At 30.0% G+C, this 57,671-nt stretch carries 46 protein-coding genes (2 of these 46 cut by a window edge); 10 read left to right on the forward strand and 36 right to left on the reverse strand.

Translation table 11 applies throughout. From position 1 onward, the window contains the following. The 3 genes from ilvB to P8F83_RS17650 all read left to right on the forward strand — a co-directional run. Nucleotides 1–1,634: the 3' portion of a biosynthetic-type acetolactate synthase large subunit gene (gene ilvB / locus P8F83_RS17640; protein WP_326512087.1), read on the forward strand. Its footprint begins 43 nt before the window's first position; the window shows 1,634 of its 1,677 coding nt (coding positions 44–1,677); its start codon lies beyond the left edge, outside the window; the stop codon is at nt 1,632–1,634. Further along, on the forward strand, nt 1,624–1,959 hold the full coding sequence (gene ilvN / locus P8F83_RS17645; protein ID WP_326512088.1) for an acetolactate synthase small subunit: 336 nt from the start codon (nt 1,624–1,626) through the stop codon (nt 1,957–1,959). The genes ilvB and ilvN overlap by 11 nt, the downstream gene beginning before the upstream one ends. A gap of 168 nt (nt 1,960–2,127) precedes the next feature. Then, the gene (locus tag P8F83_RS17650; protein ID WP_326512089.1) at nt 2,128–3,420 is read left to right on the forward strand and encodes an NCS2 family permease; all 1,293 of its coding nucleotides are present in this window, start codon (nt 2,128–2,130) and stop codon (nt 3,418–3,420) included. A 38-nt stretch (nt 3,421–3,458) separates the two neighbouring features. Here P8F83_RS17650 and P8F83_RS17655 read toward each other — a convergent pair whose 3' ends face one another. From P8F83_RS17655 to P8F83_RS17675, 5 genes are all read right to left on the reverse strand, one after another. Then, entirely contained in the window at nt 3,459–5,096 is a 1,638-nt protein-coding gene (locus tag P8F83_RS17655) for a sensor histidine kinase (protein WP_326512090.1), read from the reverse strand. Nucleotides 5,097–5,370: 274 nt separating this feature from the next. Further along, nucleotides 5,371–5,577 (reverse strand): heavy-metal-associated domain-containing protein, encoded by a 207-nt coding sequence (locus tag P8F83_RS17660; protein ID WP_021804160.1) that lies wholly within the window; start codon nt 5,575–5,577, stop codon nt 5,371–5,373. Between the two features lie 55 nt (nt 5,578–5,632). After that, nucleotides 5,633–6,901, reverse strand: a complete 1,269-nt coding sequence (locus tag P8F83_RS17665; protein WP_326512091.1) for an MFS transporter — start codon at nt 6,899–6,901, stop codon at nt 5,633–5,635. 117 nt (nt 6,902–7,018) lie between these two features. After that, nucleotides 7,019–8,233: a methyltransferase domain-containing protein gene (locus P8F83_RS17670; RefSeq protein ID WP_326512092.1), complete on the reverse strand. Its 1,215-nt coding sequence runs from the start codon at nt 8,231–8,233 to the stop codon at nt 7,019–7,021. A gap of 6 nt (nt 8,234–8,239) precedes the next feature. Continuing rightward, complete coding sequence (locus P8F83_RS17675) at nt 8,240–8,644, reverse strand: hypothetical protein (RefSeq protein WP_315115538.1); 405 nt, start codon at nt 8,642–8,644, stop codon at nt 8,240–8,242. 210 nt (nt 8,645–8,854) lie between these two features. On the opposite strand from P8F83_RS17675, the gene P8F83_RS23585 reads away from it, so the two are divergent. After that, the gene (locus P8F83_RS23585; protein ID WP_420022597.1) at nt 8,855–9,367 is read left to right on the forward strand and encodes a putative ABC transporter permease; all 513 of its coding nucleotides are present in this window, start codon (nt 8,855–8,857) and stop codon (nt 9,365–9,367) included. Nucleotides 9,368–9,561: 194 nt separating this feature from the next. Further along, nucleotides 9,562–10,470, forward strand: coding sequence for an SDR family oxidoreductase (locus P8F83_RS17680; protein WP_420022598.1), 909 nt, complete (start codon nt 9,562–9,564; stop codon nt 10,468–10,470). 47 nt (nt 10,471–10,517) lie between these two features. On the opposite strand, the gene P8F83_RS17685 is transcribed toward P8F83_RS17680, so the two are convergent. Beyond that, the gene (locus P8F83_RS17685; protein ID WP_326512093.1) at nt 10,518–11,753 is read right to left on the reverse strand and encodes an FprA family A-type flavoprotein; all 1,236 of its coding nucleotides are present in this window, start codon (nt 11,751–11,753) and stop codon (nt 10,518–10,520) included. Nucleotides 11,754–11,838: 85 nt separating this feature from the next. Beyond that, nucleotides 11,839–12,705 (reverse strand): GNAT family N-acetyltransferase, encoded by an 867-nt coding sequence (locus P8F83_RS17690; RefSeq protein ID WP_326512094.1) that lies wholly within the window; start codon nt 12,703–12,705, stop codon nt 11,839–11,841. A gap of 131 nt (nt 12,706–12,836) precedes the next feature. Between P8F83_RS17690 and P8F83_RS17695 the strand changes: the two genes are divergently transcribed. After that, a complete protein-coding gene (locus tag P8F83_RS17695; protein WP_326512095.1) occupies nt 12,837–14,279 on the forward strand; it encodes a glycoside hydrolase family 1 protein in 1,443 nt (480 codons plus the stop codon). Between the two features lie 88 nt (nt 14,280–14,367). On the opposite strand, the gene P8F83_RS17700 is transcribed toward P8F83_RS17695, so the two are convergent. From P8F83_RS17700 to P8F83_RS17715, 4 genes are all read right to left on the reverse strand, one after another. After that, nucleotides 14,368–15,264, reverse strand: coding sequence for an ROK family protein (locus P8F83_RS17700; RefSeq protein ID WP_326512096.1), 897 nt, complete (start codon nt 15,262–15,264; stop codon nt 14,368–14,370). A 160-nt stretch (nt 15,265–15,424) separates the two neighbouring features. Continuing rightward, nucleotides 15,425–16,726, reverse strand: coding sequence for a PTS sugar transporter subunit IIC (locus P8F83_RS17705; RefSeq protein WP_326512097.1), 1,302 nt, complete (start codon nt 16,724–16,726; stop codon nt 15,425–15,427). 81 nt (nt 16,727–16,807) lie between these two features. Then, nucleotides 16,808–17,119, reverse strand: coding sequence for a PTS sugar transporter subunit IIB (locus tag P8F83_RS17710; protein ID WP_326512098.1), 312 nt, complete (start codon nt 17,117–17,119; stop codon nt 16,808–16,810). 26 nt (nt 17,120–17,145) lie between these two features. After that, nucleotides 17,146–17,466: a PTS sugar transporter subunit IIA gene (locus P8F83_RS17715; protein ID WP_021803284.1), complete on the reverse strand. Its 321-nt coding sequence runs from the start codon at nt 17,464–17,466 to the stop codon at nt 17,146–17,148. Nucleotides 17,467–17,907: 441 nt separating this feature from the next. Between P8F83_RS17715 and P8F83_RS17720 the strand changes: the two genes are divergently transcribed. Further along, nucleotides 17,908–20,571, forward strand: coding sequence for a sigma-54-dependent transcriptional regulator (locus P8F83_RS17720; protein ID WP_326512099.1), 2,664 nt, complete (start codon nt 17,908–17,910; stop codon nt 20,569–20,571). Between the two features lie 59 nt (nt 20,572–20,630). Here the strand turns inward: P8F83_RS17720 and P8F83_RS17725 are convergent, their stop codons facing one another. The 12 genes from P8F83_RS17725 to P8F83_RS17780 form a co-directional block, all read right to left on the reverse strand. After that, nucleotides 20,631–21,869 carry an MFS transporter gene (locus P8F83_RS17725; RefSeq protein ID WP_326512100.1) on the reverse strand — a complete coding sequence of 413 codons (1,239 nt, stop codon included), beginning with the start codon at nt 21,867–21,869 and terminating at the stop codon, nt 20,631–20,633. Nucleotides 21,870–21,983: 114 nt separating this feature from the next. Next, nucleotides 21,984–22,286, reverse strand: a complete 303-nt coding sequence (locus P8F83_RS17730; RefSeq protein WP_326512101.1) for a PTS sugar transporter subunit IIB — start codon at nt 22,284–22,286, stop codon at nt 21,984–21,986. Between the two features lie 33 nt (nt 22,287–22,319). Continuing rightward, a complete protein-coding gene (locus P8F83_RS17735) occupies nt 22,320–23,759 on the reverse strand; it encodes a glycoside hydrolase family 1 protein (RefSeq protein ID WP_326512102.1) in 1,440 nt (479 codons plus the stop codon). Nucleotides 23,760–23,779: 20 nt separating this feature from the next. Beyond that, the gene (gene uxuA / locus P8F83_RS17740) at nt 23,780–24,820 is read right to left on the reverse strand and encodes a mannonate dehydratase (protein ID WP_326512103.1); all 1,041 of its coding nucleotides are present in this window, start codon (nt 24,818–24,820) and stop codon (nt 23,780–23,782) included. Between the two features lie 80 nt (nt 24,821–24,900). Continuing rightward, nucleotides 24,901–26,229 carry a PTS cellobiose transporter subunit IIC gene (gene celB / locus P8F83_RS17745; RefSeq protein ID WP_073022828.1) on the reverse strand — a complete coding sequence of 443 codons (1,329 nt, stop codon included), beginning with the start codon at nt 26,227–26,229 and terminating at the stop codon, nt 24,901–24,903. Between the two features lie 33 nt (nt 26,230–26,262). Further along, on the reverse strand, nt 26,263–27,975 hold the full coding sequence (ilvD, locus tag P8F83_RS17750; RefSeq protein ID WP_326512104.1) for a dihydroxy-acid dehydratase: 1,713 nt from the start codon (nt 27,973–27,975) through the stop codon (nt 26,263–26,265). Between the two features lie 11 nt (nt 27,976–27,986). Next, nucleotides 27,987–28,988, reverse strand: coding sequence for a sugar kinase (locus P8F83_RS17755; RefSeq protein WP_286905779.1), 1,002 nt, complete (start codon nt 28,986–28,988; stop codon nt 27,987–27,989). A gap of 23 nt (nt 28,989–29,011) precedes the next feature. After that, complete coding sequence (locus P8F83_RS17760) at nt 29,012–29,632, reverse strand: bifunctional 4-hydroxy-2-oxoglutarate aldolase/2-dehydro-3-deoxy-phosphogluconate aldolase (protein ID WP_326512105.1); 621 nt, start codon at nt 29,630–29,632, stop codon at nt 29,012–29,014. A gap of 62 nt (nt 29,633–29,694) precedes the next feature. Further along, the gene (locus P8F83_RS17765; RefSeq protein WP_021804138.1) at nt 29,695–30,021 is read right to left on the reverse strand and encodes a PTS sugar transporter subunit IIA; all 327 of its coding nucleotides are present in this window, start codon (nt 30,019–30,021) and stop codon (nt 29,695–29,697) included. 149 nt (nt 30,022–30,170) lie between these two features. Next, nucleotides 30,171–32,840, reverse strand: coding sequence for a sigma-54-dependent transcriptional regulator (locus tag P8F83_RS17770; protein ID WP_326512106.1), 2,670 nt, complete (start codon nt 32,838–32,840; stop codon nt 30,171–30,173). Nucleotides 32,841–32,968: 128 nt separating this feature from the next. Further along, complete coding sequence (locus P8F83_RS17775; RefSeq protein WP_326512107.1) at nt 32,969–34,342, reverse strand: metallophosphoesterase; 1,374 nt, start codon at nt 34,340–34,342, stop codon at nt 32,969–32,971. Nucleotides 34,343–34,354: 12 nt separating this feature from the next. Beyond that, on the reverse strand, nt 34,355–34,792 hold the full coding sequence (locus P8F83_RS17780) for a MarR family winged helix-turn-helix transcriptional regulator (protein WP_021804135.1): 438 nt from the start codon (nt 34,790–34,792) through the stop codon (nt 34,355–34,357). A 161-nt stretch (nt 34,793–34,953) separates the two neighbouring features. On the opposite strand from P8F83_RS17780, the gene P8F83_RS17785 reads away from it, so the two are divergent. Further along, the gene (locus P8F83_RS17785; RefSeq protein WP_326512108.1) at nt 34,954–35,499 is read left to right on the forward strand and encodes a glutathione peroxidase; all 546 of its coding nucleotides are present in this window, start codon (nt 34,954–34,956) and stop codon (nt 35,497–35,499) included. 51 nt (nt 35,500–35,550) lie between these two features. Here the strand turns inward: P8F83_RS17785 and P8F83_RS17790 are convergent, their stop codons facing one another. The 5 genes from P8F83_RS17790 to P8F83_RS17810 all read right to left on the reverse strand — a co-directional run bounded on the left by P8F83_RS17790 (nt 35,551) and on the right by P8F83_RS17810 (nt 41,687). Next, a complete protein-coding gene (locus P8F83_RS17790) occupies nt 35,551–37,902 on the reverse strand; it encodes an EAL domain-containing protein (protein WP_326512109.1) in 2,352 nt (783 codons plus the stop codon). A gap of 168 nt (nt 37,903–38,070) precedes the next feature. After that, nucleotides 38,071–39,588, reverse strand: a complete 1,518-nt coding sequence (locus P8F83_RS17795; RefSeq protein ID WP_326512110.1) for a HAMP domain-containing sensor histidine kinase — start codon at nt 39,586–39,588, stop codon at nt 38,071–38,073. After that, nucleotides 39,578–40,255 (reverse strand): response regulator transcription factor, encoded by a 678-nt coding sequence (locus P8F83_RS17800; RefSeq protein ID WP_326512111.1) that lies wholly within the window; start codon nt 40,253–40,255, stop codon nt 39,578–39,580. The genes P8F83_RS17795 and P8F83_RS17800 overlap by 11 nt, the downstream gene beginning before the upstream one ends. Before the next feature lie 92 nt (nt 40,256–40,347). Beyond that, nucleotides 40,348–40,818, reverse strand: a complete 471-nt coding sequence (locus P8F83_RS17805) for a DUF4342 domain-containing protein (RefSeq protein WP_326512112.1) — start codon at nt 40,816–40,818, stop codon at nt 40,348–40,350. Between the two features lie 101 nt (nt 40,819–40,919). Further along, nucleotides 40,920–41,687, reverse strand: coding sequence for a nitroreductase family protein (locus tag P8F83_RS17810; RefSeq protein WP_420022624.1), 768 nt, complete (start codon nt 41,685–41,687; stop codon nt 40,920–40,922). Between the two features lie 349 nt (nt 41,688–42,036). On the opposite strand from P8F83_RS17810, the gene P8F83_RS17815 reads away from it, so the two are divergent. After that, nucleotides 42,037–42,492, forward strand: coding sequence for an SLATT domain-containing protein (locus P8F83_RS17815; protein WP_326512114.1), 456 nt, complete (start codon nt 42,037–42,039; stop codon nt 42,490–42,492). Nucleotides 42,493–42,675: 183 nt separating this feature from the next. After that, entirely contained in the window at nt 42,676–44,031 is a 1,356-nt protein-coding gene (locus tag P8F83_RS17820) for a reverse transcriptase domain-containing protein (RefSeq protein WP_326512115.1), read from the forward strand. Nucleotides 44,032–44,601: 570 nt separating this feature from the next. Here the strand turns inward: P8F83_RS17820 and gltA are convergent. From gltA to P8F83_RS17860, 8 genes are all read right to left on the reverse strand, one after another. Continuing rightward, nucleotides 44,602–45,987, reverse strand: coding sequence for an NADPH-dependent glutamate synthase (gene gltA / locus P8F83_RS17825; RefSeq protein ID WP_326512116.1), 1,386 nt, complete (start codon nt 45,985–45,987; stop codon nt 44,602–44,604). Then, the gene (locus P8F83_RS17830; protein WP_326512117.1) at nt 45,987–46,877 is read right to left on the reverse strand and encodes a sulfide/dihydroorotate dehydrogenase-like FAD/NAD-binding protein; all 891 of its coding nucleotides are present in this window, start codon (nt 46,875–46,877) and stop codon (nt 45,987–45,989) included. The genes gltA and P8F83_RS17830 overlap by 1 nt, the downstream gene beginning before the upstream one ends. A gap of 33 nt (nt 46,878–46,910) precedes the next feature. After that, nucleotides 46,911–47,984: a 2,3-butanediol dehydrogenase gene (locus P8F83_RS17835; protein WP_326512118.1), complete on the reverse strand. Its 1,074-nt coding sequence runs from the start codon at nt 47,982–47,984 to the stop codon at nt 46,911–46,913. A gap of 157 nt (nt 47,985–48,141) precedes the next feature. Further along, on the reverse strand, nt 48,142–50,073 hold the full coding sequence (locus P8F83_RS17840; RefSeq protein WP_326512119.1) for a sigma-54-dependent Fis family transcriptional regulator: 1,932 nt from the start codon (nt 50,071–50,073) through the stop codon (nt 48,142–48,144). Nucleotides 50,074–50,108: 35 nt separating this feature from the next. Further along, nucleotides 50,109–52,052, reverse strand: coding sequence for an endonuclease MutS2 (locus P8F83_RS17845; protein WP_326512120.1), 1,944 nt, complete (start codon nt 52,050–52,052; stop codon nt 50,109–50,111). Nucleotides 52,053–52,416: 364 nt separating this feature from the next. Then, nucleotides 52,417–53,454: a low-specificity L-threonine aldolase gene (gene ltaE, locus P8F83_RS17850; protein WP_326512121.1), complete on the reverse strand. Its 1,038-nt coding sequence runs from the start codon at nt 53,452–53,454 to the stop codon at nt 52,417–52,419. Nucleotides 53,455–53,490: 36 nt separating this feature from the next. After that, nucleotides 53,491–54,453 carry an AEC family transporter gene (locus P8F83_RS17855; RefSeq protein WP_326512122.1) on the reverse strand — a complete coding sequence of 321 codons (963 nt, stop codon included), beginning with the start codon at nt 54,451–54,453 and terminating at the stop codon, nt 53,491–53,493. A 165-nt stretch (nt 54,454–54,618) separates the two neighbouring features. Continuing rightward, nucleotides 54,619–57,671 carry the 3' portion of a SpaA isopeptide-forming pilin-related protein gene (locus tag P8F83_RS17860; protein ID WP_326512123.1) on the reverse strand. The gene runs 4,960 nt beyond the window's last position, so the window shows 3,053 of its 8,013 coding nt (coding positions 4,961–8,013); its start codon lies off the right edge, out of view; it ends in the stop codon at nt 54,619–54,621.

A 57,671-nucleotide genomic window follows, 5' to 3' on the forward strand; every position in this document is an offset into this window, starting at 1 on the left:
TACATGGTATAAAAACCATAGCAGGAATTCCCGGAGGAGCAAATCTTCCTCTATATGATGCTTTATATGACAGTAATATTACGCATATACTCGCAAGACATGAGCAAGGAGCTGCATTTATAGCTCAGGGCATGACACGATCTACAGGAGAAGTTGCTGTGTGTTTTGCTACTTCTGGACCAGGGGCTACTAATTTATTAACTGCTATAGCAGATGCAAAGCTAGACTCTATACCAATAATTGCAATAACAGGTCAGGTTCCTTATTCTGCTATAGGAACTGATTCATTTCAAGAGGTTGATACCTATGGTTTAACTATTCCTATAACCAAACACAATTTTCTTATAAGATCTATTGATGAACTATTTTCTATAATACCAGAGGCCTTCAGACTTGCTAAGGATGGAAGACCAGGGCCTATAGTTATTGATATACCTAAAAATATTCAAACTCAGGTAATAGAATTTGACTATTTTCCTGATTTAGAAGTTAAAATAGCAGATGACAAAGCTACTACCCATGGTGTTACAGAAGCAGTTGATTTAATTCAAGCTTCTAAAAAACCTATTTTATATATAGGAGGAGGTATTGCTAATTCAAATTCTTGCTCTGAAATATATGAGCTTTCAAAGAAAAACTCAATACCTGTTACCACAACGCTTATGGCCTTAGGGTGTTTTCCTTGTGATGATCCTCTTTATCTTGGAATGCTTGGAATGCACGGAGCTAGATACACCAATATGTTGTTAAATCAAGCCGACTTAATAATAGCCTTAGGTGTAAGATTTGATGATAGAGCTGTTGGTAATGTAACTAAATTCTGTCCTAACGCTAAAATAATTCACATCGATATTGATGAATCAGAAATAAATAAATTGAAACAAGCTGATTTATCTTTAGTAGGAGATATAAATTCTTTCATAAAGGCTTTAACTACTGTTATACCTAATAATTCAAGAGAAGAGTGGTTAAATACCATTGAAGATTTTAAACTTAAGTTTCCACTAGTATTACCAAAAAAAGAAGATATATTTCATCCCATGAATATAATAAAATATGTTTCATCAGTAGTAGCTAAAGAGGCTATAATATCCACTGATGTAGGTCAACATCAGATGTGGGTAGCTCAAACTTATCCTTTTAACAAACCAAACACCTTGCTTACTTCTGGTGGGTTAGGTACCATGGGGTTTGGGTTACCAGCTGCTATAGGTGCTGCTTTAGCTAATGATGACAAAGAAGTTATCTGCTTCTCTGGAGACGGCTCAATACTTATGAATATTCAGGAGTTAGCTACCTTAAAAGACTTAAATCTAAATGTTAAAATAATAATCCTTAATAATGGAAGATTAGGTTTAGTAAAACAACAGCAACAACTTTTTTATAAAGAACATTATATTGCCTCTAAATTTATATCTAATCCTGATTTTACTTTAATATCTAAGGGGTTTGGAATAAATTCTTGTGACTTAAGTAAAGAAGATAACCCTAGGGGTAAACTCAAAGAAGTATTGTTAGAAACAGGTCCTTATTTAATAAATATACCAATTGACCCAACTTCAAATGTATATCCTATGGTTCCACCAGGAGAATCAATTGACAAAATGGTTGGAGGTGAAAATTATGCACAATAATAATAATGATAATAATGATATTGAATCCCTACACAATAATAATAATCACATTGTTATAGAATTGTTAGTTAATAATCATCCTGGAGTTATGTCTCATATAACTGGCTTATTTTCAAGACGTGCATTTAACCTAGAAGGAATATTGTGTGGCTCTATTGGTGATGGTTCTAAGAGCAAGATGTATCTATTAGTGAAAAATGATACATTTTTAGAACAGATAATTAAGCAGGTAAGAAAACTTCATGATGTATTAGATATTGAGGTTTATGAAGACTATGATGAGAGTATTTTTAGAAATCCTGAAAGATTTTTAAATATTGAGTGAAAATATTAAAGTTTCAACTAGGTAGCTAGGCCATATTTTTCAATGGCTAGCCACCTTTTTTTATATTTCGACACACACGTACCTTTAAGATTAAACTATTGATAATATTCTTGTAATTTGATAATATGATAAAGTTGTTCGATATTTTTATAAAGGAGATCTTAAAAAATGTTAGAAACTTATTTCAAATTTAAAGAAAATAAAACAAATTTTAAAACTGAAGTATTAGCTGGAATAACTACTTTTATGACTATGGCATATATATTAGTTGTTAATCCAGGCGTATTGTCACAAGCTGGTATGGATTTTGGCGCTGTATTTACAGCTACTGCTATATCCTCAATTATTGCAACTTTACTAATAGGTGTTTATGCAAAATTACCATTTGCTGCTGCTCCAGGTATGGGACTTAATGCTTTTATAGCCTTTACAGTAGTAAAAACTATGGGATACTCATGGCAATTTGCTATGACTGCAGTATTTATCGAAGGTATTATTTTTATATTATTAACTGTTTTTAATATTCGTGAAGCTATAATAACTAGTCTTCCTTTAAATATCAAGAAAGCAATTTCTGTTGGTATAGGTCTATTTATAGCACTATTAGGTTTAAGTAATTCCAATATAATTGCTCACGTAGATGGTGGCACAATAGTAACCCTTGGTAACTTAAAAGATCCATCTGTTCAATTAGCTATTTTAGGAATTGTTATAACTGGAATATTAGTTGCTAGAAATGTTAAAGGCGCTTTATTGATAGGTATCCTTGCTACAACAATAATAGGAATACCTATGGGAATTACAAAAATCCCAACATCTTTTATAAGTATGCCTCCATCACTAGCACCAACTTTCTTGCAATTTGAATGGACTCACGTATTTAGTTTTGATATGGTAATTGTGTTATTCACATTATTATTTATGGATATGTTTGATACTATAGGAACACTCGTTGGTGTTGCTACTAAAGCAAATATGCTAGATGAAAAAGGAAATGTTCCAAGAGCAAAACAAGCCCTACTTGCAGATGCTATAGGTACTACAATAGGTGGATGTTTAGGTACTAGTGCTTTAACAGCTTATGTTGAAAGTGCTTCAGGAGTTTCAGAAGGTGGTAGAACAGGGCTTACTGCTGTATCAACAGCATTTATGTTCATCATTGCACTATTTTTATCACCATTATTTTTAATGATTCCATCTCCAGCAACTGCACCTGCTTTAGTTCTTGTAGGATTATTTATGCTTGAACCTATAAAGGAAATAGAGTTAGCTGAATTTTCAGAGGCAATCCCTGCTTTTATAACTATAATCATGATTCCTATGACTTACAGCATAGCAGATGGTATAGCTTTTGGTATGATATCTTATGTAGTCATAAAATTATTTACAGGCAAACATAAAGATTTACATATAGCTACATGTATAATAGCGATGTTGTTTTTAGTAAAATTTGTTATTTAATAAAAGAAGCCATATTCTTTATGGCTTCTTTCATATTTTTAACCTGCACTTTCCTCAAAGTATATGTTAGAAAACTCAACATTCATTGTCTCTACCAATCTATTCTCCATTAAATTTCCAACGTCTACATTTTGTTCTTCCGTTTGTATATCAGGAAGTGAAACAATAAACCTACTGCCTTCCCCTTCTTTACTTATTACATTTATATCTCCACCTAATGCATTAACTAATAACTTAACTAGGCACAGTCCTATTCCTGTCCCCTCAGAATTTCTCGTAAGCTTATTATCTGCTTGACCAAACCTATCAAAAATTATCTTTTGTTTGTCCTTCGCTATACCTACGCCTTCATCTCTAACTTCTAAAACAATCCTATCTTTTTTTTGATATATTTTTATATATATTTGTTTACCAGATTCAGTAAACTTAATGGCATTCGATAATAAATTTAGAAGTATTCTTTCATATTTTTCGTCATCGAGAGCTATTATTTTTTCATTAAAATCTGATGAAAAAGATAGTTTTATATCCTTTTTCTCCGCAAATAAATTTACAGACTCAGAAATAACTTTAGTAACTGAAACGATATCTAGATTTGTTCTATTGAGTTTAAGATAGCCAGAATCAGCTTTAGTTATATCTAAAAGGTTATTAACTAATCTTAATTGCTGCAAAGCTGACTTATTTATCTTGTTTATATATTTAATAGAAGTGGGTGTTAACTCATTTTTACATATAGCTTTTATCAACTGAATTGCTGAGGTTATTACCGTAAGTGGAGTTCTAAACTCATGGGATATAAAAGAAAAGAAATCCTTCTGCATAATTAATATCTTCTCTAACTCCTTTTTCTTAGCTATCTCTGGGGTAACGTCTACTAATACCAATATTATCTCTTCTATTTCGCCCTCTTCATTAAGTATAGGATTATATATAATATTCTCATAGTAAGTTTTATTCCCTTTAACTATTTCACTATTTTTAATAAACACTGCTTTTCCTGTGTCTTTTATATCATCTATTAATAGCAGATGTTCTTTTAGTATCTCCTCTGGAGTTATTCCAGTCTTAACTAAATACTCTGATGCTGTTTTATTATATCCTATTACCTCATAGTATGGATAAGATATTCTCCATATAGGTAACTGAAGATTATCAATCAAATTCAGGAAATTATCTCTTTGTTGTTTTAATTTCTCTTCGTAATATATACTATCTGAATACTCTCCTGATTCGCTTATTGATTTAAAATTATTATAAAACTCTTTTGCTTTCTTATTTAAAAAAGTAATATTATTATTGCTATCTAAAAAAACTAACCCTTTCGAAACGTCTTTAATAATATCTGTTAATCTATTTAACTTATCTTTATCGGCTTTATCTTCGTTACTGTTTATTTCCTTAAAAAAATAAATAATTTCATTCTTAGGCAACTCAATTTTACTAATTTCAATTTGTTTTAACTCGTTATTTTTACTTGTTAATTTAACCTCATTGCAACCATATTCTTCATAAATCTCTAACATTTCAGCTACTCTCTCTATACTGTTCCCAATTAATTCATCCATATTATAGCCAGTTAATTTTTCGAAAGAACCATTACATCCGATTATATTATTATGGTAAGTAATCAAATATGGAGAATTTGTATTGCTAGCCTTTAAAATACCATTCAAAATAAACATCTCCTATCTCATAAATTGTTCTATATATGTTTTTCATTCAACTTGCTTAAGATAAAAATGCTTTATCCTTAATTAAAACAAATTTGATTTTATCAAAAACCAATAACAGCTATTTAGTAAAAAATTGTATTAAATAAATCAACTATTCTAATATTACCATAATTATCATATTAATTTAATTATATCCTTAAATTAATTTAAGAAATATAAAAACTGCTTTAAAATAGCTCTTATATCTATTTTAAAGCAGTTTATTGTAATAGTTTTAACCTTTAATGTCATATCCAGTATTTTCTATACATATTTTTATTTGTTGTCTAGTTGCAGGTTCATTAAACTCTACTTCTACTGTACCTCTATTAATATCTACTTCAACTTCTTGAACTCCAGTTATTTTATCTAAAGAATTACGAAGCTTAGTTCTGCTCTCAGAGTTTACAAGTCCTGAAACATCATAGTGAACTTTTTTCATAACTATTCTCCTTTCTATAATACTGATATCTATAGTATTATAGAAAAAACTTCTTTTATCCTAGTATATTATTGTTAACTTTTTCTTTTTCTAGTTTATATAATTTTAAAAATGCTAAACTTGATATAAATAATACTACTCCACTTAATGTCCATCCAATTGATATTGAATATTGTCTCGAAATATATCCTATACCTATAGAACCTACCATTCCTCCAAACTTCATAAATAGTGATTCTAAAGATAATAGCGTTGCTCTATTGTCACTTTTGACTTCATTATTAAAGAGCGTATAATAAGGAGATTCTGACATTCCATTCACTGAATAAAGAACCAAATAACCTATGGCAAATCCTATAATATTATTTTGAAATGCCAAAATTATAAATAATATTCCTAAAATACTTCTTAGTATTATAAGAAGCTTTGCTAGATTGTTATCTACAAGTTTACATATATGACTGGATGCATAGCTTCCTAAAGCTCCCGCTAGAAAATATCCGCTACTTAAAACCCCTAATATTAAGTCACCACTCTCTAAACCTACAATAGTTTTTACCTTCGGTTGCCAAAAAGCTTCTAGTCCTGAAAAACCTATTCCCCAGGCAACGGCGGTTAGTAATAGTAAAAATATATATTTATTTTTCACGCCCTCCTTTACTGAGTTTTTTAATATAATAGGAAATGTTTTAAAGCTTTTTAAAATATCTTGTTTTCTATTTTCATATTCATTTTCTTTTATTAATACTATTGTGAGTAGTATATGGATTAGTAGTAGTAATATTTGAACAATAAAATTCCCTGCGTATATACTTAACCCCCATTTTGTATTGACTATACTACCTAAAGTCATAGGTAATATTCCTCCAACGATAGAACTTAGAGCTAAAAATATAAAGGTGAAGATTTGAACTATAGATAATGCCTTTTGTAGATTTTCATCAGGATATTTTTCTTTAAATTCATCTACAAACCAAGCATCTATTGTCCCTGAAGACAATGCCTGAACAACTCCATTAATTGCGGCAACTAAAGCTAACAACGCAAATCCGCTTACAAACATAAATAGAAAACCACATATTAGTGAAGCTGTCATTGCTATCATATATACACGTTTCCTACCTATAGCATCTGACATAGCTCCCGAAGGCAGTTCCATTATGATTACCATAGCAGATTGAATAGAGATTAATAGTCCTACTTCTAAAAAATCCAGACCTTTATCTAAAAGAATCATTGTAATTACTGGTATAGTTAATCCCATTATGAGCCAATGGAAAACTCTATTAACAATATAAATTTTAATAAGTTTATTGTTTTTCATCTTAATTATTTCCCCCTTTGTTTTGATGTTTTTATTATATAATGTAGCCTTAACACCATATCAATAGGGTATTTTTTAAGTTTATAAACAAAAAAAGTGCAAACCATTGGGTCTACACTATCTTTTTCCATGAAATATATAGAAGTAAACTTTTTCTCCTTCTTGGAAGTAAGGTTCATATATTCCACCTTCATCAACTAAGTCAGATACAAATTCATTCCTCTTTTTATATCCAAGGCTGTTAATACTATCTTTAATGAAACTTTTACTAAAGTTTTTTCTATAGCACTCCTTAACATCACTGTTTTTATTAAAATTTTTAAATACTATATAAGAACCTATTAGTTCAGATTTCTCTTTGATATATCTCTCTAAAGAATTAAGCAAAAAATTCTCATGTTCAAAACCATAGTTGCTACTACCAGAAATATCAAATAGTACATCTATTTGATTCTCTTTAATAGGTAAATTTAAAAAATCTGAACATATAAAAACAATATTTTTCTTTTCATCTGCCTTTTCTAAAGCTGATTTTAAAAATCTATGTCTATTTATATCATGATCTACTGCTATATAAATAGATGTAGAAGGAATATGTTCATACATTCTTCTTAAAAAAAATCCTAAACCTGAACCTAATTCCAACATTGTTCTATTTTCATATGTCTCAAGGTTTATATTTTTATATAATATTTCATGACCTTTATACATATTATCTAAATAATTAGAGTTTGTGTTATTTATATAGTCAATAATTCTTGTTTGCTTAATCTCTTCAAATTCTTGTTGAATTGTATCTACTATTAATATTCCGTCGTCTATTAGATATTCTTCTCCACAATCACATTTAAGCTTTCCATTGATGACTTGGTTATTTTCTATGTTTCCATCAACTAATGAAAGATCTCCCCTACACTTTGCACAGCATAGATTAGATAGCAATTTTATATCAATACCTATCTTTCTTTTAGCCATAGTGTTTTTGCTAGATATCTCAGATATTTTTTCTTCTAGCACAGCTTTATTTTTCAAAAGTAGCTCTATTTCAGAATCAATTTCTTCATATTTATTCTCAAATATTTCTTTATAGTATTCATTTTCTTCATATTGAGTTAAACTTGCAAGCCTCTTATAGTAGAATATAGACTTAATTTCTTTTAGCTCAAAACCCATAGACTTAAATATGAGTATATCTTCTAAATCCTTTTGACAAGCTTCATCAAACTCATATTGAGTTCCATTTTTGTTAGGCAATATCAAGTCTAAGTTCATGTAATGTCTAATAGTATCTATACTTAACTTATTTATCTCTGAAAATTTCCCTATTTTCATCCTAAATCACTTCTCTATTTTTTTATTTTTTATTATTTGCTTAACCATATATATTATAAGTCTTATTATTACATATATTATAAAAATATATATAAATCCCAAAACACCTGCAACAACATCTGCAAATTCCATATTACCTCTTTTAGTAATCTTTTGTCCTATCTCAATCCCAAATACTATAACAAGTAATACTGTAAATGTATATATAAATGATATAACTGTTATACTATATTTCGCTATCCATTTAAATAGAGCATGAGTTATTGCAAATATAATTATGCCTATCACTCCTATAATTATAAAATGTAACTGTTTATCATTAAACCCCCATTTTAGTTTATCAGTTATTACTTCTAAAAAATCATGTATATTATTTACCATTTCCATTAGAAGCTTAATTATATCTGTCATTTATTCTCACTTCCATATCACACTATAATTTTTAATCTAAAGTACATTCCGTCCTAAACCTTTCAATAATTTAGCATTATAATAATTATAAAGTCTTGTCTCCATAGCGTCAATAAGAGTAATTTCTGTAACTTTTATAATATAATTTTGAAGTCTTTTGCCAATACTAATGTTATTTAAATAATAATTAGTAAAGGTGGATTTTGAAAAATGAATATATTCTCACTTCAAGAATTAATTTTCTACTTTTTTGTATACTCCTTCTTGGGTTGGACTTTAGAAAATGTGCATAGTTTGATAATTACTAGTAAGTTTTTTAAAAATAGCTTTTTAAATGGGCCTTTCAAGCCAATGTATGGATTTACCTCTGTATTTTTAATAATTTACTATTATAAGTATCATATCATGCTACTATTCTGCATATTAGCATTAATAATCCCAACAAGTATTGAGTATTTTACAGGATTCTCCTTAAAAAAACTTCTCAATAAACAATATTGGGATTATTCAGATTTTAAATTTCAATTAAATAGTTACATATGTCTTAGATTTTGTCTATATTGGATGCTCCTAAGTATTATAGGAATAATGCTCCTTCATCCAATTATTAATTATATTTATCATCTTATATATATTTTATGGGATTTTACATATTTAATATTTCTTTTTTACATATTTGTTGATTTCTACACAAGTATACTTGCATATAGAACTAATAAATAACTTATATTAATTTTTTTCATTATTAAATATGATGACATATTGAATTTACCATTTTATCATAAGGTGTGTTGATTTACCATTTTATAATATAGTGTACTGAATTTAACACTTTATAATAAGGTGTAATGATTTAACACTTTATTTCAATGTGCATATAATTTTATATAGTCATATTTATTTTGGGAGGATTTACTTTGAATTTTTCTAATCCATATCAAGTGCGTCAAGATGCTAGTGCTTATGGAACTTCTTTTCCAAGTTCTTTTCCACCCCAACATCAACCTATTCAACCTGGCATAGAGGCTTTAATGACCCCAAGACCTATATTTGATAATCCTAACTATAAAGGAAGTGGTAAGTTAAAGGATAAGGTAGCTATTATAACTGGAGGAGATAGTGGTATAGGTAGAGCCGTTTCTTTAGCATTTGCAAAGGAAGGAGCTGATATAGTTATAGTTTACCTCTATGAGCATGAAGATGCTGAAGAGACAAAAAATTTGGTAGAAGCTCAGGGAAGGCGTTGTCTTTTAATTGCTGGGGATTTAAAAAAGGAAGACTTCTGTAAAAAAATAGTCGATGATACCATCAAAACCTTTGGTAAACTAGATATTCTAGTAAATAATGCTGCAATTCAATTCTATAAACCAAATTTATTAGATATTACAGCAAAACAGCTTGAAGATACATTTAGAACAAATGTGTTTCCTCTCTTCTTCGTAACTCAAGCTGCACTACCCTATTTAAAACCAGGAAGTTCCATAATAAACACAGCCTCAGTAACCGCTTATAGAGGTAATAAGGACTTAATAGATTACTCTTCTACAAAAGGGGCTGTAGTATCTTTTACTAGAGCTTTAGCTATAAACTTAGTTTCTCAAGGTATAAGAGTAAACGGGGTTGCTCCAGGTCCTGTTTGGACTCCACTTATTCCTTCAAGTTATCCAGCTGAGGAAGTTGAGAAATTCGGTAAGGATAGTCCTATGCATAGAGCTGCTCAACCTGTAGAATTAGCACCTGCATATGTTTATCTTGCTTCTGAAGATTCTAGTTACGTTACCGGAGAAATAATTCATGTAAATGGTGGCGGTTTTGTTGCAACATAAGTAAAAAAATAAATGCTGATTTAATTTTCAGCATTTATTTTTTATATTTATTTATTTTTTAAAAGTATACTACTTACATATTCTATAGATCTTTCTACTCTTTTTTCTTCTTGTTCATTGTTTAGTGAAAATCTTACTCTTATAGGAAACTCAATATCTATTCTTCCTGTTGATTTTATTAAATCTGATGTACTTAATACCTTCATATTAGTAGCTTTTAAGTAATCTTGAATTATTTCTATAGATTCACCGCTCCATCCGTAAGAGCCAAATGCAACCCCTACTTTGCCCTCTAAATCTATATTTTTTAATTCTTTAAGAGTATCCTCTATATTTCCTATCATATCTCCATATCTTGTAGATGACCCAAGAAATATTGCATCTGCATCTTTAATAGCTTCTATAGCCTCTTCTTTAGAAACTTTACTTGTATCCATAATATCAGTAGCTATATCTAAATTTTCAAGATATTCTTTAATCTTACCAGCAAATTTTTTGGTATTTGAAGTCATTGTTGAATATAACACCAAAGCTTTTTTGCCTAGATCTGTGTTTTTACTTAAAACATCGTACATTTGTATATACTTCTTAGCATCTTTTCTTAATATATAACCATGTGAAGGAGCTATAATATCTATATCAATATCTTTTATCTTATTTATCATTTTTTGTACATAGGTTCTATGTGGATGCATTATTAATGAATAATATACTGAAAAATCTTCATCTATATCTTCTTTTGCTAGATCATTGAAATACTCATAATTAGCTATGTGAGTACTAAATATATCACATGGATATAATATCTTATCCTCTTCGCAGTAAGTTATCATAGTCTCTTCTGTATGAAGATATGGTGTTTCAAAAAATCTTAGAGTTTTTCCACCTATATCAAGTTTATCTCCATCTTTAACTATCAAGAAATTTCTTTTATGAAGCTTATACATCTCTTTTAACTCATATTCTGCTGGCTCTGTACAAACTATAGTTGCATTTTTAGCTTGAGCTGCAAGGCTACCTAATCCCCCTGAATGATCTGGCTCTGAATGATTTATTACTATATATTCTATTTCCATAGGATCAATCAAAGTCTTTAAGTTTTCCACATACTCTCTTCCAAAACTTATATCTACTGTATCTATTACTGTAGGTTTTTTAGTCTTAAGTAAGTAACTATTATAAGTTGTTCCTTTTGTTAATACTAATCTATGAAATGGAACATCCCTATCATCTACTTTTCCTATCCAGTAAGTATTTTCATTAAGTTTAATATTATTATTCATATTTAATTCCTCCATATTCATTTACTTATCTTATGAACTAATCTTATATCCTTGGAGGTTTTAAAAATATGATTCAAATCAAATTTTAAATTTTTCTTCTATAATAATCAAAAGCGACTTCAATATCAAAACCCATTTTCTTATAAAGTTCAAATGCCACCTCATTATTACTATCAACATCTATTAGTATTTCATCTACATTCTTATGTCTTAATTCTATTAATATTAGTTTTAAAACTTGTTTTCCAAGTCCACTTCCCCTATATTCAGGTAATATTCCAAATCCAAATATAGTGGCTTCTGTCTCTTCAATATATACTCCAGCTAGTCCTATACACTCCCTTTTATATATAACCTTGTATTGAATTCTATTATCAGCTTTTAAAGACTTCATTATATAACCCTTGGCTTCCTCTTCACTTTCCCCAAAGGACCTTTTGCTGATTTCTACTAATTCTTCTAAATCTTCATCTATTGCCTCTAAAATTTTTATATCGCTATGTTCTGTAGACTCTATCTCATTTAAATTTCCTACATACTCCATACTGTACTCTGTGAATTCATATTCAGCGTCTATTCCAGCCAAACTATCCTTAGCGGATTCTGGATTAAACTCTAATACAAATAATATTTCGTCTACATCATATTGTCTAAGTTCACTTTCTGCCTCTTTAAGCAGTTCCTTAAAGTAACCTTTTCCCCTATATTTAGGTAGTATATATCCTTGAATTTCTGCTTCCTCTGAAGTTGGTACAAACATGTATAAGAAACCAATGAGTGTTTTATTATCACTGTAATATAAAAAAGTATGGTTCATCTTATTATTAAAGTTCAATGAACTATCTAGATTTATATCTCTTATTATATTGTCATTTTTCTTACATACTTTCTCTATTTTTCTTATCTCCTTGATCAGTTTTTTTTCTAATATTCCTGATTTTTTTTCTATCATAACGCTTATGCTCCTAATACCCTAATACAATTCTTTTAATCCATTATCCGAATTATACTTATTTAAACTTTATTATTAGTATATAATAAAGTTGGGTAAAATAAAAATTATTGATGAAAAGAGGGTAAGCTATGAAGAAAATTTTTTATGAAATTCCTGAAGGTTTCAAAATAGGAGCCTCCTCTTCTGCTTGGCAATCGGAAGGATGGAAAGGAAAAAAAGAAAATCAAGTTAGTTGGGCAGATGCTTTTTATAAAAGTGCTCCTAGCAAATGGTACGAAGGTTATGGACCAACCATTGCTACAGATTTCTATAGCAGGTATAAAGAGGACATTAAATTAATGAATAGTTTAAATCTCCAAAGTTATCGTACTTCTATAGATTGGTCCAGATTTATTGAAGACTATGATAATGTAATAGTAAGTGAAGATGCTTTAAACTATTATAATGATATGATTAATGAACTTATCGCAAACAATGTTCAGCCTATTATTTGTTTAGAACATTGGGAACTTCCTGATTACTTAATACAAAAATATGGTGGTTGGGGAAGTAGAAAGGTAGTTGATCTCTATTTAAGATATGCTGAAAAAGCCTTTGAGGCCTTTTCTGATAGAGTAAAGATATGGTTTACTTTCAATGAACCTGGTGTAGTGCCTAACCTAGGTGTAGCTGAAGCCATATGGTATCCTTATAAAGTTAACTTTAAAGAATCTGTTCAGTGGAATTATCACAAAGTATTAGCTACAGCACTAACTGTTAAGCTCTTTAAAGAAAAGGGATATAACAAAGATGGGGGTAAAATTGGTATAATACAAAATGTTGCTCAAGTTTATCCTAGAAGTAATAGCGAAGAAGATATTAAAGCTGCACATATGGCTGAGTTGTTTGCAGATAAAACATACTTAGATCCTTGTATAAAAGGGGAGTTTCCATCCCTTTTATTTGAAACTTTAGAAAAACATAATTGTTTACCTAGTTATACAGATGAAAACTTGGAAATAATAAAAAATAATACTGTGGATATACTTGGAGTAAATTTTTATGGACCAAATAGAGCTAAAGCTAAAGCTACAAAATGGAATGATGAAAATCCATTTAATCCTTCATATTATTTTGATAGCTGGTCTATGCCTGGAGCTACTATGAATCAATCTAGAGGATGGGAAATATATGCTAAAGCTTTCTATGATATAGCTATAAATATAAAAACTAACTATAGAAATATTGAGTGGATGATAATGGAGAACGGAATGGGAGTCCACGATGAATATAAACATAAAGATTTAAAAGGACAGATACAAGATGATTACAGAATAGACTATATTTCTGACCACCTTAGATGGTTATTTAAAGCTATAAAAGATGAAAATGCTAATTGCACTGCCTATCATATGTGGAACTTTACAGATAATGTATCTCCTATGAATGCTTTTAGAAATAGATATGGTTTTGTTGAGATAGATTTAAGTAATAATAGAAGTAGAAGAGTAAAAAAATCAGGTGAATGGATTAAAAAAGTTATTGATAGAGGCGGATTTGAATACAAATCCTTTGAAGACGAATTAAAGTAATTCTAAATTAAGAGAGCATTTCTACTAAATGCTCTCTCTTTATTTTCTATCTAATACTCTTTATAAAACTCATTATTCTTATAAACTATTAGCTATGCATTTTTGCATTAATAATAGCGCCCAATATGTTTGCGTCATTATTATATTTACATCTCTTTATTTCTGTTGTTAAAAATGGAGTTCCGAATTCTTCTAGTACTCTTCTAAAGTTTTTTTGTATCAATTCAAGGAACCATTCTTCTTCTGATATTCCCCCACCAACACAAATTACCTCTGGGTTATAAAAGGTTGTTATAGTCACAAGTTGAGTACTCATATTATTAATCCATTCATCTACTGACTCTTTTGCAATACTATCTCCCTTTAAGTATATTTCAGTAACTTCATGTCCATACTTTAGGCTTTTTATTTCTTCAACCTTATCGTTATAAATTTTAATTAAAGCAGTCATAGAGCAATAATCTCCCTGCCTATCTATTTTATTTGTTTTAAAATTTATAAAAGGCATATGATGAAACTCTGCTGCAAATCCATCTTTTCCATAAATAACATCCTCTGAATTACATATACATCCGCCAGTTCCTGTTCCTATTATAAGAAATGCTGAACTTTTACTTCCTTTAGCATTACCTATTTTAAGTTCACAAAGCCCTGCTGATTTAGCATCATTAATTGTCGCAACTCTTTTATTAGTTCTTGTAGCAACTTCATTATTAACATTTGTTCCGTACATAATTCTTACATTAGGAGCAGCATAGGATTTTACATTGGAGTAAGCATCAATTAGACCTGGTGCACTTATTCCTATAAAGTCAATATTTTGTAATTCTTTGCAATTAGAACATAGGTAATCATAAAATTCATCTTTAGTATCAAATTTAATGGCTGGCACTTTCCATTTTTCAACTATATGATAGTCTTCGTCTACTAAAGCATACTTTATAAAAGTTCCTCCTATGTCTATTCCTAGTTGATATTTGCTCATTTTTACCCATCCCTTCAACATTAATATTTTCTTTTTTATTATATCATTTCCTTATCCTTACTTCTATTAATTCTAGAAATACTCAGTTTCATTTATATGCAAATTAATAAAGACTCAACAGCCGTTGAGTCTTTATTATTATTTTTATTAAATTCTAATCTTAAGCTTGAGCTTCTTGCTCACTCTTAACATTCATAGAATCCACTTTTCTAAAGAATGGGAAATATACTACTACAGATATAGCTATACATACTACTTGAAGTAAAGCCATTCTCCATCCACCCATTATTAAACCTGATATTACTGGTGGTGTAGTCCAAGGAACTGTTACACCTGTAAATAGTGGAACTAATTCTACTCTCATAGCAAAATATGCTACTACTGCTGAAATTGTTGGTGCTAATACGAATGGTATAAACATTAATGGGTTCATAACCATTGGGAAACCAAATATTATTGGTTCATTTATGTTGAATATTCCAGGCCCTATAGATAATCCACCTAATGCTTTGTTTTGGTCAGATTTAGAGAACCATACCATTAGTATTGCAAGACCTAAAGTTAATCCTGATCCTCCAACTGTTACAAAGCTAGCCATAAATGTATCTGTAACTATATGGCCACCGTTTGCTATTGTAAGAGCTTTTCCTGAATCTATAATTGCTTGGTTATCAAGTCTGTTTGCTATTTGCATTCCTTGCATAACTCCACCAACTATATTGTTTCCATGAACACCAAACCACCATAAGAATGGTACTAGTGCAGTTGTTATAATTAATCCTATTAAAGAGTCTGTAAATCCTTGTAATGGTGTTTGTAATACTTTAAATATGTATCCTATTAAAGTTGTACCTAATGCATATTTAAAGAACATGTATATGAACATTGTTGCTGTTATTATAACAAGTCCTGGTATAAGTGCTGAGAATTGGTTAGATACCCCTTGTGGTACTCCAGCTGGCATCTTTATAGTTATTTTCTTATTTAAGAACCAAGAATAAACTGCTCCAACTGTTAATCCTATGATTATTGAAGCTACCATACCTTGTCCGCCAAGCCATGTTCTTGGTATAACTCCTCCCACAACTTCTCCACCTGTAGATGTTGCAAATTGATCTAATGTTATTAAAAATACTGCAAATGCTATAATTCCTGCTCCCAATGGTTCATGACCTTCATTTTTAGCATACATGTATGCTATACCGATTACAGCTACTACAGCCATAATTGCCATTGTTGAGTTATAAACTTGGAATAATGGTTCTGTCCATCCTGCTCCAAATATTCCTGCCATCCAATCATTAAATGGTTGATATGGGATTTGAGCAAGCAATAGGAATACTGATCCTATTAATGACATTGGTAAGGTATAAATAATTCCGTCTTTTAATGCAACTATTCCTTTAAGTTCAACAAACTTCATTACTATGTTTATCAACTTTTCACTACGTGTTTCTGACATAATATAATTCCTCCTTAGATTAAATGTATTGTTTGCTACAAATATTAAAAATATTTGTAGCAAAACTTAACACCTTATTGATTATTTTCCTAACATCTTTAAAGCAAAATCTAAAACTTTATCACCTTTCATCATTCCATAATCAACTGAGTTGATTACATCTACTGGAACTCCTTTTGCAGAGCAAAGCTTTTTAGCTGCTGGTAATTTATATCTAACTTGTGGCCCAAGTAAAGCTACATCTATTCCTTCTTCTAATTTCTTACCCATAGTTGATTCTGGGAAGGCTTCTATATCAGCTTCTACTCCCTTAGCTTTAGCTGCCTCTTGCATTTTTGCTACTAATACACTTGTTGACATTCCTGCTGCACAAAATAATCTGATCTTTATCATCTTTTTTTCCTCCTTAAATATCTATACTATTTAACTAGTTTATTAACTATTTTTCTTAGTTCCATAATTTGTTCTATAAGATTCTTTTCTGTTATTGTTGTCATTAAGTGGTCTTGTGCATGTACAAACAGTACTGACACTTCTGTTTTTTCTCCTGCAGCTTCCTTTTGTAATAAATCTGTTTGAGCATTGTGTGCTACTTCTAGTGCTTCGTTTGCTTTTTCGATTAATTGATCTGCCTCTTCATAGTTTCCCTCATTTACTGCATTTAGAGCTTCATAGGAATATCCCTTAGCATCTCCTGAGTTTATTATTATATTCATTATTACCTGTTCTAACTCACTCATTTTATTACCTCCGTATTTTTAAACACCTTATCTTTATGCTTTTTATATTCGCAAGTTTCGTGCCAAAACACTATGAATGCTTTTATATATCGTTTTCACAAAAAATAACTATGTAGTGTTTGAATATAGTATGATTTTCTGCTTAGAGTTTAGATTTTCAATACTTAGTGTTTAATTGTTTTGACACATAATCATAATTCTGCAATCAGTGTTTATTTATTTATTATTAGTGTTTAATATTTATTTATTCGTATATATATTTTCCCCTAAATTTTTAATAAAAATCTTAATGTATACTTTTACTTAATAGAAATTTTTATTAAACTGTTTAATTTTTTACATTTTTTATGTAGTGTTTGTTTTTTAAACTCTATATAGTACTGTGTGTTCTTATGGTGTATAATATATATTAATTATATTGTTTTCAAGGAGGTCTTTAATTTGAATAAACGAGAGCTTATATTTAATAAGTTATTAGAAGTTAGTGAGGGTGAAGGCATAGATGCAGGAACATTATCTTCTATACTTAATATGTCTAGAGCAAATGTTAGTCATGAACTTAATTCACTATATAAGGAAGGTAAAATACATAAATCTTCTGGAAGGCCTGTTCTATTTTTTCCACTTTCCACAAAAACTTCTGTTAGCAAATTGGACTTACTCATTAAAAATAATATAAGCTTGAAACAAGCTATTGAGCAAGTCAAGGCAGCTATATTATATCCACCTAAAGGAATCCCTTCTTTATTATTAGGGGATACTGGCGTAGGTAAATCTATGATCGCTTCATTAATGTATGAATATGCTGTTGAAATGGGAGTTAAAGAATCTAACTCTCAGTTTATTGTTTTCAACTGCGCTGATTATAGTAACAATCCTCAGCTTCTTACCTCTCAATTGTTTGGTGTAAAAAAAGGTACTTATACAGGAGCAGAAGCAGATAAAGAAGGTTTAATGGAGAAAGCCAACGGAGGAGTGTTATTTCTAGATGAAATTCACAGGCTTCCCCCTGAAGGTCAAGAAGCTCTATTTACATTTTTAGATACAGGCACCTTTAGAAGAATGGGAGATTATGAAATAAGGAAATCTGATGTGCTTATAATATCTGCTACAACTGAAGACCCCCAATCAGCATTATTGAAAACTTTTACTAGAAGAATTCCCATGATTATAAGAATTCCATCGCTTAGCGAGAGATCACTAGAAGAACGTTTAAACCTAGTTAAACAGTTTTTTAAACAAGAAAGCATAAAATTAAATAGAGATATTTATGTTTCCTTAAACACAGTACGAGCTTTATTATCCTATGATTGCCCTAATAATATAGGCCAACTTAAAAGTGATATCCAATTAATTTGTGCTAAAGCTTACTCTGAATTTTTAACAAATATAAGGCATGATGTAAGAATAAATAGCGGAAGTCTCCCTCCTTTTATTAAAGAAGGCTTATATAAAGAAATAGATCATAGAGTTCTATGGAATAAGTTAGCTGGACTTGAAATAGAATTTTTTAAATTCTCCTATCAGGTATCTGATGAAGAAGAAGAATTTAATAACGATGATAATAGCATTTACCAAATAATAGAACAAAAACTTGAAAAACTAAAATCTCAAGGTATATCTAATATCGCCATAGAGAATATACTTGAAAAAGATATAACAAAGCACTTTCAAAAACACATCGTTGGAATCTCTGAAGAAATAAATAGAAAAAGTTTATTAACCATTATAGATGAAGATACTTTAGATTGTATTGATAAGGTTTTATATTATATTGTAAAAGCATCTAAGATAAAATTTAATAACAATATTTCAACAGCCTTAGCCTTGCACATAAATACACTAATAAAAAGGGTTAATACAAATAAAACAATAACTAATCCTGAATTATCTAAAATAAAAGAACTATATCCTAAAGAGTTTGAAATTGCCCTTAATGCTAAGAAAATAATAGAAAAACATATCCATCACGATATAACAGAAGATGAGGCTGGCTACTTAGCAATATTCTTATTACCAGAAGACACATTTACAAATAAAGATAATAAAGTTGGAATAATATTAATTGCTCATGGAGATTCTACTGCTACCTCAATGGCAAATGTAGCTAATAAACTTTTGGGTGAAAATCATGTTATAGGTATTAATGCACCACTAGACATAAGCCCATTTAAAGTTTTAGAAGAACTTAAAGAAGTTGTGAAGAAAGATAAAGATTCAAATTCTTTAAAAGAATACTTACTTCTTGTAGATATGGGATCTCTAACCACATTTTCAGAAGCTATAACTAAAGAGTTTGACGTTTCTACAAAGGTAATACCGTTAGTATCTACACTACATGTTTTGGAAGCTGCAAGAAAGGCACTTTTAGGATTTTCACTAAACGATATTTATAAGGAAGTATTGTCCGTAAATCAATATTTTGAGGTAGATAGGTCGAAAGAGCCGGTTAAAACAAATCTAAATAAAATAGCAATAATAACTGCATGTTTAACTGGTGAAGGTGGCTCTATAGCTCTTAAAAGCTTTTTAAATAAAAATCTTAGATATGATAAAGATGTATTTGAAATAATACCACTTAACTGTTTAGACAGAAATTATTTCAAGCAAAAATTACTTAAAATCCAAGAAGAAAAGGAAATTCTATTTATAGTATCATCCCTTCCTGTTGATCTAGATATAAAACAATACAGTATGTATGATGTTATAAATATGAAGGTAATGAATGAACTTCAAGAAAATGTTGATATTAAAACTACCTTATTAAAAATGCCTTTAATAATTAAAGAAAATGTTGATAATCTAGAAGGTAGTGAACTATATAATGATATTCTTACATTATTAGAAAAACTCCAAGTTAGCTTATCTATAAAACTTAAGGAAGAAAGCTTAGTTGGAATAATTCTTCATTTAGCATTTATGATAAGTAGATTAATAAAAGGGGATAACTCTATTGAGTATCCTGAAAAAGAGGAGTTCATAAGAGAAAATAAAAATTCTTACGATAAGATATATGAAAACCTTATGTTCCTCCAAGAAAAGTATTCTATTGAAATACCAGATAATGAAATGTGTTATATAACTAATTTCTTCTTAGAAAAGTAATATAAAAAAACTCCTACTATATTAATTACGCTTTAATATAGTAGGAGTTTTTATACTTTCTACATACTTTCCATAGTCTTATATCTTTCACACTCTTTCTTTTCTTTAGAAGGTTTTACTATTAAAAATATGTATGATAACAAAGCGAGCCCTATACATATAGCTGATCCTATATACACATGCGAAAAGCTTCCTTTTTCAATCAAAATACCCCAAATAGTTGCTCCTATAAAAAATCCTATGTCCATAGCTGAGAAAAAGGTTGCATTAGCAGCACCTCTACGATCTGGCGAACAATTTGAGACAGCTATGGAGTTAAGTGATGGTTGTGCTACACTATACCCTAATCCATATATAGCTCCCACAAACAATATTGTCAAAAGATTAGATGAAAATGCTAATATTATAAATGAAATAATTACTGTGCTTAAACCAAATATTATGATTTTATTTAATCCAAGTTTATGTGTTAATCTATCTGCGATAGTTCTTCCAACTAAAAAGGAAATAGCATATACTGTGAAAAATAAACCTATATTCTCTATGTTTTTTTCTTTTGCATAAGATGGTAGGAAGGTAAATAAACTAGAAATCGTAAACAAAATAAAAAATGCTACTATAGATGCTGGTATTGCACTACTTTCAAATAGGTCTAACTTCTTTTTCCCACCCTCAACATTATCTTTCTTATCTCTTATTTCTTTTACATTACTATCTTTCTTTTCATAGTTAAGAAATAAAGAAAAAGCTATAGCTAAAATTCCGAATAAAGTTGCTCCATAAAAGAATATATTATAATTAAAATTACCTATTAGATATAATCCTAATGATGGTCCAACAGCAGTAGCTATTGTTGCTGCAGTTCCACTTAATCCAACTCCTTGACTCAGTCTAGATTTAGGAACTATATCTGAAATAACTGTACCAATTGCCGTACTTTGAGCACTCAAACCAATACCATGTATTATTCTTAAAAACAATAAGAGTACTACTGATGAAATTAATGTATAAGATAGAGATACCAAAGAAAGTATACTGACGCCAATAAGTAAAACTAACTTTCTGCTCTTATTATCTATTATGTTTCCGAATAAAGGACGGAACAATAATGCAGACAAAGAAAATATACCAGTAAGTAATCCTACACTAGACTTACTCCCCCCTATATGCGCTACATAAAGAGGCATAGTTGAATTTAACATGTTCATTATTACGCTTGAAAAAAAATTTATTGATAATATTAATATTAAATCTTTTGTCCATAATCTCTTGTTACTCGATACTGCTTTTTTATCCATAAGTATAAAATTCCTCCTAGTATAAATTTACCGTATATATTCATTATAAATATATAAAAAAGAAGATGGTTTTCTAAATATGAAAACCATCTCTTATACCAAGAAGATTGCTTTTTATTTTTTCATTTTCAAGGCTTTTTCTAATACCTTAGGTCCATTACACATTCCATAATCTACTGAATCTATAACCTCAACAGGCACACCTAATTTAGCTCCCTTTTCCTTCATAACATCTAATTGGAATCTAATTTGTGGTCCTATTAATGCAACATCAGCTTTAGGAAGATTTCTATCTACAGAATCAGTTGATACTGCCCATATAGTTGCATCTATTCCTTTTTCTTTTGCCGCCCTTTCCATTTTAGTTACTAATAAACTTGTTGACATTCCTGCTGAACAGATTAATAAAATATTCATTTATATCACCTCATAATTTATTTATTATTAAATTTATTTGTATTCAAAATTAAAATCATCAAACTCAAATGTTCTTTTTTCAGATAGTTCTTTGTACCAATAACCTGATTTTTTCATATTTCTATTTCTGTTATCTTCTAAATTTATTTCCACTAGGCCATATCTATTTTTAAAAGCATTTTGTGGAGATACATTATCGGTAAATGCCCAAAGCATATATCCTGTACAATTAGAACCTTCTTCTATTCCTTTTATTAGCCATCTTAAATGATCAGATATAAATTCAATTCTATAGTCGTCTTGAATTATTCCTTCTTCATTTTTATACTTATGTTCATTTTCTACACCCATACCATTTTCAGCAATGAACCATTCAATATTGCCATATTCATTTTTCACTCTCATTGCGAAATCATACATAAGTTTAGGGTATATCTCCCATCCTCTAAATGGATTCATCTTTCTTCCTTGAAGTTCATGTTTATCATAAAAATACTCTGGGTGGAATGGCGTATTTGGATTCCAAGCTAAATTTCTAGCCTTTACTCTTGTAGGAGCATATAAATTAACCCCAAGAATATCTATTGTATTGTCCTTAATTATTTGTAACTCTTCTTCTGTATATTCAAAACAGCAGTTATGTTCTTTTAATATTTCAAAAAGTTCTGCTGGGATTTCCCCTTTTATAGATGGATCTAAGAAAATCCTATTGAAGAATAAATCAAATTTTTCAGCTGCTTCAACATCATGTTTTGCTGTTGATCTTGGATAACAAACGTCTGGATTTAATATAACTCCAATTTTTCCTCCATCTTTATTATATCCACCTTCTTTATATACTTTAACAGCCTTTGCCGTTGCCAAAATCTTATTGTAATTCCATTGCATAGCTGTTTGAGTATCTTGTTTAAATGGATATCTTATGCTATCTAAAAATACTCTTGTTTGAACTACTATAGGCTCATTAAAAGTATACCATTGTTTAACCTTATGAGAATATCTCTTAAAAGCTTCTTCAACATACTTAATATATAAATCTACAACATGTTTAGAACCCCATCCACCATACTTTGTGAATAATTCTGCTGGAAGTTCATAATGCTCTAAACATAACATAGGTTCTATTCCATTTGCAATTAATTCATCTATAAGATTATCATAATATTCTGCTGCTACTTCACTTACCTCTGCAGTTTCATAATTAATTATGAATCTTGACCAATCTATGGACGTTCTATAGGAATGTAATCCTGCTTTTTTCATTAATTGAACGTCTTCCTTATACCTATTATAAAAATCTGTTGCTACAGTAGGACCATATCCGTTATGCCATAGTTCTGGAGTCGATTTATACCAAAGATCCATATAAGAATCTTGACCTTCTTCTTTTCCATCCCAACCTTCTGTTTGCCAAGCTGAAGCTGCTGCTCCAATATAAAAATTGTCTGGTAATTTATATTGTCTCTTACTCATTTTTTCTCCTCCTATGATTCTTATTGCTTATCTAGTGTTTCCCATATTCCAGTTAAATACATTGCGCCAAGAGCTCTATCATATAATCCATAACCTGGCTTTCCTGTTTCTCCCCATATCATTCTTCCATGATCGGGTCTAATATATCCAGTGAAACCATTGTTGTGTAAGGTTTTTACTATATCTACTATATCTAAAGAACCACATTTTGAATAATGTGCAGACTCCTCAAAGCTTCCATCATCAAGAAGTTTCACATTTCTTATATGCATAAAATGAATTTTTCCTCTTTTAGAAAACTCGTCTATTATATCAACAACATCATTTTTACTTGAACATCCTAGAGAACCAGTGCATACAGTTAATCCATTACTAGGACTATCGTAAATACTAACTAATCTTTCTAAACTTTCTTTTCCTGTTATTATCCTAGGAAGACCAAATATAGGCCATGGTGGATCATCCGGGTGTATAGCCATTTTAATGTCGCATTGTTCTGCTACAGGTATTATCTGTTTTAAAAAATACTCCAAATTACTCCAAAGATCCTCTTGAGATATTTTAGAATACTCGTCAAATAACGCCCTTAAATCTTCTATTTTATAAGATGAATCCCATCCTGGTAAAGATAGTCCTCCATCTAAAGGATTAAGTTTATCAACCTGTTCCTTATAATAAACTAGAGTTGTAGATCCATCTTCTAATTCTTTATCTAATTGGCTTCTTGTCCAATCAAAGACAGGCATAAAATTGTAGCATATGACCTTTATTCCACACTTAGATAGATTTTTAATGGTTTCTTTATAATTTTCTATAAACTTTTCTCTAGATGGTAAACCTAGTTTTATATCTTCATGAACTGGAACACTTTCTATTACTTCAAGTGTTAATCCATCTTTTTCTACCAATTCTTTTAACTCTTTTATTTTATTTATTGGCCATACTTCTCCAACTGGTATATTGTAAAGTGCACTAACTATTCCTTTTACATTTGGTATTTGCCTTATATTCTTAAGAGTTACTGGATCATCTTCTCCATACCATCTAAATGTCATCTTCATGCTTATGCCTCCTTCTTTATATGGTATTATTCTTTATTATGGCTAATCTTATATGTGATTAGCCATAATATTTTTTATTTTTAAGCTTCTGCCTCTATTAACATGTTCTCTTCTTCAACCTTTTGCTTATCCCAAACCTTAACGAATGGTAGATATATTAATACAGATAAAGCAATTGCAATTACTTGTAAAATTACTGCTCTAAAATCTCCATTTGTAGCTAAGAATCCTGATATAGGTGCTGGAACTGTCCACGGAATCGCTAATCCTGCTGGCTTACTTACTAAGTTAAACGCCATAGCTGCATAAGTTAATATACCTATTGATAAGTTTGATAATACAAATGGTATCATCATTATTGGGTTCATAACTATTGGAACACCAAATATTATTGGTTCAGATATGTTGAATATTGCTGGTGCTATTGCTAATCTGCTTAGTGTCTTTAACTGTTGAGATTTACCTACTATAAATATAGCTATTACAAGACCTATAGCAGCTCCACAACCTCCTATGTTAACAAAGTTATCGTAGAATTGTTTTGTTACTATGTTAGGAAGTGCTTGCCCTGCTTCTAATGCTAATCTGTTTTGATCCATAGCTGGAAGTAAAACTGAATCCATAACTCCGAAAACAACACGAGTACCATGAATACCTAATGACCAGAAGAACATATATAGGAATATTGTAGCTATCATTCCACCAAAAGATAAACCTACTTTAGATAAAGGTGAACCAACAAATTTTGTTATAAAGTTAAATACATTACCATAAGTAGTTGCTTCAAATCCTAAACGGATAAAGAAGAATAAAGTTATAATTATAAGACCTGGTGTAATTGCTGCGAAAGACTTTGATACTGCTGGAGGTACTGATTCTGGCATTTTAATAACCCAATTTTTCTTGATTACATATATAAATATTTCAGTAGAAATAATTGCAGTAAATATTGCAACTATTAGTCCACCTGCACCTAAGTTTGTAGTTTGCCAAACTCTACCCAAGTTTAAAGTTGAACCATCAGCTAGTTTGCTGTTTACAGTTAATACTGGAATAAGAAGCAAAAATGATGCTAAAGCTACTGCTCCTGCTGATACTCCATCAACATCCTTATCTTTAGCTATCTGATAAGACACTGAGAATACAGAAAGTATTGCTACTATGTCAAAAGTTACACGAACTGGATATAATATTTTTGCTGCAAATCCATCTCCAAATATGCCATTTATGAAGTCGTTATATCCTGCTATAGGAACATTTCCTAAAATCATGAATATAGATCCTATTATAATAAGAGGCATTGTTATAGCTAAACCATCACGTAATGCTCTTATGTGCCTTTGTCCTGCTATTTTAGCAGCCTTAGGCATTATTTTTCTTTCTAAAAAATCGATAAATTTGTTTCCCATTATAATTCCTCCTAAAAATTTGTTTTATATTAATTAATAAATAGTACCACCTTTAATTCCCGAAGTTGCATTAGCCGTATAAAGACCTAATACTCCACTTTTAAATCTTGGTTCATAATCTTTTAAATGTTTTACCCTATCAGATATAATCTTATCGATTTCATCCGATGAAAGTTTACCATCTTCGGTCCCAACTATATTTATTGTCCTGTTCTCTATATCAATTTCTATTAAATCTCCATCTTCAACTATGCTTATTGGACCTTTACTGGCTGCTTCTGGAGATACATGCCCTATTGCAGGTCCTCTTGTAGCTCCTGAAAATCTCCCATCTGTTATAAGTGCTACTGATGAATTTAATTCCTCATCTGAAGCTATTGCCTCAGTTGTATAGAACATTTCAGGCATTCCACTTCCTCTTGGTCCTTCATATCTTATTATTACAGCATCGCCTGGTTTAATTGATTTTTCTATTACCGCTTTAAAAGCATCTTCCTCACAATTAAAAACTCTTGATTTAAGTGTTACATTCCACATAGTTTTAGGTATTGCTGAGTGTTTTATAACACAACCCTCTGGTGCAATATTTCCTTTTAATACTGAAACTGAACCGCCTTCATATAGTGGTTTATCTATTGGATATATAACACTATCTTTATCAAAATTCTTTTTAGTTTGAGTAATCTCCTCATAAGAAACTTGTGAATTAAATTTTTCTAAATTTTCTCCCAAGGTTTCTCCAGTAACAGTCATAACGTTTAAATTAAGATATTTCTTAAGCTTACTCATAATAAAGGGAATTCCTCCACTATGATATATATATTCTGCTGGCCAATGTCCACTTGGTCTTACATTTAGTATGTAAGGAACCTTTCTATGGATTTTATCAAAATCCTCAGCAGTAATTTCTATTCCTAATTGTTTAGCTATAGCTGGTATATGGAGCATAGCATTTGTTGATCCTCCAATAGCAGCATGTATTATAATTGCATTTTCAAAAGCCTCTCTAGTCAATATATCCTTAGCAGTAATTCCTTTTTCAATTAAATTTAATACAGCTTCAGAAGACTTTTTCGTATATTCTTCTAAGACCTTTGAACTTCCTGGTAATAATGCTGCACCAGGCAAAGTTAAGCCTAATGCTTCAGCTAAAGTTTGCATTGTAGCTGCAGTTCCCATAAATGAGCAAGCTCCACATCCTGGGCAAGCATTTTCTTTATAAAAATCATATTTTTCCTTACTTATTTCTCCTCTTTTTTCCATGGCACTATAAGTACCAATTTGATTTAAAGTAAGTAATTCTGGACCTGCTCCCATTACACCACCTGGCATAACCACTGCCGGTATATTGAGTCTAGCTATAGCAACTAAATGTGCTGGCAGCCCCTTGTCACAACTTGATATAAATAATCCTCCATCAAAGGGTGTAGCTCCATAGTGTATTTCAATTAAGTTAGCTATTATTTCTCTAGACACTAAAGAATAATTCATTCCATCATGTCCTTGAGCTTGCCCATCACATATATCAGTTCCATAATAATCTGATGGAGAAGCATTTAGTGTAGTTAGCTTTTTTATAGCTACTTCTACTAACTTATTTAAATGGACACTTCCCGGATGGCTCTTTCCAAAGGTGCTCTCTATTAAAATCTGTGTTTTAGATAAATCGTTCTTTTTCCAGCCCATTCCTAATCTTAAGGAGTCCATTTCTGGTGCCCCTAATCTTATTTCTTGTGATTTTAACATTAAAATCCCCTCTATCTATTAATTTCTATCTTCATATCAGCTATACTTTTTATATTTTCTTCTGATACATGCATTTGGTCGCCTTTTATTGTGCACTTTAATGTAGCTGCGCCAACACCAAAGTTGATAGCTTCTTGTAATGAATACTTTTTCATAAGTGAGTATATAATCCCAGCTACAAAAGCATCTCCACTTCCTATTCTCTCTATCATCCTAGTTTTAAGTGTAATAGAGTCGTAAAGTTTATCTGAATAAGCATATGCATGATAGCTATTATTATCTTGAGTGTCGTTTTTTCTCTCTGTATGAAATATATATTTAAAGTCGTATAATTCCTTGATAGCTTTCATTCTTTCTTCAATATCTTGAATACTTGATTTTTCTCTGCTAAATAAATCATAATCATTTTCTGATGCTTTAATAGGCTCTATTCCAAAACAAATATCTACATTTGGAGCAATTTCACTTAGGAAATCCTTAGCCTCTTTTACCCCCCACATCTTAGATCTATAATTTAAATCCATGGAGATGGTAATTCCTCTTGCTTTAGCTTCACATATTAACTCTTTCAAAACTTCTCTTACATTTTCACTAACAGCAGCTGTTATTCCACTAAAATGAAACCAAGTTATTCCTTCAAGAATTGAATTAAAATCTATATCTTTTTTCTCTAGCTGAGAAAAGCTTGAGTGCTTTCTGTCGTATATAACTGAACTTGCTCTAATGCCAGTACCTCTCTCTGAGAAGTACATACCCATCTTTTCACCTTTTCTTATAACCTTTTCGGTATTAACTCCCATACCTTTAAAGTATCCTTCAACATCTTTACATAAATCATTATCTGGAATAGCTGAAAGTATGTAAGAATCTATACCTAAACCTGAGAGCATAGTCACTATATTTGCTTCTGAGCCACCATAATAATACTCCATGATATTACCGTTAAAATATGTATTATTCTCTTTAGGAGTAAATCTTATTAATATTTCTCCAAAGGCTAGAAACTTATCCATCTTTTCACCTCATTACAATTTTGTTACTTAACTTTTTCTAAAAACTCTTTAGCATTACGTACTATAGCATCATGTTGTAAATCTGTATCTTTAGTTAATAGACTTCCTATCCCTAGAGCTTCCGCTCCATTTTCTAGCCAATTATTAATGTTTTCTTTATCAACACCTCCTGTAACCATTATTTTTATATCTGGAATAGGTGCCTTTATTGCTTTTATATATTTAGGTCCAACCAGTTCTCCTGGGAAAAGTTTTACAATTTTACAATTATATTTTTGTGCTCTAATAATTTCAGTAGGAGTTAAACATCCTGGTATATATAAAATTTCATTTTCATTACAATATACTGCTAAGTCCTCATCAAAATTTGGCCCAACTATAAACTTTGCTCCACTTTCAATTGCATTTTTAGCAGTCTCAACATTAACAACAGTTCCTGCTCCAACGCATAATTCTTCATCCATGCTATATTTCTTTATAAGTTCTGAAGCTTCCTTATTAGTATAAGTAATCTCTATTAAAGAAAGTTTTACTTCCCTACAGGCATCAATAATCTTGCTACCTTCTTCTTTATCTTTTCCTCTAACTACTGCTACTAACTTTCCTGCTAATATATTATCTAACACCTTACTTTTCTCTTCCAAAAGCTCACCTCCTTTATATGTGTGTTACTTATATCTAATCTGTGTTTTATATCAACACACTTTTACTTTAGTAGCTTTTTAATATCTGCTATACTCTCGTACATGTCTATAAATTCTTGTGCTAAATCCCTAACTGTCATAGCATTCATAAAGTGATCTTGTGCATGAACCATAAGAAGTGTAACTTCTTGAGCATTTCCTGCTGCTTCTTCCTGAATTAAACCAGTTTGCATATTATGAGCCTTCTCTAAAGATTCTGAACAACTTTTAAGAGATTTCTTAGCTTCATCTATGCTCCCTGCTTTTGCTTGTTTTATGGCTTGCATTGCATAGCTTTTTGCATCTCCGCCATTTACAATGATTTGAAATATTATATCTTGGTAGTCCATCTATGTCATCCTCTCCTACTTTATATTATTTGTGTTATTTTATTTACGTAATATTATATAGCAACTATGATGCCAACACAGATAAAAAAGTGACTATATAGAAACAAAACTTATGTTTTGTTATCATATATAATCACTTTTTTTATATTTTAATTATGCTCATTTAAAAAACTTACTATACGGCAAATATCATCATCTGATATTTTTATAGAATATTTAGTGTTTAACATTGCAGTCACATTTTTAATTGTTCTAAAAAATTCTTCATTTTTTTCTATATATATTTCCTTGTCTTTAAAAGGTCTTGTACTTCCACCTGACTTTAGCCTATCTATCATACAAGCTACATGAAAGGTTTCTCCGATTAATATATTAGTAGATATCTTTAGCCTTAAAGATTCTATAATAGTATTATTAAAACTTTTAATATCATTTAAAACTTCAAATCCATTAATATTCGTAAGTTGATTTTGTAATGTATGCCCCATTTTTATATAAGTAGTTTCAATATCAATTTCTTTTTGAAGAATTTCTATAACTTCTGAGCTCATTACCTTATCTAAACCATATTGTAATATAGGTGTGTCTAATTCAAAAGGACTTATTATACATATAATTCTATAATCTTTAGATACTTCTTTAATTTTTCTTAATATGTTTTTCTTACCTTCAAACATAACTGCTATTACTTCTATTAAAGATTTATCAAAATGAAGATTTTGCTCTAGGAAATTTTTAACCATAAGAGCTCCACCTTCTCCAGTAGTACAAACGGTCACTATAGCTAATTTATCTATCTTCTCTGCTAATTCTTTTATTTTTTGAGACTCATCTTCTAAAATAGTGTTTACTTTTAGTGTTTCCTCATAAACTTCCTCTAAAGAATATCCTATCATTGCTTTTCTAGTGGCTTCAATAACATGTAATGTACTAACTAAAGGTAAAGTTTTAGTTTTTATCCCTAGTTCCTCTTCTAATTCTTCACCAAAAGTTGTAAGTGAACCCATATCAACTAAAAATAATATATCAGACTTAATTTTTGATTGAATTATAAAATCCTTAATTCTATTTATAACTTTTTGAGGTTTTTCTTCTATGGGTGCATTTATTCCTATTGCGTAATTAGTTCCTAAAAGCTTATTAGTTGCATCGGCCATAGAGGTTGCTGTAGCTGCTCCATGAGCCACAACTATTACCTTTACTTCATCCTTTTCTTCATCAACATTTCTATCATCATAAACTAAAAACATAGCTAAAAATGCAGCTTCATCAATAGGCATGGATATATCTAAAATTCTATCTATTATTTTCAAACAGTTTAATGCAATATTAAATTCATTTTTATATTCTGTTCTTATTTTATTTAATTGAGGATTTATTATTTTTTGATTCTTTTTAATTCTTTCTATGGAATTAGCTATATGAACAGCTAATCCATAATATATCTTCTCACTTAAACTTTTATTTAGTCTATCTTCACAGTATGCAACAATCTCTTGAACTAAGTTAATTATCTCTTCATCTATTATACTTTCAAGATTAGATATATCTCTTTTTTTATTAACATTGTAAATATAGTTATTAAAATAATCTTCTATATCTTTGCTCATTTCCTTATCAAGCTCTTCAGTGGATATCCCCCTGCTTTTTAGTTCATGTATTCTTAAATCTAACATATCATATATGTTTTCATCATTTTCATACTCTTGAAATAATACATCCTCTTTATCATTATTAAATATACAGTATCTACTATTTATCCCTACAAGCTTATTCCAAAGTTGCCTATGCTCTATTGCAGTATATAATCCTTGCCTAATATAAACAGGCAAATCTATAGTATTAATCCTTAAAATCTTTTTCTTTTTAGAAACAAAATCCGCATAAGCCTTAGCACAAGCTAGCTGTACGTCTGTTTTTAATTGCCCTACATTATTTGGACAATTATAACTTGAAAATGCCTTCATTGCATTTACTGATACCTTTATATCCCTATCAAGTCTAGAGGACTCTTCTCTAAAAAATTGGCATATAAGATTAAATCTCTCTTCTAGACTTCTTTCTTTAATGCTAGGTATACGAATAATCATTGGAATTCTTCTTGTAAATGTGTTTAAAAGCATAGATTCAGGATTTTCTGTAGTTGCACAAATAATTAATACATTAGCGTTTCTCTCTAAATCAGTTTCACCTAATCTTCTAAAGGTTCCCTTATCTATAAAGGTAAAAAACATTTCTTGTCCCTCTGGAGGTAGTCTATGAACCTCATCTAAAAACAAAACTCCTCCATCCGCTTTTTCTATAAGCCCCTCTTTATCACTATCTGCACCAGTATATGCACCTTTTTTAGATCCAAATATTTGACTTATAAGCAGCTGAGGATTATTTGAGTAGTCTGCACAGTTAAATGTTATAAGTTCTGAATTTTCATCCATTCTTCCCATTTCTTTTGCATACTTATAAATTAAGTTAGCAAACATGGACTTTCCTACACCTGTTTCTCCCAAAATTAATATATTCATTCCTTTAGGCGGATATAATACTGCCGCTTTTGCCTGCTCTATAGGAGAATATAAACTTGAATTTTTTGATGCAAATTTATCTATTGTAGATTCTTCCTTATAATCTATCCCTTCCATAGTAAAGAGTACTGGTTTTCCTTTAATTTTAATTATCTTACCCTCTTCAGATAACTTATTTAAATCGCTACTTACGTTTGCCCTATCAAGCCCTAGTGCATTAGCTACCTCTATAGCACTTATACCATTACCCTCATAAAGCTCCTTAAACTTTTCAAAAACACTATCTATTCTTCGCATACTATCCCCTCCACCATGGATTATAGTAGTAAGTTTATATGTTAACCTTATCATAAAAGTAATTAATATACCCCTATGATACTATATACTCATAGAGGTATTATTTTAGTTTTATTATGCTTCTTCAATTACTTATTGTCAATATGAAGGTTATTGTCATCTGTGTCCTTATCGCTAGATATCGATTGAATATATTTAGCTAAAAATCCTGGAGGATTAGTTTGCCATAATTTATATCCCTCTGAATTTAATATACTTTCATTGTCTATGTTTTCTGTTCCTTCAAAGTATTTTAAATTAAGCTCTTTAAATGTTTCACTCATAAGATTTATTTGCTCTATGGAGTAACCCTTAACATCTGCTAAATTTATATATGCCATATCTGCAGCCTTATCTCCAAAAGCCTTTTTAGAATATTCTTTAAAGCTCAATAAATTAGTATCGGCCTTTTTATTTTCTTTAGCCCAGTCTTCAACATTAACCCACTCAGTACTATAATCAAATGCTTTATTTTTGTTTGAATATTTTAGGACACCATATTTCTGAGGATATACGCTTAGTGCTCCCGTGGTTATATCATATATCTTTTTAGACGACTCTGGATTTTTATAAGAGCTTATGTCTTGCACATGAATATGCCCACTTAAAGTGAATTTAATTTCATTACTCAAAAAGTTATTGATAGCTTTTTGATTATCATTAAGAGTAAATCCATCCTTTACTACCTCACTATGATCCATTAGATTATGATGCATAACTGTTACTAATTCAGCATCATTATCTTTTGCAAGCTTACTACACTCTTCTATCCACTTATAAGTTTCATCTGTTATCCTACCATCAGTTTGTGGTTTCTTATTTTTCTCATTATCCTTATACTGACAAGTATCCAACATTAACAGCCAAACATCTTCGGATGGAGCAGACAAATAACTTAAAGTATTTTTATCTCTAGATATGGCTTCTTTATAACCATATTCTCGATAAATATCCTCAAAGTCCTTGTCACTTATATAGTCAGTTTTTAACTGTTTATCTTCTTTAAACTCTCTTGCCCAGGGATTTAATATATCATGATTTCCAGGTATAACATAAACTGATGTACCTGAATCCTCTACTATTTTTAACTTTTTTGCTAAATCTTCATGACTCTTCTTTTCCCCATTATTAGTTAAATCCCCACTTATAATAAGAAATTGCGGACGATTTTTTTTAATATCATTTATAAAAGCATCTGTTATCTCATCTATATACTTAAGTTGCTTTCCATCTCCGCTATCTATAAAGTTTTGAAAAGCTTCTCCTCCATCAGTTAAGCTTTTAGATAAGTAATGTATGTCAGTAGCGATATAAAATGTAACATCTTCTCCAGACTTAACTTTAGGTTCTATCTTTCCTCTTATAAGTACTTCTTTAGTATCAACGTTTTTATTTGCTCCACAAGAAATTAAAAAACTACTAAATATTACAAAAATAATGAAAATTCTATTTTTGATGTTCATCCATATCCTCGCTTAATCTTCTTTATTTATATTAGAAAGAAGAGAATCAATTTCTTTCTTTAACTTAAATAAAAGCATTGGATCATAATCTAAACATTCTACAATACATTTAGGTATGTTTAGAGCCTTTTCTTTAAGTTCATTACCCTTATCGGTTATTGATACACAAAGCAATCTCTCATCTTCTGTAGATCTTTCCCTTTTTATATATCCTATACTTTCTAATCTTTTAAGCAGTGGAGTAAGAGTTCCTGAATCTAAATATAGTTTATTTCCAAGATCTTTTAATGTTATATTTTCCTTCTCCCAAAGCACTAACATTACTAAATATTGAGGATATGTGATTCCTAATTCATTTAAAAAAGGACGATATAATTTTGTAATAGCCCTAGATGTAGCATATACAGAAAAACATAATTGGTTTTCTAATTTTAAAAAATCATTATTCATAAGTGGTCACCTCCTGTCAAAACCTCCCGATTATTATACTCCTATTATAATGTATAAATACTAATTTGTTAATATAATTATAATATATTCTCAATTTAATTGCATACAATTAAATTTGTGATATAATAATCTTATGCAATATAAATTAGGAGATGATAATTTTGTCAATTTATGATTTTAGTTTTAAAACAATCGATGGAAAAGAACAGTCTTTAAGTGAATTCAAAGGTAAAAACCTACTTATAGTTAACACTGCTAGTAAATGTGGATTCACACCTCAATATAAAGATTTAGAGGCATTATATCAAAAATTTAAAAATGATGATTTTGAAATTATAGGATTCCCTTGTAATCAATTTGGAGAACAAGAACCTGGAAATTCTAGCGAAATAAAAAACTTCTGTGAAATCAATTATGGAGTTAATTTCACAATAACAGAAAAGGTTGATGTAAATGGACCTTCCGCACACCCATTATTTACATATCTTAAAGAAAATACTAAATTCGAAGGACTAGATACAACTACACCTTCTGGAAAACTTCTACATACTTTCTTAAAAGAAAAATTTCCTGAATCCCTATTAGGTGATTCTATTAAATGGAATTTTACAAAGTTTCTTATAGATAAAGATGGTCAAATTGTTAAAAGATTTGAGTCTACATTTGAACCACTAGATATAGAGCCCTATATTACTGCTTCTAAATAAACCAAAAAAGATACTGTGAATAAACTTATTTCATTCACAGTATCTTTTTTCCTAAGAAATCTTCAAATCAAAACCATCTGGGGGTACAGGTTTACCATAATAATAACCTTGGATATATTGGCATTTAAGGGATCTTAAACAATTTACCTGCTCTACTGTTTCTACGCCCTCAGCAATAACATACACCCCTAAGTTTTCTGCCATGCTAATTATAGATTTAGCTATGCTAGAATTTTCATTAATATTATCTATAAACGCCTTATCTATTTTTAATCCATCAATCTTAAACTTCTGTAGGTATTTTAATGAACTATACCCAGTACCAAAATCATCTATAGAAACTCTTACACCTAGATTTTTTAACTCTTCCAATTTACTTATAACTTCTTCTTCTTTATATAATGCAACACTTTCAGTTATTTCTAGTTCTAAGTTTTTAGGATTTATCCCTGTAGTTTTTAATGTATTTACGACCATATCAATAAAGGCCTTCTCCATAAATTGTATACTAGATACATTTACTGACACTCTAAAATCTTTATCTATAGTATCATTCCATTCCTTACATTGTTTGCAAGCTTCTTCTAATATCCATTTTCCTAATGGGACGATAAACCCTGTTTCTTCTGCTAGCGGTATAAACTCTATTGGTGAAACAAATCCTCTGTCAGCACTGTTCCATCTTACTAAAGCCTCTGCACCTTCTATTCTTTCAGTTGTTATGTCAACCTGTTTCTGATAGTATAAAACAAATTCATTATTATCTAGAGCTTCTTCAAGCATTTCTTGTGATATTCTACTTCTCATATCCTCATTATAAATAATGGAATTATTTTTATTGTTTTTCTTTACATGATACATAGCTACATCTGCATTATTTATTAAATCATCTACTGTACTTCCATGATCTATAGATATACTTATCCCTATACTGCAAGTTATTTTGCAAGCTTTCCTACCAATATACATAGGTTGTTTTATTCTATCTAACAAATCCTTACATATATTATCTATTTCTTTATAAGATTTTATGTTAGGTATAAATGTAACAAACTCATCTCCACCAAATCTAGAGATTATAGGGTTATAGTTTTTCAATTTTTCTTTTAGCCTAGCAGCTACATTAACTAATATATAATCACCTGTGCTATGCCCTAAACTATCATTTATATCTTTGAATCCATCAATATCGATAAAAATTATTGCGGATTTATTTCCATTTTTCATTTCATCATCCAAGATTACCTGAACATCATCAAAAAAGACACCTCTATTAAATGTTTCTGTTAGTTGATCATATTTTGCCTGATATAATATCTCACTTTGAGTTCTCTCTACTGTAGAAAGAAGATTATTAAATCCTGTTTCCAAGATAGATATCTCGTCATTTCTTTTTATAGAAATTCTTTTAGAAAAATCATTATTTTTTTCTATATTTCCTACATTATATATTAATTCATTAAGCCTTTTAAAAATTGTTTTATCTATTAACCATAACAATAATATAAATGACACAAGTAAAACTACGCTAGTAGTAGCTATGTACTTATACACACCATATGTGCCCATATTTAGTATATTCATATCTACATCTATATTGCTTGACATTTTTATTAGCTTATTTCCATCATAATCGTAAATAATTCCTACACTTTTATCACTTTTACCATTTTTGTCTACCCATATATCTGCTTTTATTCCTCTGCCGCTTATATAAGTTGTTGATGTTATGTCACCTGGTTTATCAATATTATCATCAAGTTTCAGATTCATTAGAAGATTATCACCCATACTATTAACTAGATTTTCATTAACGTATCTTCCGCAGACTATCCAGCCTACCGAATTACCAAGTCCACCACTTCTAGTTATGGGATAAGCAGCTAATAACATGCTCCCTTTAGGAGAACTAATTAACTTAGCTTGAATCCTTATATCATTAAATATCCATTCCTTACCTTTTATGAAATCAACTACTTCATCCGATTTGTTAATTTCCTGCTTATCATGTAAATCGAATTCCTTACCATAAGCAAGTTTTTTATCTTTATCAAAAATGTAAAGTAAATTCCAATTGTTTAGTGAAAAAGTTTCATCTATATAATTTGAGTCTATATAACTTTTATCTCTATTTAATACATATTCATATGTATCATCCCAACTACCATAATCTTTAGCTGAGTTCTCTAGGTCAATAAGTTGATTGTTTAACTCATTAACAACTTGCTTAATATTTCCTTGACCTTGATTTTTTAATAGATAATCAAAGTTTCTAATTATAAACTTATTAGATAATCCATAAACAATAAGTACTGATGCTACTATAGTTAACAAAAAAAATATCGATATTTGACTTCTAAGCTGGTACTTTTTATTTTTTTTAATTTTGTCATGTTTGACCATAAATTTTTCTCCCAGTACAATAAGCTCGTAATTTATTTATACATTAATTATATAACATAGCTCATGTATATTTATATATTTTTTTAAATATATGCTAAAATAAAACCATGGAAATTTGTAGAAAATAAAAGCTAACCTCTAACTAAAAGTTATAAAAGGCTAGCTTTATTAAGTATTCATAGGTAAATTAATTATTATCGTTGTCCCTACATTGAGAGAACTATTAACTGTGATTCTGCCTTTATGTTTCATAATTATCCACTTCGCTATGGATAACCCTAGTCCATTTCCACCAGTTTCTCTAGTTCTAGACTCATCTGCTCTATAAAATCTATCAAAAATTTTGGGAATATCTTTTTCATCAATACCTATGCCATTATCTTTTATAACTATTTCTACATTATTACCATTAACATAGGTACTTATACCAATGTTTCCGCCTTTTGGAGTATACTTTATGCTATTGTCTAGAAATATTCTAAAAGCTTGCTTTAATAGCTTCTCATCTGCATATATTTTTACAGCTTCATTTTTATCACAAGTTATATTATGATCATTATCTATAAGCTTAGTTTCTTTTAAAAGTTCATCAACAAGGAAGTTTAAATCAAACTCCTCCATAATAACTGGTTGAGTATTTTTATCCCCTCTTGCTAGGAATAATAGTTTTTCAACTAAGTCCTTCATATTATTTGCCTCTGATTTTATAGCTGATATAGACTCCTCAAGAGCTTCCTTATCCTCTTTTCCCCATCTATCTAAAAGCCTAGCATACCCCTGTATTACTGCTATAGGAGTTCTAAGTTCATGAGAAGCATCTGATACAAATTGATTTTGAATATTATAAGCCTCTTGAATTCTATCTAACATACCATTAAAGGTTTTTGCTAAATCTTTAAGCTCATCTTGAGTTCCACCTACACTTAATCTTGTATCTATCTGTTTTATAGTAATATTCTCAATAGTTTTATTCATATCATCAATAGGCTTGAGTATCTTTTTACTTCTGCTTTTCACATTACCTAAAGATAAAAATAAGCACACCAACTCTGCGATAACTACCCATAAAATAAAGTTTCCTAAAAAGCTGAAATCCTCATATAAATTATACTTTATCTGAATATTAAACTTACTACCACTCTCCTCAGTGGCTCTATCATAAATATAATTTATATTAAAAATACTATTAATATTGTTTTTTATTGTTTCCTCACTTATATTATTCTGAAACTTAAAATGACCATATGATAAAACTCTCACATTATCTTTAGATAAGTCATTTATATAAGCTTCACTATTTCTATATAAAATTTCCTTATTATTATCATAAATTATAATTTCATAACCATTAGTCTCTTTTAATAAATTCAGTCTATCTATTGATAAATTCTCTGTTTCTTTTAGTTCTTTAGATATAGTAAGAAAGGATTTTTCTATATTACTATTTATTTTAGTGAAGGTAAGGTATCCATAGATACCTGTTATAAATAAATTTATAAAGAAAAGTAAATTTAGACAAACCAAAACATACATAACATTTAACTTAAGAACTATTGATAGTCTAACTTTAGTTATAAGTACTTTATATTGCTCTTTTATAAGCTTCACAGATTCTTTAAAAATCTTAGTGGTTATATTAGTTATATACTCTATTTCCTTATCATATTTACCTTTATTATTTTTCATCTTTTATCATATATCCTACCCCTCTTAAAGTATGGATTATTTTTTGATTATATTTGTCATCTATTTTACTTCTAAGGTATCGTATATATACATCTACTACATTAGTATCTCCAAAATAATCATAACCCCAAACAGTTTCTATAATTTTATCTCTAGTTAAAACTCTATTTTTATTTTCAAGTAAATACTTTAAAAGTTCAAATTCTTTTTTAGTAAGCTCTATATTTTCTCCATCATAAGAAAGATTATAACCCTCTAGGTCCATTAATAAATCCTTATACTTAAGCTCCTGTTTTTTTATAACTTTCTTTCTCTTTAAAGCAACCCTTATTCTAGCAAGAAGCTCCTCTATCTCAAAAGGTTTAGTTATATAATCGTCTGCTCCCATATCTAAACCAGTTACCTTATCCATAGTTTCATCCTTAGCTGTAAGCATTATTACAGGAATTTCACTTTCTTCTCTTATTCTTCTTAATACTTCTATGCCATTCATGGAAGGGAGCATTATATCTAGAAGTATTAAATCAAATTCTTCATTCCTAGCCTTCATAAGCCCTTGTCTTCCATCATGAACCTTTGTGACTTTATATCCCTCATAATTTAATTCCATCTCTACAAATCTAGCTATTTTTACCTCGTCCTCTATTATAAGTATGTTACCCTTCATAATTACCCTCCTAAAGAATAAAAAAGATAACTTTATTATAGCAAATTCACCTGCTATACCATAAGGTTATCTCTTTTAATATTCACTAAATACTATTTACTAAACTCTTCTTTAATATTGTTTGTTGCCATAGCCATTTTATCCATAGCTTCGTTAGCTCTAGTTTTTTCTATATCTTCTCCATGAAATCTAATCTTATGACCTGTAAATAATGCTAATAGTAATAATGGTATTGATATATATGGTGCTAATACAATTACTATTGATGTTATTGTTAATGAAAGCTTCAATATTGTATTTTCATGTTTTCTTACTTCTAAATAGTTTGAATTTCCTTTTCTTATTACCTTTTTACACCAAGATATTGCTCCACATATAGCATCTGAGGCTCCACTTTCTTTTTTCTCTTCTTGTTTAGCTTCTTCTTTTATTTTTCCGTTTTTCTCAAGATAAATAATTGCCTCTAAGATATCTCCATTACTTTGCTCTAAAGCTTCCTTTGCATCTTCATAAGATACATCTACTCTTCCTCTTAATTCATCTATTTGCTCAATTGTTATCATAATATTATCCCTCCAAAATTTATTTTTCTTAATCTATATTTAAAGTATAAATTCAGAGGCTTATAATAAAATTAGTTAAAGATTAAAATTAGATTAGAAAATTATTTCTCCTTCCAATTCTCCATCATAACCTTTATTGACCTAGTCATTTCTTTTGAAAAATCTGATCCTATTTTTCTACCATACATATATTGTCCAAAATTTTCAGCTTTATATATATTTTCTTTAGCTACTTTTTTATCCTTAAACATATCTGCAAAATCTTCATTTTTTAATCTATTATATTCTTCATTAAAAACGATATATTTCCTATCAAACCTAGGCTGTATTATTCTATTGTAATTTCCTGGGTAATATCCCATACAAAGCATACCTACAGGCACTACCCACTTAGGTAGATTAAACATTTCTTTATGAATCTCATAGTTTTCAATTATATCTCCTATATAACATGAGCCTATTCCTAATGATTCAGCAGCTATAACAGCATTTTGTGCAGCTATCATTGTATCTTCAATAGCTAAAACAAAATCACCTTCGCCAGGTCCAGCATATTTTTTATTATTACGTTCACAATAATCTTTAACATTACTATAATCAAAATAATCATACCATCTTTGCATATCCGCTAAAAATATCAATACTGTTGGTGCCTTAGCTATAAAAGGCTGATCATCACAAGTTTTACTAAGCTTCTTTTTCTTTTCCTCATCTTCAACAATAATCACTGAATACATCATCATATTCCCGGCAGTAGGGGCTCTCATGGCTGCTTCAATTATTATATCCAAATGCTCTTTAGATATCTTTTCTTCCTTGTATTTTCTAAGAGACATACGATTTGAAATAACATTCATAACATCATTCATCTTATTCAACCCTTTCATAAATAAACTTTTCTAAATAAATACTATCAAATTAAAGACTCACTTACTATAAGCTTTCTTTGAGTTATAACTAAACATTTTTTAATTTAATATGTAACTCGCATGTTTATTGTTTTCAATATGCTTTAATTATGGGATAATATTTTTGCGAGGGGGATTGCAAGCTTCGTCTGAATGTTTGCAAGACTTAATTATTAATTAAGTATACTAATACAGTATTTACTTCTATTTAAGTAAATCTTTTGGGTTTTCTTCATATTTAGAAAACATTAATCTAATCATGGAAGTTTTGACTTCTAGCCCCCTCACTTTGCAAAGAGGTGATGTTTATATGGATAAAAATGATTCTTATGATAATTCTAAAATTGAAAGATTAAAAGAGGAAATTCATAGCTTTAGCTACGATAAAGTTTGGATTACTAAAAAAGTACGTATGAACTCTGAAAACAGACTTAATAAATTAGATTCATTGAGTCAATTTTTATTAAACTGGTATTCAATTTCTACTTTAGCGTTATCCGTAGTAACTCTTATATTTCCAGATCAAAAATTTGATATTTTAAATTTAATTATTTCTATCTTTTTGATGGGTATAACATTAATTGTTACCAGTGCCAAATTAAAAGATAGAGCTAATGAATTTAAGATATCTTATATACAAATAACAGTCATAGAAGAAGACTTGAAAAATTTAGAACTGCAATGTGAACTCTTTATTGATGAATCTACATACAAGGATATCTTTAGTGACTTTATAAAAATTAAAAAAAATATATTTCCATATTAGATAGTACTCCAAATCAAGAACAAATAGATTATGATAAATATCTTTACTCCAGCAATAAACTGGATAACTTCAGGAAAGTTTCTTATTTGTTTAAGAATGTTTTATTTTATTTGTTAATTTTTTCTCTTTCCTTAATACCGTTACTTCTTATATACATAAAAATGAAATGAGGACATCAATATTATGAAAAGAAAGTTATTACGAACACATCTAAGACTATCTAACTTAAAACAATATAGTGAATCCTCAATTCAATTTTCTAGTGCAACAGGTATTGATAAAATGACATATGCTAGATATAAAAATATTGAAGATGATTTATTAAAATCCATTCGCAAATGTATATTAAGTGATACATACAAATTTACTAGATATAAAGAAAAATTAATAATTAAGAATAGAAACTCAAATCCACGTTGTATATCTATACCTACTCTTAAAGATAAATTATGTTTAAAGATAATACTAGAAACATTAAAAGAATATTTTCCTGAATGTAAAAGAACTTATTTACCTCAAGAATGCATAAAAATCGTTACACAAAATTTAAACTTACATAAGTATGACTACTTTATTAAATTAGATATAAAAAATTTTTATGGCATAATAAACCATGCAATCTTAAAAGACTTTTTGAAGAAAAGAATTAAAGACAAAATTCTTTTAAATTTAATATTTAAAGCACTAGAAAATCCCACATATCCAGAAAAAAATTCTAATAATCTAGGATTACCCCAAGGCCTATCTATTTCAAATATATTGTCTCAAATTTATATGTTAAATTTTGACAATATGTTTTCTTTAAGAAAAGATATATTTGTTATTAGATATGTTGACGATATTTTGATTTTTTGTAACGAAAAATATAAGGATGATGTTATTAATGAATTAAGCCACCATCTAACAAATAATTGTAAATTAGAATTGAATAAAGACAAACAAAAACATGGTTGTTTAAGATTATCGTCATTTGATTTCTTAGGTTACAGTATCTACACTAGTAATTTTTTAGAATCAAAATTATCAATTAAATCAACTAATAGATTTAGGCTAGAAAATAAAATAATCAATATAATAACAAGATACAAACATAGTGACAAAAAGTCATTTACTAAAAAAGCATTGATATTTGAACTTAATTTAATTATATCAGGTTCAGTAAGTAGTTTATTGTCTGGAGAAATAGGTATAACAAGACGGTACGGCTGGATATTTTTCTATTCTCAAATTTCTGACATTTCAATCTTATATCACATGGATAATTTTGTAGCAACTCAGCTATCTAAAATTTTAGATTCCGCTTCAATATATGAAGTTAAAAAATTCAGTAAAGCATATTTTGAAATAAAGTATAATTTAAAAAATTCTAGTTATATTTTTAAACCTGATGAATATACAGAAAATGAAAAAGCTTGCTTACTAGAAAAAATTTATAACATACATATAACTGATACTGAAATGCTTCATAAGATGTTTTGGAGATTGGTATATAGAAAAATCAGCGAAAATGAACGTGATTTGATTTGGGGAATATCTTAGATTATATTTTACACTCTTAAATTTTTCCCCATCAACTGTTTATCTATGTACTATTGATCTTATTTTCAAAAAGTTTCTTTATAATATTAATAATTGCTAAAATTTCAATAATTCTTTCATTCTTTCATTCTTTCATTCTTTCATTCTTAGGGTAGTCTACTTTTTCTTTCTACTCCTTATGCAGTTTCTCAGAAAAAATATTTTCAAAATTTAAAACAATTTTATTTCTAAATTTCTAATTTCCATCATACCGCTGTCCCAATGTTCCTATTTTCCACTGCTCCGCTGTTTCGCTGTTTCTATGCACTACTGTCCTGTAGAGGCTTATTCCCAAAAGCCTCATTAGATTCCATTTAACTTCTATTCTTGAATTCTTCTATAAAAATACAGACGTCTCCTACCGAGCCGCTGTATTTTTATAGGGGTTTGTTCTAATCTATTAGTCATTTTGTTATTTATAATATATCATTTCAATATAGTTATTTAGCAACAGTTTCTGAACTTACTAATAAATATAGATATAAAAAAACTGCAGAACTAATTTTTAAGGTTAGCTCTACAGTCTTATCTTTATTTACTGCTTAAATATTCATGAATTCCTTTTGCAGCTCTTTTTCCTGCTCCCATTGCTAGAATTACTGTTGCAGCTCCTGTTACTGCGTCTCCGCCTGCGTATACTCCGTCTTTTGTTGTTTTTCCTGTTTCTTCTTCAACTACTAGGCATCTTCTTTTATTTATTTCTAATCCTTTTGTTGTTGAAGATATTAGTGGGTTTGGTGATGTTCCAAGAGACATTATTACTGTATCTAGTGGCATTACAAATTCTGAGCCTTCTACTTCTACTGGTTTTCTTCTGCCTGAGGCATCAGGTTCGCCTAGTTCCATTCTTATACACTTCATTCCTGTAACCCAGCCTTTTTCATCTTGTTGTATTTCTACTGGGTTTGTTAGAAGGTCAAAGATTATTCCTTCTTCTTTTGCATGGTGTACTTCTTCTACTCTTGCTGGAAGCTCTGCTTCGCTTCTTCTATATACTATATGAACTTCTGCTCCTAGTCTTAAAGCTGTTCTTGCTGCATCCATTGCAACATTTCCACCGCCAACTACTGCTACTCTATCTCCAACTCTTATAGGAGTGTCGTAACCTTCTTTGAAGGCTTTCATTAGATTGCTTCTTGTTAGGAATTCATTTGCAGATAGTACTCCGTTTGCATTTTCTCCTGGTATTCCCATGAACTTTGGAAGTCCTGCTCCGGAGCCTACGAATACTGCTTCAAATCCTTCTTCTTCGAATAGCTGATCTATTGTTATTGTTCTTCCTACGATAACGTTAGTTTCTATTTCTACTCCAAGTTTCTTTACATTTTCTATTTCTGTTTTTACTACTGTTTCCTTTGGTAGTCTAAACTCTGGTATTCCGTATACTAATACTCCACCTGGTTCATGTAATGCTTCAAATATCTTAACTTCATAACCTAGTCTTGCTAAATCTCCCGCACAGGTTAATCCTGCTGGACCTGCCCCTACTACTGCTACTTTTTTGCCGTTTGGTTCAGCTTTTTTAGAGATATCTACATTGTTTTCTCTAGTCCAGTCAGCTACGAATCTTTCAAGCTTTCCTATAGCTACAGCTTCACCTTTTACGCCTAGTACACATTGTCCCTCACATTGGCTTTCTTGAGGACATACTCTTCCGCATACTGCTGGAAGTGAGGATGCTTCTGCTATTACTTCTGCTGCTGCTTTTATGTCTCCATCTTTTACTTTTTGTATAAAGGCTGGTATGTTAATGGATACTGGACATTTATCTACACATCTAGGTTTCTTACAGTTTAAACATCTTGAGGCTTCTAGGTTAGCTTCTTCATCTGTGTAACCTAAACATACTTCTTCGAAGTTTTTTGCTCTTACTTCTGGTGCTTGTTCAGCTATAGGTATTCTTTTCATTCTATCCATTATTCTTCACCTCCACAGCCACAGTTTTTTGCATGATGGGTATCCCCTTCGACTTTTTTAAGTTCTACTCGTCCTTCTTGAGTCTTATACATAGCTTGTCTTCTCATTGCTTCATCAAAGTTTACTAGGTGTCCATCAAATTCTGGACCATCTACACAGGCAAACTTAACTTCGTTTCCGACAGTTACTCTGCAAGCTCCACACATTCCTGTCCCATCTACCATAATTGGGTTTAAACTTACTATTGTATTTATATCTAATTCCTTAGTTAATAGACATACAAACTTCATCATTATCATAGGTCCTATGGCTACTACTAAGTCATATTCTTTTCCTTGATTTTGCACTAAATCTTTAAGTACTTCTGTTACTAATCCTTTATGTCCATAGGAACCGTCATCTGTTGCTATATATAGGTTTCCTGCTACTTCTTTCATTTCTTCTTCTAATATTAATATGTCTTTGCTTTTTGCCCCTACTATAACATCTACATTAATTCCTTTTGAATTTAGCCACTTTACTTGTGGATATACTGGTGCTGTTCCAACTCCACCTGCTATAAATACTATTTTCTTCTTCTTTAACTCCTCTAAATCTTCATGTACCATTTCTGATGGTACTCCAAGTGGACCTACGAAGTCATGGAAGTAGTCTCCTTCATTATAAGTAGCCATTTTTTGTGTTGAGCCACCTAATGTTTGGAACACTATTGTTACTGTTCCAGCTTCAGCATCATAATCACATATGGTCAATGGAATTCTTTCACCGTTTTCATCCATTTTTACTATGATGAATTGTCCTGGATTTGATGATTTTGCTACTCTCGGTGCTTCTATATCCATTAGATAGATATTTTCGTTTAGTTGTCTTTTTTTAACTATCTTGTACATGTTTCTCCTCCGTATATTAATCCTTGGTTTTTATTATAAAAGTTCCTTCTCTGGTGTTACTAATATCTTTACATGTTGCTTTTTCTCAGGTCCTGTTAATGCTCCAAATCCTTTTTCAACTATATCGTCAATGTATACCTTAGATGTTATATATCCCTCAGCTTTTATTCTTCCATCTTTCATTTGGGCCATTGTTGCAGGGAATTCATGTCTGTAAGCTAATGTTCCTACTATTTTCTTTTCAGTAAATACTAGCTTGTTAGGATTTATATTAACTTCACCTTCCCAAATACTTGTCACAACTAAAGTTCCTTCAAATTTAAGTGAGTCAAGGCCTGTATCTAAACCTATCTTTGCTCCAGTTGTCTCAAATGCTACATCAACACCCAATCCACCTGTTAACTTTTTAACTTCTGTAGCTATGTCACATTCATTAGGATCTAATACATAATCAGCTCCAGCTCTTTTTGCATATTCTTGTCTTATAGACTTTCTTTGTAGAACTATTACTAAGCTAGCGCCTGCTGCCTTTAAACACTCAATAGTAGCAAGTCCTATTGGTCCTGAACCCAACACTAAAGCTGTATTTCCAGTTACAAACTTAGCTATTCTTATTGAATGTAGTGCTACTGCCATTGGCTCTACTAGTGCCGCTTGCTCGTATGACATTCCCTCTGGAATCTTGTGTATGTATTCTTGTGGAAAAACTGTATACTCTGCAAATCCCCCACCAGATCCACATAATCCATGAAAGCCTAATTTTTCACAAAGATTATATTTTCCTTCTTTGCAGGCTGGACACTCTCCGCAAACAACCATAGGCTCTACTATAACTCTATCCCCTTTTTTAAACTTACTAACTCCTTCTCCAACCTCTATAACTTCTCCAGAAAATTCGTGTCCTAATACAACTGGTGCCACATTTTTGCTTAAAGGATGAGGTTGTCCAACTGGTATAAAAATTGGTCCTCCTAAATATTCATGAAGATCTGACCCACATATGCCACACCATTTTACTTTAACTTTTACTGTTCCCTCTAAAACCTTTGGTTCTTCAATCTCTTCAACTCTAACATCTTTAACTCCATACCATAATGCTGCTTTCATAACTATTCCTCCTAATCGTTACTTTCTTAACATCAATGTTAATTTATTCACAAATATTAAAGCAACTATTATGCCAAAAGAAAAAGGACTTAATTAAGCCCTTTTTATGTTCACATTCTCAAAATGAAACATTTATATCTGTCTCATTTTGAGATTACTATAAAATTTTCTCATTATGATACAGTGATATATTATATTTTTTTATTTTTCTATAAATAGTTGCTCTGCTAATATTGAGAAGTAAGGCAGCTTTTACTATATTTCCTTCACAACTATATATAGCTTTTTCTATGTTTTCTTTTTCTAATTCCTGCATTGATATTACTTCTTCATCATTTGTAAGTAATTCCTTATCTAAACTTACTTCACAATCTTCTTTAGCATTTAGTTCATCTTCGCTTAAGTAATAGTCTCTTTCCACAACATTTCTAAGCTCTCTTACATTTCCGCTCCATTCAAACTGTTTAAGTTTCTCTATATAATCTGGAGTAACTATCTTATCAATAGAATTACTGCTATTCAATAGCTGGATAAAACTATTTACTAATGGCTCTATATCTTCTTTTCTTTCTCTCAGTGGAAGTGTCTTTATATTTATTACACTTAACCTATAATATAAATCTTCTCTAAAACTCTTTTTTCTTATCTCATCCTTAAGAACTCTATTAGTTGCACCTATAACTCTAACATTTAATTGTTTCTCATAAGTTGATCCTATTCTAGTGATTTTATTATTATCTAATACCCTTAAGAGCTTGCTTTGTATGTCTAAAGGAAGTTCTCCTATCTCATCTAAAAAAATTGTTCCTCCATCAGCTAGTTCAAACTTTCCTGGGTTACCTTCTTTATTGGCTCCAGTAAAAGCCCCTCTCTCATATCCGAAGAATTCACTTTCTACGAGTTCTCTTGGAATAGATGCACAATTTATTGCTACAAAAGGTTTATTAGATCTTTTACTAAAGTTATGAATAGCCTGTGCTATAACTTCTTTACCAGTGCCACTCTCTCCTTCAATTAAAATATTACAATCACTACTTGAAGCTTTTCTTGCCATATTTATAACTTTTTTCATCTTAGAGTTATTAGTTATAAAGTCCTCAAAGTTATAAGTTGCTTTATAACCTACAATTTTCCCTACAAGTTTATGAACATGTCTAGCTTCTCTAAGGCTAATAACTATACCATTAATCTCTTCATTTGTTTTTATTGGTACGACATTTATTATACATTTTATAATTTTAGATTTTATATAAAAGTCACAATCTATATTATTATGTCCTTTAGTATTAATTATTTCTTCAAGATCTATGTTTCTTATTAAACTCTTTATATTTAAGTCTAGAGCTTCCTCTCTAGATAATCTTAAAACTTCACTTGCTCTATTATTTATTCTTTGTATTTTTAAGTCTCTATCTAATGAAATAAGCCCTTCAAATACAGAATCAAATGTTGTATTTAAAAGATTATATGAATTAGTTAAAGCTACTTGTTTCTCTATAGCTTGAGCAGCTGAAATAACCATGGCTAATGTATGCAAATGGGCATCTGATCTGTTTCCAGACATATTAATACAGCCAACTAAGTTGCCATTTTCATTATTTATAGGAGCTGCAGAGCAAGTCCATGAATGTTGACTCTTTCCATAGTGCTCTGCTCCAATGGTTTGTAATGGCTTATTTAAATAAATAGCTGTTCCTATAGCATTAGTTCCAACCATCTTTTCAGTCCATAATGCACCCTTTACAAAATTTAGCTCATCTGCTCTTTTCATTATGTCCTTATCTCCGATTATATGAATTATATATCCATCTCTATCTGTAAGCATTATTGCAAAACCTGTTCCTTCAACAATATTATAGAGACTTTTCATTATTGGAATTGCTACAGATATTAGTGTTTCATTTTCTTTTGATTTTACTTCAACATCTATTTTATATCTGTTACTTCCTCTTCCGTTATTATAATCAACCCCATAGGTTTTGCATCTAACCCAAGATTCAGAAATTTCTTTTCTAACTTGTGGTTCAACATAATCATTCTCTACAAAGTTTTTCCATGCACTCTCTATAAAATTTATATAATCTCCCATGCAAATCAGCTCCCATAAACTAAAAATATCAGGTTTTATTTATCCTCTATATTAATTATCATACCATCAACATGTCTCTTGTTCATAACTTTATTCTTTTTTCTATTTTCTTTGCTTTCAAAAATAATATCAAAGTCATAGTCCTCCGGATACAATTCTTCCTTATCTATATAAAGAGATAATCTTTTTTTATTAATCCTTAGCTTTTTCCTCATAACCATAACTCCGTACTCACCTTTAGAGTTTTCAGCTTCGCATATAACCCCTGTTCTATTCATAAAGCTTATAAATACAGAATCTCCAATATTAAATAGAGGTTCCTTTGGCCTATCTTTAACCTGATTGTTTTTCTTTTCTAAAATCTTTATCTTTTCTATTTTCTCTTCATTAATTTTAGTTTCTTCAAGCTTATTAGTATTTACTATTTTATATTGAGAGTAATCCACTTTTTCCTTGTAAGCTATCTCATGGGCTTTCTCAATTAATTTCTTTTCCATCCCAAGTCTTAGTGCAATTAAGAAAGCATTACTTTCACCAGGTTTTCCTATATTAAGCTTGTATAATGGTTTAAGCGTTTCTATATCAAATTCCATAGAACCGTTTATAAAACCTTTGTGTTTTTCTGCAAAATTTTTAATTTCATTATAGTGAGTTGTAGCGCATATAGTTGCGCCTTTATCATATAACTCTTCAAGTACTGAAATAGCAATCCCCATTCCTTCTCCTGGATCTGTTCCCGATCCTATTTCATCTAAAATAACTAAGGTATATTTATCTGCATTATCTAAAATATTTATTATATTTTTTATATGAGAAGAGAAGGTACTTAGGTTTTGTTCTATACTCTGACCGTCTCCTATATCTACTAATATATCTCCAAATATACCTATTTCACTTCCTTCATCTACCGGAACATGAAGAGCTGATTGAGCCATCATTGTTATTAACCCTAAAGTCTTTAGTGCAACTGTTTTTCCTCCAGTATTAGGCCCAGTTATAATTACTCCTTTATAATCTTTTCCTATTTCAAAATCTAAAGGTACTGCTGATTGACCTATTAGTGGATGTTTCCCTTTTATAATATTTGTATAATTTTTAGTGTTAAAGCTAACTGCTCTCCCATCTATTGCTTTGCTGTATTTTCCTTTGGCAAATATAAAATCATAGTTACTCATTATCTCGATATTTATATTTAGTTCTCTTTTATAATCGCAAACTAGATTAGTTAAGGTCGATAGTATTCTATATACTTCCTTTTCCTCTTCAAATCTACAGCTTTCTAATTCATCTTGAGCTTTTTTAACTTCCACTGGCTCTATAAATGTGGTTAATCCGGTATTGGATTTATCGTGGATACTTCCCTCTATATCTTTTCTATAACTGCTTTTTACAGGAATTACATACCTTCCATTTCTTTGGCTTATAACTGAATCCTGAATATAGGTTTTATATTTTTCATTTCTAAGCACAGCTTCTAGCTTAACCTTTATTTTATCTTCAAGAGCATATATCTTTCTTCTTATTTTCCACAAAGCAGATGTTGCTCTATCATCTACAGCTCCTCTAACTATACATTTTTCAATTTCTTCTCTTACATCCTCCATTTCATATGCTGAATGGATATAACTGCTTATAGTAGGTGCATAATACTGTTTATCTTCCATAAACCTCTTCATCTTTTTTATCTCTTTTAGAAGTCCACACAAAGTTTCTAAATCTTCTGGAGATAGTATTATTCCTTTATCTAACTTTTCCTTTATTCCATTTATTCCTGACAAACTATGAAGTGGTATACTGGAGCTTATATTTACTACATTTCTCGCCTCGGTAGTTTCCTTCATATCCATCTCTATTTTGTTTTTGTCTACTAACGGCTCTAGTTTTTCTATATTGTTTTTTGCAATTTCTGATAAGGCATATCCTTTTAATATATCTTTTATTTTGTTATATTCTAATAATTCTGTGGTTTTATTATTCAACTTTAATTCCTCCGTTATTTTTATTTAGAGGATCTTAAAGACTTCTCACTTAATTAAAGCTACTCAATATTAATTTTCTGTAATAAAAAAACTGTAAGCAAACAGAGTTCACCTACAGTACAAATACAATTTAAGTAATAAAATTTTTCATGAGAAAAAATCCTATTTACCTTAAGGAGTTGTGAACAGTTTTTACTAAGTGTAAGCCTAAAAAATCCATCAACAAATAAACCTATAAAAGGTTTGATTTTTAAGACTTATTATTTAATTACTTAGTTTAAAACTACCTCACTCACAAATATACTCCCTTTCTTATTTAAGATAATTACATACTATCATTAGTTTTTAACTTTTTCAATACTCTTTATTTTAATATTGATTTCATAACCTCAACCACATAGTCTATAGCTTCCTTATTAACCCAATAGTGAGTTGCAAATCTCATTTTGCCGCCCTCTGGTCCATTTATCTTTATTCCTTTTTCACTAAAGATATTAACCATTTCTTCTGAAGATAGTGGACAGTTTCCTATTTTAAAGAATACTAAATTAATATCAAGATTGTCTCTATCAACCTTTATATTCGGAATTTCTTCTAGTCTTTGAGCTAAATATTTTGCATTATCATGATCTTCTTTTAATCTTTTAGTCATGTCTTTTAAGGCTATAAGTCCAGCTGCTCCTAAGAATCCAGCTTGTCTCATTCCTCCGCCTAAAAGCTTTCTTTTCTTTCTTGCTTTATCTATAAATTCTTTACTTCCTGCAAGCATTGATCCTATAGGCGCACAAAGACCTTTTGATAAACAGAACATTACTGAATCACAATATTTTGTAATTTCTTTAACATCAACTTCTAAAGAAGTAGCTGCATTAAATAATCTAGCTCCATCTATATGAAGATTTATATTTCTATCCTTAGCTATTTCATAAACTTCTTTTACGTAGTCTAAAGGTAAAACAGCTCCGTTTGAATAAGCATTTTCAAGGCATATTAAAGAAGTTCCTGGAAAATGTATATCCTCATCCTCAGTTCTTATAATTGACTTTACCTTATCTAAATTAAGTTGTCCTCTAACTGTTTCTAAAGCTCTAAGTTGAACTCCAGCAATAACCGCAGATCCCCCAACTTCATGAGCTACTATATGACAATCATCCCCAAGTATAACTTCATCTCCTCTTTTACAGTGAGTAAATAAAGCTAACTGATTTCCAAAGGTTCCACTAGGTACAAATAAAGCAGCTTCTTTTCCTACTAACTTAGCTGCATATTCTTCAAGTTCATTTATAGTTGGATCATCTCCGTATACATCATCACCTACCATAGCTTTAAACATAGCTTCTCTCATTTCTTCTGTAGGTTGTGTTACTGTATCACTTCTTAAATCTATAATCTTATCTTTCATAATATCACCCCATAAAATTATATCATATTAACTTATTTATACTGGAAAAATAATTCTAGAAATATATACAACTAAAACCAAAGTAACAGCACTACTTAGAGTAGCCACCATAACTGCCTGAGATGCAAAATCAGGGTGATTTTTTCTCTCCACAGCTATAAGTGCAGTATTAACCGCTGTAGGTAATGCTGATGAGATCATTAAAGTTTGAGCTGCAACTCCTGTAATATTAATAAACTTTAATATTATTAAAGCAATTATAGGTCCTCCTATAAGTCTTACAAAGCTTGAAATATAAACTTCTTTATTATTAAAGGCAAACTTAGTCTTTGCAAGTTGTGCTCCTAAAGTTATAAGTGCTATAGATATAAGTCCTTCTTTTAAATAATTAAAAGCTGGCCACAAAGGAAAATTCTCTAAGTTATATTGTACAAGTTTTAATAAAAATGCTGTAGGTATAGCGTATATTGCTGGCATTCTAAATATACTCTTCACAGAATCCTTCCAATGCATACTTCCCTTTCCTGCATTATAAAAACCTACTGTATTGGTAGATATATTTTGTACTATTAGCACTACTATTTGAGTTGTTAATGCTGCTGTTAAATAAGGAGTCTGTCCATCTACTATAAATGGTGCACTGCTAAACACTAAAGTAATCAGAGGAATTCCTATATTTCCTGAATTATAAAATATTATAGAATTTATAAATGCGTTTTTAAAACCTTCATCATATTTTCTTATCTTAGCTACTAATGATGATACTATTGAATTAAATATAGCTAAAATTATTACAAATAGAAGAACTCTCCCCATATTATCAGGCATTTTAGTACTATATATCTGTGTAAAAATAAAAAAAGGCATGTACAAATATATATTTATTTTACTAAGAGTATTAATGTCAAAGTTAAACTTCTTGCTTAGTATATAACCTAAGATTATTAGAAAAAATATTGGTATTATGTTATTAGATAAGATATAAAGAAATATACTCATTGGTCTTTCCCCTCGCTATAAATTACTTTTATTAAATCCCCTTATTACAAGTCATTTTTATTAATTATACACCAAATTATATCTTTGATAATTTTCTTAATATGAAAATAGCCTCAAGACAACCTTTTATATTTATCTTGAGGCTATAAATTTTATAGATTTTTATTAATGTTTGGAAATATATCTTCTTCTCTTAGTAAAAATCATCATTAAGCCAGAAACTATTGACATTACTCCCATCATTACTAATCCTGTTAACCCAACTAAGCTTCCTGTTTGAGGAAGTTTTGAATCATCAACTTTATCAATAACTTGAGTGCTCTTTGCTGGTGTCATTTGTATATCTAGTTTAACAATCTCATCATTAACTTCTATTGTACCACTTGTGAATGTATCATATCCTGGTTTAGTAACAACGATATAGTAATCAGTGTTTGGGAAAACCATAAATGCGTAATTACCACCATTATCACTAAATTGAGAATTTTTATTGTTTGCTGGAGGGAAGTCATCTAGCCCTGGAAGCTCTACTAAAGTTCCTGGTTTCTTTCCTGCATCCACATTTCTTTTAGTGTCTGCATAATATAACTTAACATCTGCTCCTTCTATTACTTTACCTGTAGTGGCATCTGTAATAATTCCATATGGATCAATAAGGGCTGTACTTATTATCATTTCACCATTTGAATCTAACGTTAAATTAATCTTTCCAACTACTATCTTAGTTCCATCCTCAAAGTGATATACAATATTTAAATTATATTCATGACCCTTTTCAAGGTTTGGAATTTCAAAAATTCCTTTAGAGTTTCCATCATTTCCGATTTTAATATCAGTACTATTTCCTGGGAACTCAATTGAATATTTAGAATAATCATTTAGATATCCTTTAGTTCCATCTACATTTTTAACTAATATTACACCAGCAGCAGTTTTTACGGAATCAAAAACATCTTCACCACTTCCTGTCATAGTTCCAGCATGTGACTTTTGAGTAAATGTCTTATTTTCCATCTTTCCATTAATCTCAACTGGTTTAGTTATAAATAAGTTATAGGTTACATCTCCCTTAGGAACAACTATCTTGTATTTTCCATCATCTGATGTAATAACTTTGGCTGTAAAGTCTATTACTCCATCTCCGTCAAAATCTTGTTTAATTTCAACTATTGCTCCTTTTATCGGAAGACCTGTATCATTATCTACTACTACACCTTGTATTATCCCTGGCATAAATGTAATGTTTATTTTATCCTGGGCATTTAATCCATGCTCTTCATCATGAATATATACATTAACAGGTATAACTTGATTTTCTATTCCTTCTATTTTACTAGATCTATATACTACTGAAGCAACTCCATTTTCATCGGTGACTGCTGAACTTCCTTTTGGAAAATCACCTTTTTCTGCGGAGAATTCCACCTTAATTCCAGCTAAAGGTTTGTTATTTTCATCAACTACCTTGGCTGTTATAACTGTTGTTGATTTACCATCACCAACTATTGAGTTAGGTTCTGCATCCATAGTAATTTGGAAATTAGCTATATCTGTTAAGCTATCTTTTACAATAACACCATCCTTCTTAATACTAAATGGATGTTTGTTAGGATTTAATAAGTATCCTACTGGAGCTTTTGTTTCTATGAAGTAATAATCTCCATAGTTTAACTTATCAAATTGTATAGTTCCATCTTTCCCAGTTACCCCTTCTACTACTTTTTTATTGTCACTAGTATAAATAGTAAGAGTTGCTCCTGGTACTGGCGATCCTGTTGAGAAGTCTGTTTTTGATATTTTTATTCCTCCAGTTATTAAAGTGTTTGTTAAACTATCTTGTAGAATAACTCCATCTTCTTTAATACTAAATGAATGTTTATCTGTGTTTAATAAATATCCTTCTGGAGCTTTTGTTTCTACAAAATAGTAATCTCCATAGTTTAATTTATTGAACTGTCTTGTTCCATCTTCCTCAGTTAAACCTTCTACAACTTTTTTACCATCTTTTGTGTAGATAGTAAGTGTTGCTCCTGGTACTGGCTCCGAAGTTGCGAGATCTGTTTTTGATATTTTTATTCCTCCAGTTATCATTGTATTTGTTAAACTATCTTCTAAGATAGATCCATCCTCTTTGATACTGAATGAATGTTTATCTGTGTTTAATAAATATCCTTCTGGAGCTTTTGTTTCTACAAAGTAGTAATCTCCATAATTTAATTTATCAAATTGTATTGTTCCATCTTCCCCAGTTAAACCTTCTACAACTTTCTTATCATCTTTTGTATAGATAGTAAGTGTTGCTCCTGGTACTGGCTCCGATGTTGAGAAATCTGTCTTTGATATCTTTATGCTTCCAGTTATCATTGTATTAGTTAAGGCTTCTTCTACTACAACGCCATCTTCTTTAATACTAAATTTATGTTTGTCTGTATTTAGTAAATATCCTTCTGGTGCACTTGTTTCTATAAAATAGTAGTCTCCATATAATAGATTTTCAAACTTAACCTTACCTTCTTCATCTGTTACAGCTTGGAATTCATCTCCTACTAGGTGTCCAGCCTTAGTGAATATTGCTATGCTAGCTCCTCTAATAGGATTACCTGTTACAGAATCAGTTTTTGTAATCTCCACTCCTCCAGTTATCATAGTGTTAGTTAAACTGTCAGTTAAAATAACTCCATCTTCTTTGATACTGAATTCATGCTTATCTGGGTTTAATAAATATCCTTCTGGAGCTTTTGTTTCTTCAAAATAGTACTCTCCATAGTTTAATTTATCAAACTCTATAGTTCCATCTTGTCCAGTTACACCTTCTACTACCTTATCACCGTTCTTAGTGTATATAGTAAGAGTTGCTCCTGGTACTGCCTCTTCTGTTGAGAAGTCTGTTTTTGATATCTTTATGCCTCCAGTTATCATAGTATTGGTTAAGCTACCCTTTAGAATAGCACCCTCTTCTCTGATACTAAATGGATGTTTATCTGTATTTAATAAGTATCCTTCTGGAGCTTTTGTTTCTTCAAAGTAGTAGTCTCCATACTCTAAACTATTAAATTGTATTTTACCATCCTTCCCAGTTTCTCCTTCTACTACCTTGTCTCCATTTTTAGTATAGATAGTAAGAGTTGCTCCTGGTACTGGCGCTTCTGTTGAGAAGTCTATTTTTGATATCTCTATTCCTCCAGTTATTTTAATATCAACAATATTACCTAAGTCAT

It is taken from the genome of Clostridium intestinale (assembly GCF_035905475.1).
GTDB lineage: Bacteria > Bacillota > Clostridia > Clostridiales > Clostridiaceae > Clostridium_T > Clostridium_T intestinale.

Bases quoted from the DNA above. Each gene is read 5' to 3' on its own strand.
- ilvN (WP_326512088.1), top strand. From the start codon at position 1,624: ATGCACAATAATAATAATGATAATAATGATATTGAATCCCTACACAAT.
- P8F83_RS17650 (WP_326512089.1), top strand. From the start codon at position 2,128: ATGTTAGAAACTTATTTCAAATTTAAAGAAAATAAAACAAATTTTAAA.
- P8F83_RS17660 (WP_021804160.1), bottom strand. From the start codon at position 5,577: ATGAAAAAAGTTCACTATGATGTTTCAGGACTTGTAAACTCTGAGAGC.
- P8F83_RS17665 (WP_326512091.1), bottom strand. From the start codon at position 6,901: ATGAAAAACAATAAACTTATTAAAATTTATATTGTTAATAGAGTTTTC.
- P8F83_RS17670 (WP_326512092.1), bottom strand. From the start codon at position 8,233: ATGAAAATAGGGAAATTTTCAGAGATAAATAAGTTAAGTATAGATACT.
- P8F83_RS17675 (WP_315115538.1), bottom strand. From the start codon at position 8,644: ATGACAGATATAATTAAGCTTCTAATGGAAATGGTAAATAATATACAT.
- P8F83_RS23585 (WP_420022597.1), top strand. From the start codon at position 8,855: ATGAATATATTCTCACTTCAAGAATTAATTTTCTACTTTTTTGTATAC.
- P8F83_RS17685 (WP_326512093.1), bottom strand. From the start codon at position 11,753: ATGAATAATAATATTAAACTTAATGAAAATACTTACTGGATAGGAAAA.
- P8F83_RS17690 (WP_326512094.1), bottom strand. From the start codon at position 12,705: ATGATAGAAAAAAAATCAGGAATATTAGAAAAAAAACTGATCAAGGAG.
- P8F83_RS17695 (WP_326512095.1), top strand. From the start codon at position 12,837: ATGAAGAAAATTTTTTATGAAATTCCTGAAGGTTTCAAAATAGGAGCC.
- P8F83_RS17700 (WP_326512096.1), bottom strand. From the start codon at position 15,264: ATGAGCAAATATCAACTAGGAATAGACATAGGAGGAACTTTTATAAAG.
- P8F83_RS17705 (WP_326512097.1), bottom strand. From the start codon at position 16,726: ATGTCAGAAACACGTAGTGAAAAGTTGATAAACATAGTAATGAAGTTT.
- P8F83_RS17710 (WP_326512098.1), bottom strand. From the start codon at position 17,119: ATGATAAAGATCAGATTATTTTGTGCAGCAGGAATGTCAACAAGTGTA.
- P8F83_RS17715 (WP_021803284.1), bottom strand. From the start codon at position 17,466: ATGAGTGAGTTAGAACAGGTAATAATGAATATAATAATAAACTCAGGA.
- P8F83_RS17725 (WP_326512100.1), bottom strand. From the start codon at position 21,869: ATGGATAAAAAAGCAGTATCGAGTAACAAGAGATTATGGACAAAAGAT.
- P8F83_RS17730 (WP_326512101.1), bottom strand. From the start codon at position 22,286: ATGAATATTTTATTAATCTGTTCAGCAGGAATGTCAACAAGTTTATTA.
- P8F83_RS17735 (WP_326512102.1), bottom strand. From the start codon at position 23,759: ATGAGTAAGAGACAATATAAATTACCAGACAATTTTTATATTGGAGCA.
- uxuA (WP_326512103.1), bottom strand. From the start codon at position 24,820: ATGAAGATGACATTTAGATGGTATGGAGAAGATGATCCAGTAACTCTT.
- celB (WP_073022828.1), bottom strand. From the start codon at position 26,229: ATGGGAAACAAATTTATCGATTTTTTAGAAAGAAAAATAATGCCTAAG.
- ilvD (WP_326512104.1), bottom strand. From the start codon at position 27,975: ATGTTAAAATCACAAGAAATAAGATTAGGGGCACCAGAAATGGACTCC.
- P8F83_RS17755 (WP_286905779.1), bottom strand. From the start codon at position 28,988: ATGGATAAGTTTCTAGCCTTTGGAGAAATATTAATAAGATTTACTCCT.
- P8F83_RS17765 (WP_021804138.1), bottom strand. From the start codon at position 30,021: ATGGACTACCAAGATATAATATTTCAAATCATTGTAAATGGCGGAGAT.
- P8F83_RS17770 (WP_326512106.1), bottom strand. From the start codon at position 32,840: ATGCGAAGAATAGATAGTGTTTTTGAAAAGTTTAAGGAGCTTTATGAG.
- P8F83_RS17775 (WP_326512107.1), bottom strand. From the start codon at position 34,342: ATGAACATCAAAAATAGAATTTTCATTATTTTTGTAATATTTAGTAGT.
- P8F83_RS17780 (WP_021804135.1), bottom strand. From the start codon at position 34,792: ATGAATAATGATTTTTTAAAATTAGAAAACCAATTATGTTTTTCTGTA.
- P8F83_RS17790 (WP_326512109.1), bottom strand. From the start codon at position 37,902: ATGGTCAAACATGACAAAATTAAAAAAAATAAAAAGTACCAGCTTAGA.
- P8F83_RS17795 (WP_326512110.1), bottom strand. From the start codon at position 39,588: ATGAAAAATAATAAAGGTAAATATGATAAGGAAATAGAGTATATAACT.
- P8F83_RS17800 (WP_326512111.1), bottom strand. From the start codon at position 40,255: ATGAAGGGTAACATACTTATAATAGAGGACGAGGTAAAAATAGCTAGA.
- P8F83_RS17805 (WP_326512112.1), bottom strand. From the start codon at position 40,818: ATGATAACAATTGAGCAAATAGATGAATTAAGAGGAAGAGTAGATGTA.
- P8F83_RS17810 (WP_420022624.1), bottom strand. From the start codon at position 41,687: ATGAATGATGTTATGAATGTTATTTCAAATCGTATGTCTCTTAGAAAA.
- P8F83_RS17815 (WP_326512114.1), top strand. From the start codon at position 42,037: ATGGATAAAAATGATTCTTATGATAATTCTAAAATTGAAAGATTAAAA.
- P8F83_RS17820 (WP_326512115.1), top strand. From the start codon at position 42,676: ATGAAAAGAAAGTTATTACGAACACATCTAAGACTATCTAACTTAAAA.
- gltA (WP_326512116.1), bottom strand. From the start codon at position 45,987: ATGGATAGAATGAAAAGAATACCTATAGCTGAACAAGCACCAGAAGTA.
- P8F83_RS17830 (WP_326512117.1), bottom strand. From the start codon at position 46,877: ATGTACAAGATAGTTAAAAAAAGACAACTAAACGAAAATATCTATCTA.
- P8F83_RS17835 (WP_326512118.1), bottom strand. From the start codon at position 47,984: ATGAAAGCAGCATTATGGTATGGAGTTAAAGATGTTAGAGTTGAAGAG.
- P8F83_RS17840 (WP_326512119.1), bottom strand. From the start codon at position 50,073: ATGGGAGATTATATAAATTTTATAGAGAGTGCATGGAAAAACTTTGTA.
- ltaE (WP_326512121.1), bottom strand. From the start codon at position 53,454: ATGAAAGATAAGATTATAGATTTAAGAAGTGATACAGTAACACAACCT.
- P8F83_RS17855 (WP_326512122.1), bottom strand. From the start codon at position 54,453: ATGAGTATATTTCTTTATATCTTATCTAATAACATAATACCAATATTT.